Here is a 57,671-nt window from a genome sequence, read left to right on the forward strand (position 1 = left end):
TCCAGAACCTCCCTTCTCAAACCAACACCCTCAAGCGCCAATCCGTCCAGTCCGTCCCGCCGTTGTGCGCCTCAGCGCCGCCGGTGAAGGGGTATTTAGTGATGGTGCGGATGAGTCGCAAGCGCTTTTTGACAGGAAAATGAAAAAAACTGCCCTGCTGCATGTTTTTTTCGCAAAAGCTCTGTTTTTAAGGGTTTGGAGAGGTCGGAAAATTGAAGCAGCAGCCCGACCTGCTGAAAACAGGACTTTCCCGAAGCTGAAATCGCCTGCGTTTCTCGCCCCTGCCTTATCAAACCAACACACCCGCCGGCTCGACTTACCCAAAGCATGAAAAGGGCGCATGACGCGCCCCTTTTCTATGTTCCGTCCGACTTGCCGTTCTGTGACATCAGGACTTGGTCCATCGCCTCCAATGTACGCGCACTGGCACCGCGATGTTCGGCCATGAATATTGCGGCCTCTTTGAGCGGGGCCTCTCTTGGGGGCCAGAGGACGGCCGCCATCGCTTCCGGTGTGTCAAAGCTTTTGGCCACACCGGCCGCTTCCGCCTCCACAAAGGGAAACTCGATTGGCCAGGTTTGCGGACCGGTGATCGGAGGTTTGCCAACGGCCAGAGGCTCAATAATGTTATGTGCGCCCGCCGGGGTGAAGCCGCCCCCTACAATAACCTGATCGGCCAAGCCGAGATAGAAATACATTTCCCCAAAGCTGTCGCCCAGCAGGACATCCGGCATATCCGCCAAAGCCTCTCCAAGCGCAACCAGCCCCGCTGTACCCGCTTCAGCCACCTGACTGCGCGCGCAAACAGAGAGCCCAGCGCTTTGCAACATCTGGCCAACCGCCCCAAAGCGCTCTGGTGCGCGCGGCACATAGACAAAGAGCGGCGCAGGCATGCTGTCTTTGGCCGCCGCCGCATGCAGCGACAGGATCATATCGCGGAAGATCTCTTCTTCCCCCGCAACGCCTGACGCAATGGTGATCACCTGACGGCCATCCGCGATGAGCTGCGGGCGGACCTGCGCCGCCGCATCCAGCAAAGCCTCCGGAATCGGCTGATCAAACCGCAACTCCCCGGTGACCGTGATGTTTTTCACCCCAACAGAGGCAAAACGCTGCCGTTGAATGTCCGACTTCACAAAGGCCCCGGCCACGCTTGCAATCACACGCTGGCGCACGCGCAGGCCCCGACTGTCCTTGGCGTAGGCCCCTGACGTATATTGCGAGTTGCACAGATAAAGCGGCACCTTCGCGCGGCGTGCACTTGCGATCATCGCAGGCCAGATCTCTACCTCAAGCGTCAGTCCAAAACGCGGGCGGCAGGCACGAAAAAACCGATGCAGACACCAATGCATGTCCAGAGGCACCCAAATCACGGCGAGATCGCCCGCAACAATCTCGTCTGCAAACTGGCGCTCTGCTTCCTCTCGTCCTGCTGGTGTAAAACAGGAAATGACAATTTTCTCCCCCCGTGCCAACGCCAATCGGATCAATCCCAGAGCAGACCGCACCTCCCCAAGACTTACCGCATGCACCCACAGTGGGTGTTGCGGCAAAGCCTGTTCGTAGAACCCGAGCCGCTCCTTCATTCTGTAGAGGTAGCGCGGGTCTTTGCGACCGCGCTTCCAAAGGTAGAGCATCACAAGCGGGAGCGCCAAAAGCCAGAGCACACGATAGAATATATTGAAAACAAAAAGGATCATGTGCGCCCTCCCAACATAGAAAGAAGGTCCTGTGCCAAAGGAACGAGACCAGCGCGCGCCTGCTCCGTCAGCACAGCAGCTGCTTGCGCAACACTCGCAACGTCCTGCGTCAGTACGGCTTGGGCAAGATGGAACGCTGCAGCAGGACCAGCGGCAATCGGCAAGGCAATCCCAGCGGCGTTTAAATCTGCATAATCGCGCACAAAATTCTGCGTGTTCGGACCATGCAGAACCGGACACCCCAAACAGATTGGCTCCCAAGGGTTATGCCCGCCGATATTGGCAAAGGAGCCTCCTACAAATGCGTGCGAAGCAAGGCGATACCACAAGCCAAGTTCCCCAAAGCTATCCGCAATGTAGAGCGATGTCTCAGGTGCACAGGAGGACGACTGACTGCGCAAGGCCGTGCGCAGTCCATAGGATGTGGCAAGCTGGTTGATGTCTGCAGCACGATCAAGATCTCTGGGGACGAGGATCAGAAGAGCCGCGGGATCACTCGTTAAAATCTGCCGATGTGCCTTGAGCACGATCTCTTCGTCACCGTCGTGTGTCGAGGCCGCCACCCAAATCCGGCGCCCCGCCTTCACGACCTGCCATGCAGCTAGCGCCTCGTGGTCCACAGCCAATGGTTCCGCAGCAGGCTTCAGCGAGCCCATTTTGTCGACACGTGCAGCGCCCAGCGCCTTCAGCCGCGACACACTATGATCGTCCTGTGCATAAACGCGATCAAAATGCCCCATAAGGGCGGCAAAGCCCGTGCGAAACTTTGCACGCTTTTCATACCCGCTTTGTGAGATGCGTGCGTTTATATAGGCTAAAGGGATACCGCGCCTTTTCACATCAATGACGATACCCGGCCAAATGTCCTGTTCGGACCAAATAGAGAGATCAGGCCGCCAGTGATCCAGAAAGCCGCGCACAAACCGCGGCCCGTCCAGTGGTAAAAACTGATGTGTGGTATTCGCTGGAAGATTGCGCCCCATGACTTGGGCCGAACTGCGGGCCGTGGAAGTCACCAAAAAATGCACGTTGGGCGCCTGACGCCCGATCTCAACCAGCAAAGGCCTCAAAGCCAACACTTCGCCGAGGCCCACAGCATGCACCCAAACGACAGCCCCTGCAGGCCGAGGGATATTGTAAACACCAAGCTTCTCGCCGCTCCGGGCGGGGTCATCTTTGCCTGAACGCACACGCTTTGCGGTCACGCGGCGCATCACTGGCTGCAATACCGACCGTAGCATCAGGTATGTCCTGAGCTGCCACCCTAAAGTACCGCTCTCTCTTGTCAAACTCAGGCCCTTTACTTCGATTGCCGCGCTCTTTGTGTTCGCACCTATGTCGCACAGAGCGGCCAGACGTGCCACCATCAAGCGGTTGCCCCTAGTGCGTGTCCATTTACGGATTTACCCCCACCGAACATTGCCGAATCACGGACAGACACCCGTAAAGCGTTAACTCTTGACTGCAAAATGTCGCCCAGGAACACCATCTCAAAACGGTGGAAGTACTTGCGGACACACTTACTAAACTTATGAATTAAATCGAGATTTCCAGAAAAACTCCTGTCCTTTCGCTGCATTACGCCATCACGCGTCTTCAGCGGAGCATCAAAACCGCTCTCTGAACACTCCAAAAAGAAATCCTCTAAAAAAGGACTTTGTTCGTTAACCTCTGAGGAAGATAAATGTGTAACAGTTAGCCAATTGAATTGGGCAGAGGCCCGCTGAGGACCATTTCATGCGCATTAGACACACGCTGCTTTCTGCAACGCGCGCGCTGGGAAAGCGCACTTATGTGCCGTCGATCATCGCCTTCGTGGTGGTCTTCGCTTTTGCGATTTATGCCGAAAAACAGAACGACACGATCGCCATCCAAAAACAGCGTGCCATAGCCGGCAGCGAAACAAGCCGCTTGCGTGCCGAGGTCGAAGGATATGTCAATGCTGAACTTCAGCTGATACAGGGCATGGTGGCCTCCATCTCTGGCAATCTCGATATCACACAAGAAGAATATAGTGCCCTTGGAGAGCTGGTCACAGGCGGCCATGAGGAGTTCATCAACATTGCAGCCTCTCCCGGGCTCGTCGTATCCCTTGTCTACCCATACGAAAAGAACCGCAGCGTTCTCGGCTTTGACCTCAATACAAGTGAAACACAACGCGCCGCAGCTTTCCGCGTCCGCGATGAAGGCAAGATGCTCCTTGCTGGACCTGTTGAACTTGTTCAGGGCGGCACAGGTTTCTTGGGACGGTTCCCCGTTTTTGATCAACGGTCAGGCGTTAAGCGCTTCTGGGGAATTGTGTCCGCAGTAATCGATGCGGACAAACTCTATGCTGAAGCAGGCCTGCTAAACGACGATCTTTCGCTGGACATTGCCCTGCGTGGAACTGACAGCACAGGGGCCGATGGTCCCCTATTCTTCGGCAATCCCGAAGTGCTGGAGGACAATCCAATCCTTCTGGACATCAAACTGCCAAATGGCAGTTGGCAGCTCGCCGCGCGGCCCAAAGAAGGCTGGGTCACTGGAGCAGCTAATCCTTGGGGAAATCGACTCTTCTTTCTGGCTGCGCTGGTGTTCATCCTACTGCCCATCGTCTCCGTCGCGCGGCTATCGGACAGTCGGAGCAAAATCATCGAAGCCTTGCTCAGTCGCGAAGAAGAGCTCGAGCGCCTGTCTCTCGTTGCCAAGCACGCCTCTGACAGCATTGTTCTGTCCGATCCAAACGGTGAAATCATTTGGGCCAACGATGGGTTCACCCGCATGACGGGCTATACGCTGGAGGAAGCCCAAGGCAACTCAGTAGGAAAACTGCTGAATTCACCAGACACAGATCCCTACACCATCCAATCAATTCGTCATCATCAGGAAGCCGGACAGCGCTTTCACACAGAAATTCTCAATCGCACGAAGTTCGGCAAGGATATCTGGGTGGATACCAACCTATTCCCTGTCAAAGATGAGACCGGCAATGTAGTCATGAGTATCGGTATTGAGCGGGAGATTACTGAAACCAAAAAATACGAAGCAGAATTGGCAGATGCCAAACGGGCTGCGGAACAAGCCGACAAAGCCAAAACAGAATTTCTGGCAAATATGAGCCACGAAATTCGCACACCGATGAATGCCATCATCGGAATGTCAGAGCTACTCTCCGAATCCGATCTGAACGATGAAGATACTCAGGGCTTAGAAACCATTCGCGATTCTGGGCATGCCCTCCTTAAAATCATCAACGATATCTTGGACCTCTCTCGCCTGGAGGCTGGAAAATTCGACCTTTCAGAGGTGGATTTTGATCTTAAGCGGTGCATCGACGGCGTGGTCAATCTGTTACGGCACAAGGCGGAGAAGAAGGGTATCGAATTTACCGTCGAATATGCCACAGATCTACCATCTGAGGTGCGCGCAGATGACGGGCGTTTGCGGCAAATTCTGATGAACTTGATTGGCAACGCCATCAAATTTACCTCCGAAGGGAGCGTACACGTCAATGTGCAGTGCGACCACAACATCCCCAATGGCATTCAGGTCAAGGTCTCAGACACCGGCATCGGCATCTCTAAAGAGCAGGCCAAACACATCTTTGACCGCTTTTCACAGGCCGATGCAGCAACCACGCGGGCGTTTGGCGGTACAGGGCTGGGCCTGACAATTTCGACAATGTTGGCGCGACATATGGGCGGCGACATCACCCTTTGCTCCGAGTATCACGATGGGGCCTGTTTCTCTGTGTCCATTGCCACATCGCCAGTGCAAAGCAAGGCACCGATCGTAGATGACGCACTTGATTTTGTACCTGCCAATCTTGAAGGCGCGCGCATCCTCCTCGCAGAAGACAACAAAACCAACCGCCTGCTGATCCGCAAGTTTTTGGCGGAGTTTGACTTGGAACTGATTGAAGTGGAAAATGGTCTCGGCGCCGTTGAGCACTGTCGACGGCACGCCCCGGACGTTGTTCTAATGGATATGTCCATGCCAGAGCTAGATGGCGTCACCGCCACACGCATCATCCGCAGCCTCTCCATCAATCAACCACCGATCATTGCGCTCACCGCAAATGCCTTTGAAAGCGATAAGCAGACCTGCCTTGATGCTGGAATGGATTTCTTTCTGTCAAAGCCGATCAACAAGACTCACCTTCTGCAAGCCTTGTCGACCCATCTGGAACATCGCTTGGCCTCCTGACCCTACGTTTCCAGAGTATCGGCCGCGCCTTTTGCGCGGCCTACACATTTTTATTTAAAGTGCTGGCATCCGTTTTTCAACCACTTCTGCCCACCAGCTACATCCCGCAGGAATAGCTTCGTCGTTAAAGTTATATTCCGGGTGGTGGACCATGGCGCCATCTTCGCCGTTTCCAACCAGAATATAGGCCCCTGGACGCTCTTCAGCCAAGAAGGCAAAGTCCTCTCCCCCCATCACCAAAGGCGCTTCCTCACATTGTCCGGAAATGGATTTGGCCACGTCGGCAGCAAACTCGGTCTGGGCCTCCGCATTCACCATCACCGGATATCCCCGATAATAGGTGACATCTGCGGTCCCCCCGAAGGTCGCACCGATGCCCGCACAGATTTCTTTGATACGGGTCTCAGCGAGATCCCGCATTTCCTTGGACATTGTACGCACGGTGCCTTTGATCTGTACCTTCTGAGGGATCACATTGAAGGCTTTCGAAGAAGTCTCAAAGCTGGTGACAGAGACCACAACCTGATCAATCGGATCCGCATTCCGGCTGGCAATGGTCTGCAGCGCCAGAACCGCCTGCGCCGCCATCACGGTTGTGTCCACCGTGTCATGCGGCTTGGCGGCATGGCCTCCCCGGCCCTCAAAAGTAATATCAAACTGATCGGTCGCAGCAAAAAACGCACCCGGACGGATGGCAAAGCTGCCCAGCGGCATGCCCGGCCAGTTGTGCATACCGTAGACTTCCTGAATGCCCCAGCGATCCATCAGCCCGTCTTCGCACATCTCGCGGCCACCACCGCCACCTTCTTCCGCAGGCTGAAAGATCACCACCACGGTGCCGTCGAAATTCCGCGTCTCTGCCAGATATTTTGCCGCGCCCAAAAGCATCGCTGTATGGCCATCATGGCCGCAGGCATGCATCGCGCCCGGTGTCTTTGACGCATAGTCCAGTCCGGTCTGCTCATGAATTGGCAAAGCATCCATATCCGCGCGCAGCCCAATCACCTTACCTGAGCCGGTCGCTTTCCCTTTGATCACGCCGACAACCCCAGTGCGACCAATGCCGGTCACCACCTCATCCAGTCCAAACTCCTGAAGTTTTTCAGCCACGATGCCGCTGGTCCTATGGGTTTCAAACAGAATTTCTGGATTCTCGTGGAGATCCCTCCGCCATGCGGCGATTTCATCGTGCAATTCTGCAAAACGGTTTTTGGTTGGCATATCGTGTCCTCGCTCTAAAGTCCGTGCTCACGCCGCCGGCATGCGGCGTTCGATTAGTTCTGACAGAAAACTGCTCCCATAAGGGATAGCATCGTCGTTGAAGTCATATTCCGGATGGTGCAACGCTGCGCTATCGCCGTTCCCCACCATGATGAAAGCCCCCGGACGGGCCTGAAGCATATAGGAGAAGTCTTCTCCGCCCATCACCAAAGGCGCTTCTTCGCAGCCTCCGGCAACCGCCTTTGCCACCTCCTCGGCAAAGCTGGCCTGCGCGTCTGAATTAATAGTTGCAGGGGTGATACGTTGATAGTCAAGTCTCACCTCTCCGCCATGCGTGGCCGCAATACCCTGGGCGACAGCTTGCATCCGCGCCTCTATCATATCCTGCACCTTGGGATCAAACGTACGCACAGTCCCCTTCAATGTCGCTGTATGCGGGATCACATTGTAAACATCCGCCCCTGTTTGAAACGATGTCACAGACACCACAGCCCGCTCTGTCGGATCCACATTCCGGCTCACAATCGATTGCAAAGCCAAATGCAGCTGCGTTCCCATGAGTGTCGGATCAACCGTCTGCTGAGGCTGCGCCGCATGACCACCGCGCCCGACAATCTCAATCGTAAAGAAATCAACCGCAGCCAACAGTGGCCCTTTGCGCAGCGCGAAGGTCCCGACAGGCAGGCCCGGGCTGTTGTGCATCCCGTAAACTTCCTGAATGTTCCAGCGCTCCATCATGCCATCTTGCACCATGGCCAAAGCGCCATTGCCGCCCTCCTCGGCAGGCTGAAAGATTACCGCCACACAGCCGTCGAAATTGCGCGTCTCCGCAAGGTACTTCGCCGCGCCCAAAAGCATGGCCGTGTGTCCATCGTGACCACAAGCATGCATCGCTCCGTCTACCTTTGATGCATAGGCGATCCCGGTCTGCTCCTGCATCGGGAGGGCATCCATATCCGCGCGCAGCCCGACCACTTTTCCCAAACGATCTGTTTTTCCTTTAATCACTCCAACCACGCCAGTGCGCCCAATACCCGTCACCACTTCATCGCAACCAAACTCGGTCAGCTTTTCCGCCACGAAAGCAGAGGTGCGATGTGTCTCATAGAGAATTTCTGGATGCGCATGGATGTCCTGCCGCCAGCCCGTGATTTCGGCGTGAAGCTCTGCAAATCTGTTTTTGACTGGCATCTGTGATCTCTCCCCTTGCTCGCCTGTTCAGCTGGATGCCGGCATGCGCCGCTCAATCAGTTCTGCAAACCAGCTACAGCCAAACGGGATAGCTTCGTCATTGAAGTTATAAGCGGGGTGATGACATTGCGCGCTTTCCCCATTGCCCAAAAATATATAAGCTCCGGGCCGCGCTTCCAGCATGAAGGAAAAGTCCTCGGCAGGCATGATGGGGTCTACATTCGGATCAACATTTCCCTCCCCAGCAACCGAATTGGCCGCTTCGACCGCATGGGCCGTTTCCGCCTCATGGTTCACGGTGACCGGATATCCATCTTCCCAGATCACTTCCGCAGTGGCCCCAAATGCCAGCGCGGTATGAGTTGCAATATCGCGTATGCGCTGTTCGACCAATGCGCGGTTCTGGCTGTCCAAAGTACGAACTGTGCCTTGCATGCGCACGGTATGCGCAATCACATTGGACGCATTGCTGTCTGTTTCAAGTGTCCCAACAGTCAACACAACGCGGTCAATTGGCTTCACATTGCGTGACACAACGCTTTGAAGTGCAATCAAAATCTGCGCCGCCACAAGGGTTGTGTCCACGGCTTCGGCTGGTTCTGCCGCATGACCGCCTTTGCCGGTCACCTTGATCTCAAACTCATCTGCCGATGCCATAAGCGCGCCCGATCGAATGGCAAACTGTCCAACTGGCATGCCCGGCGCATTGTGAAGCCCATATACTTCCTGAATGTTCCAACGATCCATCATGCCGTCATCACACATCTCTTTGCCGCCACCGCCGCCTTCTTCGGCTGGCTGAAAGATCAAAACAGCAGTCCCGTCGAAATTACGTGTTTCCGCTAGGTATTTCGCGGCGCCAAGCAACATCGCCGTATGCCCGTCATGCCCACAGGCATGCATCTTGCCTTCAACTTCAGAGGCGTAGTCCACCCCTGTGGCCTCATGGATTGGCAACGCATCCATATCTGCCCGCAGACCGACAACGCGCCCCTGCGTGTCACTTTGCCCTTTGATCACGGCCACAACACCGGTGCGACCAATACCCGGCGTGATCTCATCCACACCAAATTCTTTAAGCCGTGCTTGTACGAATTCAGCCGTCTCATGCACGTCAAACATCAATTCAGGATGGGCGTGCAGATGTCGCCGCCAGCCAGTGATTTCTCCCTGCAACTCCGCAAAACGATTTCTGATTGGCATATCAACACTCCTGTTCAGGCATCCCCGCAGACTGAACGATTGTTCAGATTGGAGCAAGAGGCCCCGCAAAAGAATTTCACATATCAATCAATCCTCCAAGAGATTGAGGGTCTTGACGCTTGGATTAGGCATTCGCATGACTCGCAGCCAGATCGGAAAGCGTCTAGGGTCACCACATGAGCACTTGGATCCGCCATCGCGCCTCGATTCTGATCGTATTTGCCTGTGTACTTTTTGCCGTAACCAGCGGCGTCTGGCGCTATGGGTATGGTCAGGCGCTTGATCAACTGGCCCGCCGAGGCGAAGCTGATCTTGCACTGGGTGCGGATAGCCTGACCGCACAACTCAAACGTTATCAAGAGCTTGCGGTGCTTATGGCAGAGCATCCAACGCTACTTTCCCTCACCCGAAATCCAGCGATCACCAGCGCGCAGCGCGGCCACCCGCTGCTGCTTGATGCCGCCGATAAAACCGCCGCGCTCGATATCATATATGCCCGCGCGGATGGCACCATCTTGGCGACAGCACAGGAAGATGTCGCCCCTCCTGACGCACTTGAGCAAACGCCATACTTCAAGCGGGCACTGCAAGGCGCACTTGGCGCGCACCACGAAGTGGATGCGCGATTTGGGCGGCGCGCATTTTACTACTCGGTCCCAAGCTTTTCCTCCGAAGGCACGGTAAGCGCGGTGCTGACTGTGGTTCTGGATGTGGAAGATGTGGAAGGAAACTGGCGTGGTGACGGCCCTACAGTGTTTTTTGTCGACGATCTCAACGAGGTCTTTATCTCAAACCGCTCGGAACTGGTGTTTTGGAAACGCAACCCCACTTCTTCCGGCCTGATCCCCCCCAGTGGCACCGCCCCCCCCGTTCAATCATATATGCGCGCGGGTCACGAAATCTGGGAATTGGACTGGGGGCCTTACATCCCCGAACAAGGCTTGCACATCGTCAAGGATCTGCCTGTGATTGATATGGTGGCCGAGGCCATCGTGGACATCAGCCTTGCGCGGCGCATTGCGGGGCTGCAAGCTGGTACCATTGCAGCAATATTCATGATCTTTGGCCTGATCCTCTTGCAAGTACTGGAGCGTCGCCGCGTTTTGACGCAAGCCAATGCCGAGTTGGAACAGCGTGTGACCCTGCGCACACAAGCCCTCAGCGCCACGAACGAAGCGCTGCGTCGGGAAATCACAGAGCGCGAAGAGGCCGAAGCCGCACTCAAGCAAGCACAGTCAGATCTCGTGCAGGCCGGCAAGCTGTCCGCCTTGGGCCAGATGAGTGCCGGCATCAGCCACGAACTCAACCAGCCTTTGCAGGCCATTCAGACATTTGCCGAAAACGGCACGCGTTTTCTTGAGCGGGACAATACCACCAAGGCAGCGGACAACCTCACCCGCATTTCGCAAATGGCAACCCGGATGGCCCGCATCATCAAGAATTTGCGGGCCTTCGCGCGCAATGAAAGCGAACCCATGGGCCGGGTCGATCTTGTCGCTGTCATTTCTCAGGCGGTCGAACTGACCGAACCCCGCCTGAAAGAACACGCCGTCACATTGGATTGGCAGCCCGATACCTTCGGCCCGGTCTTTGCCGAAGGCGGAGAGGTGCGTCTGACGCAGGTTTTTGTGAACCTGATCAACAACGCCATTGATGCCATGTTGGAACAGGACAACCGGCTGATCCACATTGTCATCAACAACGGCAGAAAACTGGGTGTCACCGTGCGCGATATCGGCCCCGGTTTGGAAGATCCTGAGAAGGTATTTGATCCGTTTTACTCCACAAAGTCCAAGGGCGTAGCGGAAGGCATGGGCTTGGGCCTGTCCATCAGCTACGGATTGGTGCAAAGCTTTGGCGGCAACATTCGCGGGGCCAATGCGGCGGGCAACGGTGCCCTCTTCACCGTGGAATTGAATTATTGGAAAGAGGAAAACGTCGCATGACCTCCCCAGTGCTTGTGGTTGATGACGACCCAATCGTGCGCGAAGCCTTGAGCCAGACCCTCGAGCTTGAAGACTTTCCCGTGATCGCCACCGGATCTTTCGTTGAGGCCAAGGACCACATCACGCAAACCTTCACCGGGGTGATCCTTTCGGATATGCGGATGCCAGGGCGCGACGGCTTTCATCTGCTGTCCTACACCCGCGACATCGACGCCGAACTGCCCGTGATCCTACTTACCGGTGAAGGCGATATCCCCATGGCGGTGCGTGCCATGACCCTTGGTGCTTTCGGCTTCCTTGAAAAACCCTGTGCGCCCACCGAACTGGTTGCCGTGATTGCCCGCGCTCAGAAAGCCCGCGCCATGGCGCTGGAAAATCGGCAACTCAAAGCTCAGCTTGAAACCGGCGACGCCGCCGCCCGCCTGCTTTACGGCATTTCTGCCCAGGCGGACGCCCTGCGTCGCAAGGTGCGCTCGGTGGCCCGCATCCATGCCGAAACCCTTGTCTCTGGCCCACCCGGTGCAGGTATTTCCAAGGTCGCCGAAGTCATTCACCTGTGCGGCACCCACCCAGAGGGCCCGTTTGGCAAACACACTGCCGCGGATCTCTCCCCAAGCGATCTGTCCGCTGCGGTCGAAAACGCCAAGGGCGGCAGCCTGTTTCTCGATGATGTCCATCTCATGCCCATGCAAACTCAATTTGCCTTGCTGACGCTGCTGGAAACCCGCGACCACCCCCGCCTGATCTTCGGCAGCGCCGCCGCATTGGAAGACGCCGTGCAATCCGGAGCGCTCCATGCCGATCTGTACTATCGCCTCGAAGCCCTGCAGGTGCGCATTCCTGCCCTCGCAGACCGCCCCGAAGACATCCCTGTCCTCTTTCGCCACTATGTGGCACAGGCCGCCGAACAGGCCGGTGTAGAGGCCCCTGACATCACCCCTGAAGTGATCTCACAACTGATGGCACAGGATTGGCCCGGCAATGCCCGCGCCTTGATGAGCGCCGCCATGCGCTTCACATTAGGTCTGCCGGGCGAAGAGTCTCCCGACAGTGGCCTTGGACTTACAGAACAGATGGCGCAAATAGAACGCTCTTTGTTGGCCGAAGCTTTGCGCAAACATCAGGGCCGGGCAGCTGCCGCTGCCGAAACGCTCAAGCTCCCGCGCAAAACCATGTACGACAAACTCGCCAAATACAGCCTGAAGCCAGAAAACTTCCGATGAGCCCCTCCCTACCCGCTCCTGCCGGCCTGTCCCGCCGCCGCGCGTGGGTGGCCATCTCTGCAATGTTTGCCCTCAATGGCGCGCTCTTTGGCCTCTGGGCCAGCCGCATTCCCGCTTTCAAAGCCAGCCATACGCTCAGCCATGCAGAGCTTGGCGGGTTGCTGCTTCTGCTCGCAGGCGGTGCCATCTGTGCCTTTCCTCTGGCGGGGCGTCTGGCGGATCACTATGGCGCTGCGCGCGTCACCAAGACGTTTGCCTTTATCAAAATCGCCGCCCTTTTGGCGCTTGCTCTGGCTCCGAATGTGGTGACTTTGGCCTTGGCTCTCTTCCTGTTTGGGGCCATTCACGGCGGCATGGATGTGACAATGAATGCTTGGGCAGCGGAAGTTGAACGCTGGGCCAAACGTCCACAAATGTCATCCTACCACGCCATGTGGAGCCTTGGGGCCGGACTTGGCGCTGCCACTGGCTTCGCCGCCATCAGCCTGAATGCCTCACCTGAGATACATTTTACGGTGATTGGCTTGCCGCTGTCGGCCCTGCTCTTTGCTCTGGGCAATATCGCCTGGGCATCTCCTCTCAATCGCGCTAGCGGAGGTCCCATATTCTCTATACCCAAAGGTCAATTGGTGCTGGTAGGCTTATTGGCTCTGGGAGCCTCCATGGGCGAAGGTGCAATTGCAGATTGGAGTGCGGTCTATCTCGTCGATATTGGCGGCGCACCTGAAAACTGGGCGGCAATGGGCTATGCGGTCTTCTCTGCCACAATGGTTGTCATGCGCCTGTTGGGCGATATGGTCACGCGCGTGGTATCCCCACAACATGCCGCACGCATAAGCGGCCTCACAGCGGCCTTCGGCGCAATACTCACCGTCATATTTCCTACGCCCCCCATGATGCTGACTGGTTTTGTGCTCATGGGGCTTGGCTACGCATTGATCTTTCCGCTCGCGTTCAGCCGCGCTGCGAACGACCCGAACGAAAGCCCCGGCAAGGCGCTGGCCGGCACCGCCACATTTGGCTATGGCGGAATGCTGCTGGGCCCTCCGTTGATTGGCTTCATTGCCAGCGCCACCTCTCTGCGCGTGTCCTTCGCTGTTCTGGCGGGCCTCGCACTGATGATCGCGCTTCTGAGCAACGCTTTGAAGAAAGACGTGTAGGAATGAGCGCCATCTAAGCGAAACGCCCATCCAGAGAACAGGCGCTTCTTCGATGGCTATTGCCAGCTCTAAGCGGCTCTTTTCTGTTCGAGCCCGGACATGCGCCTATTCACATTGAAGAAGGCGACAAGCTGCGCCAATCGGCGCGCATCATTGTCCAGAGTTTGGCTTGCGGCGGTGGCTTCCTCCACCATCGCGGCGTTGCTTTGGGTCACTTGATCCAACTGTGCCGTGCCGGAATTGATCTCTGCCAAGCCGCGCGCCTGCTCTGCTGTTCCCTCACTGATATCCCTGATCAACATGGACACCTGATTGACCTGCTCAACGATATCGGAAATCGCAACACCCGTTTTCCCAACCAGATCGACACCACGCTCCACCTGCTGAAAGCTTTCAGCTACGAGCGTTTTGATTTCAGCCGCCGATTCAGACGAACGTTGCGCCAACGCGCGCACCTCGGAGGCCACAACGGCAAAGCCGCGCCCCGCATCACCTGCACGTGCCGCTTCTACCCCGGCATTCAACGCAAGCAAATTGGTCTGAAACGCAATATCATCAATCACACCAATGATTTGCGAAATTTGCCCAGAGCTGTGTTCAATCTCCGTCATGGCCCGCACAGCATCATCAACGGTCTTACTTGTCGTTTCAGCTTGCCCACGCGCAGTCTCCATTGTTGAGGAAACCCCTTTGGCACCTGCGGCCGAGGATGACACGCTTGTTGTCAACTCATCCATGGCAGCTGCGGTTTCTTCAAGTGTTGCCGCCTGACTCTCAGTCCGCTTTGACAACTCAAAGGAAGCCTGCGTGATCTCGCCTGATCCCTGTTGTATCGAACTGGCTACCTCAACAACCGCCTCAATGGTGCCTGAAAGGCGCTCAACAAGCGCATTGAAATCACCGCGCAGCGCTTCATACTGATCTGCAAAAGGATCTGAAATCTCAGCCGCCAGCTCTCCATCAGCCAACAAGCCAATGCTCGCGCTCAGCTGTGTCACAACATGCGAGGCCTCACGCGCGGCGACTTCTCTCTCTGAAGCCGCATCCCGCGCCCGCTCTTCAATTGCCGCTTTCAGAGCGACAACAGATTGCGACAAATCTCCAATCTCATCCTTTCGCGAGACCAGCGTCTGATCAATGGCAGCATCTCCCTCCACCATCCGGCGCAACACATGATTCAAACTGTTCAGGGGGCGTGCAACAGACCGGGCCACGACACCGCCAACCAACAAACTGAAACCAAGGAAAACTGCGATCGCAATCACAAAACTGGTCATGATGAGATTGTATGTGTTCAAGGTGCGGTCATAGTACTCCTGTGCCCCATCCACATTTGTTTGCAACATGGTCTCACTCATTTGAACAATCTCGGCGTAGAGCGGCGCAAACTCCTGCGCACTGATATTGGCAGCACGAACATCATTATTGTTGCGACTAAGCGCGATGATTTGCTCGTTCAACTCAAGAAGCTTTGCCACCCGTGCCATCAGGCTGTTGAAGGTCTCCGTCTCAAGCCCCGCATCCAAAGTGTTTTGGAAAGCCGCCATTCTGGCATCAAACCGCGCCACCGCATCCGCAACTTCGGCTTCAGCTTGCAGCATTGCATTGTCGTCGGGAGCAATTATGTGTGATTTCTGTGAAATGAAGAGAGCAGCAAGGGCAGCCTCTGCACTTGTGAGATTCAAGGCACTTGCGAAATAGTTGTTGTAGATCTCATCTGTGCCATGCTCGATCGTTGCCAAAGAACGCATTGAAAAATAGGCAAACACACTAAAAGCAGCCAAAACCAGCATGAAAGCGGCCCCGATCTTGTAGGCGATCTTGGCGTTATTGAAAGTGGTCAACATGGGGTGTCCGTCTTTGTTTGGGATTCTGACGGCACCTCTAAGTCCAACGATATAAGCGAGCGTTAACGAAAGTCGCCTGTCGCTTGCACCTCCCCAGTACCCCTAGAATACCGACGTGATACAGATGCAATACCCCACGCGTCCCAGCCGTGGCTGGGCACGTTAACGCTCAGAGCGGTAACATGCTGGTTGACTTGATTTCTTCCATAGAAAGCAAGGCTGTAACGTTGTGCACTTTCACTTCCGAAATCAAAGCTTGATAGAAGCTGTCGTAGGCGCGCGCGTTTTGAACCTGAACTTTCAGGATATAGTCTATGTCGCCCGCCAAACGATGCGCTTCGAGCACTTCAGGGCGCTCTCGCAGCGCCTTCAGGAACTTGGCCTGCCAATCCGCCTCATGTTCGCTGGTGCGGATCAGAACAAAAAAACAGGCATCAAAACCAAGGGCTTCTGCGTCAAGAAGCACTGTTTGCTGGCGGATCACACCAGCTTCTTTGAGTTTACGGATGCGATTCCAAACCGGTGTCTTGGAAGAGCCCACACGTTTGGCAATTTCGTCCAAAGACTGCGCAGCATCCCGTTGCAGCTCGCCGAGAATTTTCTTATCCATATCGTCGATACGCAACGCCATCCCAATTCCCTCGCTTTTTGTGGAACTTTGGCGCACTCCCCGCGCAACGCCAAAACGCATGTTTCTATTTTCCCCCGCATCTGGCGGATTGGCGGGAATATTTCCTATATTCCATTCAAAGTCAAACACCGGAGTCGGCCAAATGCCCCGCGCATTCACACCCAAAGTCATCACCGCCAACGCCCTCCTAGAGGGCGACGTGATTTACTTCACTACAACAGACACTTGGACTCGCGATATGGCTTGCGCTGAACTGCTGACAGACGAAGCACATGCGCAGTTGCGCCTGATCGAGGCACAACAGCAAGTCGACTATGTTGTCGGCGCGTACCTCGCTGATGCCGTCGCTGGAGACAATGGCCCAGAACCAACGCACTTCCGCGAAGAGTTCCGCCGCACTGGGCCGTCAAACTATTTCCACGGAAAACAGGCAGAGACACAGCCGCAGGATGGTCAGACCGTTTAATCGGTCGTCCTTTCAGCAGAAAGAAAAGGTCCCACCCATGTATCAGTATAACGAATTTGACAAAGCCTTTTTGGCTGAGCGCAATCGTCAATTCCGAGCACAGGTAGAACGCCGCATCGCTGGCAATCTGACGGAAGATGAATTCAAGCCTCTACGCTTGATGAACGGGCTGTATCTGCAACTGCACGCATATATGCTGCGTGTCGCCATTCCATACGGCACATTAAGTTCCGACCAGATGGATACGCTCGCCCTACTCGCAGAAAAGTGGGACAAAGGTTATGGGCATTTCACCACACGTCAGAATATTCAATACAACTGGCCAAAGCTCAAAGATGTCCCTGACATGCTGGACGCGCTTGAAAAAGTCGGCATGCATGCCATTCAAACCTCCGGAAACACCATCCGCAACGTGACCGCCGATCACTTCTCCGGCGCTGCAGCAGATGAAGTTGAAGATCCGCGCCCAGTGGCTGAATTGATCCGGCAGTGGTCCACCGATCACCCAGAATTCCAGTTCATGGGGCGTAAATTCAAAATCGCAGTCAGCGCCGGTGCGCAGGATCGTGCCGTGTTGAAAGCGCACGATCTGGCCATTCGCATTGTGAAGAATGAGGCAGGAGAAACCGGTTATCAAGTTCTCGTTGGCGGCGGCTTGGGGCGCACGCCGATGATTGGCAAAGTGCTCAACGACTTTCTGCCACGCGAAGACCTGCTGCCTTACATCGAGGCCACGGTCTCGGTTTGGAACCAAACGGGGCGTCGTGACAACAAATACAAGGCACGCATTAAGATCACCGTGCATGAAACTGGCATCGATGAATTCCGCGCTAAAGTTGAAGAGCGTTACAAATCTGTGCGCCCGACCTTCAAAGGTGTGGATCAAGCCCTGTTTGCGGAGATCAAGCAACACTTTGCCCCTCCCGCATTCCGCGACGCACCGACAGCGGCCTTTGATGCCGCCTATGATGCCGACCCACTGTTTCGCAGCTGGGTTGACACCAACCTGACGGAACATCATGCACCGGGCTATGCCATTGTGACGGTCTCCATCAAAAAGCACGGAGACACCCCCGGCGACGCCTCTGCAGAGCAAATGCGCACTTTGGCGCAAATCGCGCGTGACTACGGCCATGATGAGCTGCGTATTAGCCATGAACAGAACGTTATTCTGCCTCATGTTCACAAGTCCGACCTGCCAGCGATCTACGCTGCGCTGCGCGAAGTTCAGCTACACACCGCGAACATCGGCTTGATCAGTGATATCATCGCCTGCCCCGGCATGGACTATTGTGCGCTTGCCACGGCGCGCTCTATACCTGTTGCACAACAGATTGCCACGCGCTTTGCGGAATTGAAGCTTGAGCATGACATCGGCCATCTGCAAATCAAGATTTCAGGGTGCATCAACGCCTGCGGCCACCACCACGTGGGCCATATCGGCATTCTCGGACTGGATCGTGCTGGCGTTGAGAACTACCAGATCACCTTGGGTGGCGATGCAACATGGGATGCCACAATTGGCCAACGTGCTGGGCCCGGCTTTGCATATGATGAGATTGTCCCCGCAATTGAACGCTTGGTGAACGGGTATCTGGAACTGCGTGACAGCGAGGAGGAAACCTTCCTCCAAACCTATCGCCGTCTGGGCTTGGCGCCATTCAAAACCTACCTCTACCCCGAGGTTCAGGCAAATGCGGCATGATGGTGTAACGCCTCTGACATCCCCTCTGATCACCGGGCAAGCCCCGGGGTCAGAGCGTGTGGATCCGTTAGCGGCGAAAGTAGAGGCACTCAACGCGCGCTACAGGCATCACTCGGCCACCTCCGTAATGGAGGCCGCCCTTAAGGATCCACAAGCCGGGAAACTGGCTTTGGTGTCGTCCTTTGGTGCGGAGTCGGTTGTGCTCTTACATATGGCAGCCATCGTTGATCGCAATATACCAGTGCTGTTTGTTGATACCGAAATGCTATTTGCCGAGACGCTGGTGTATCAGCAAGAGATTGCAGAACGGCTGCACTTGCAAAATGTAACAGTCATTCGCGCCAGCGAAGCAACCATAGCCGCAGAAGATCCGCATGGCACATTGCATCAGCACGACACAGATGCCTGCTGTTCGCTGCGCAAAACGCGGCCTTTACAAAAAGCCCTGCGCGGCTACGATGGCTGGATTACTGGAAGAAAAAGGTTTCAGTCGGGCACCCGGTCTGCTTTGGACTTTTTTGAAGTCGAAGACTTCACAGGGCGCATCAAGGTGAACCCTTTGGCGCACTGGGCACCGGAAGATATCCGTGCATATTTGGAAGAAAACCGCCTGCCTCGGCATCCATTGGTGGCAAAGGGATATCCATCTATTGGATGTGCGCCCTGTACGTCCAAAGTGGCTGAAGGTGAAGATCCACGCTCAGGGCGCTGGCGTGGACAAGACAAAGACGAATGTGGCATCCATTTTGTGAACGGCAAAATGGTGCGAAGCGGAGAAACAGCATGACCGTACTAATCACTGATGAAGGTTTTGGCACCGATGACTGGACCCTCGGCTTTTCGCCGCTAGATGATGCTGCCAATGACGTTGCCGCCTTAGACGTGCCTTCTGACACCGATCCAACAGACGTGATCGACCGCCTATCCGGCGTTCAGATGGTACGGGTGGATTTCCCAAGCTTCGCTGACGGGCGTGGCTTTACCATAGCACGACAGCTACGACTTGCAGGCTTCACCGGACGCTTGCGTGCCAAAGGGCATGTGATTTCGGATCAATATGCCATGGCGCGTCGCTGTGGTTTTGATGAGATCGAAATCTCCGATGAACTTGCTCAACGCCAGCCAGAAAGCGAGTGGAATTTCCGCGCTGACTGGCAAGCTCACGACTATCAGGCGCGCATGCGTGGCTGAAACACATAGCAAAATCACGATGCGAATTGCGATATGTCAAAGTCGCATCGTTGATATAGCTTCAAAACCCTTAAAAAGATGATACATGAGGAGGCGTGGCAATCCCGCCTGTTTTGATATGACTGAGCAAACGCCTGTGACCGAAGAAAAATCTGCAAAAGTGCCAGCCCTTCCCGATGCCCAAACCGTTACGGAAGTAAAGCACTACACTGACCGCCTTTTCTCTTTCCGCTGCACACGACCTTCCACTTTGCGCTTCCGCTCTGGTGAGTTTGTGATGATTGGCCTGATGGGAGACGTAAACCCAAAAACAGGCAAGCAAAAACCACTTCTGCGCGCTTACTCCATCGCATCCCCTGCGTGGGACGATGAAATGGAGTTCTACTCCATCAAGGTGCAAGATGGTCCACTGACATCCAGATTGCAGCACATCAAAGTTGGTGACGAAATCATACTGCGCCCCAAGCCAGTAGGAACACTGGTACATGACGCACTGATTCCGGGCAAACGGATCTGGTTCTTCGCGACTGGCACAGGGTTCGCACCTTTTGCATCTTTGCTCCGAGAGCCTCAAACCTATGAAGACTACGATGAGGTCATCATCACGCACACCTGCCGCGAAGTTGGTGAATTGACCTATGGTCGCGATCTGATTGAAAGCATTCGGAACGACGAAATGCTTGCAGAGTTGATGGGGGAGGACTTCCACAAAAAGATCCGCTACTACCCAACAACCACCCGCGAAGAAAGCGCGAAAATGGGCCGGATCACTGATCTGATCCGCTCCGGAGAGTTGTTTGAAGATCTGGAGATTGACCCCCTCAATCCAGAAAGCGATCGTGCGATGATCTGTGGCAACCTGGCCTTCAACCTTGAGCTCAAAGAACTTCTGGAAGATGCGGGCCTTGAGGAAGGCGCCAACAGCAAGCCAGCGCAATACGTGGTGGAGAAAGCCTTTTTGGACTGATCGTCTTTGCTCTCAGCCACCTAAGGTAAACGCAAAACGCCCTCAATTTCTTGAGGGCGTTTTTTGGTCTTCATGATTTGAGTGAGATTACAGACCCAAAGCTGATTTAGCTTGCTCTAGCGCCGCCGCGAGTGTTTCGGGATTGGCCATCGCAGACTCCAGAGAGCTTTTCAGAGCTGTCTTCTGCAGGTCATTGAGTGCAGAAGCATCGATAAATTCGTTGACTTTGTTCAAGTCAAATCCGTCAGCGGTGAACAAATCCGCAACCGCTTCTGAAGTTGCGGCATCAGATGTAGCCTCAGCCGCGCCGGTAGCCTCTGTAGCGACCTCTTCAGCGGCTTCGGTCGTAGCCTCAACAGCTGTGTTTCCCGCTTGCAGAGCACTTTCAGCAGCTTCGGCTGCTGCGGTGGTCGCATCTTCCACTTCAGCTGCAACCGTATCCGCCACCCCTTGAGCAACCTCTGTTGTCGCGGCAACAGCGCTCTCGGTTGCGGTAACCGCCTCTGCTGCCATTTCCTCGGCGGCTTCCTGAACCGCGTCAACCTGCGTTGCAACGGCCTCTGCAGCCTCGGTCACGTTTTCGGAAACTGCATCAGCAGCGGCTTCAGCTGTCTCGGTCGCGGCCTCTACAACAGCCTCAGTCTGTTCCGCCACCGCTTCTGCAGCTTCATTCACGGCATCTGCCAATGGTGTCTCTTGCTTGGACTGGTCCCAAAGCACGTAACCGACAACGGCTGCACCAGCAGCCACCGCTACCAAAATAAGATTCTTCATCAGATAAACTCCCGTTTTGCCTCTTCGTCCCTCGAGTCTGAGGGGTTCTAAGGGACAGGTCGGCCTTTCAAAGCCTCTTCTCAAGGGGGAAACGGCGATGATTTACATCACGGATCGGGATTCGACGGTTGTAACGGCGCGAAAGCGCGCATAAATTGCGGTCCCAAAGATATCCACCATCGAAGGAACAAAACGATAGCCCGCAGACCTCATAACGCACCGCCTCAGCGTGACACTGGCCCCCGCGTAAACGAACGTATTCGCGCCCCTGAAATCCGCTTGATTGGCGCAGATGGCGACAACGTTGGTGTTGTGCATCCGGCAAAAGCCATGGCAATGGCCGAAGAGGCTGGTCTGGATCTTGTTGAGATTTCTCCAAATGCAAACCCGCCAGTTTGCAAAATTATGGATTTTGGCAAGTTCAAATATGAACAGCAAAAGCGCGAATCCGAGGCGCGCAAAAAGCAGAAGACCATCGAAGTCAAAGAGGTCAAGTTCCGTCCGAACACTGACACACACGACTATGATGTCAAAATGCGCAATGTGATCAAGTTCCTTGAAAACGGCGATAAGGTCAAAGTGACCCTGCGGTTCCGTGGTCGTGAAATGGCGCACCAAAATCTGGGGCGTGAGCTTCTGGAACGCGTTGCAGAAGACATTAAGGAACTGGGCAAAGTTGAGAATATGCCCAAGATGGAAGGCCGCCAGATGATAATGATGATTGGCCCGCTTACGAAATAAAGTACACTTAGTTTTACGTACTTTCAGGAGCCCTTGCATGACGGCATGCAGGGGCTTTTTCATTTCGGCACGAATAATTTACCAATGCCTTGAAGGATGCTCCCCACTATTCCGACTTTTGTTCAGAACCACTGGTGATGTATCCATGAAATTTCAAACACACATTGCAGCATCTCTGCTGGCAGCCACTGCAGCGTCGGCAACCACATTCGAAAGCGGCAATTGGGCTGCAGCGCATGTTGGACATGCCTGTTATGTCTTCACTCAATTTCCTGCAAAACACACATCAGGTGCATTGGTCCTGACCTTCTACAATCAAGGACATAATGCCAGCGTTTCGTACAACTATGCCCAATGGCCCGGAGAAACAGAAGCCCCATGGGGTGCCAACGACTACCCCGCACTAGAGCTTGACGGCGAACCCAGTTGGTTGGGGGATGAAATGTTCACCCACGATGGTCCAGGTGGCTATAGCATCGAAATGACGGATGGCATGCTTTCGGAGTTCATAGGGGCAATAGATGCAACAAAGTCCACCATTGACGTCATGATTGAGCGCGAAAGTCAGAAAGAAACTGTTGTTTTTGGGCGTTTTTCTCCCGAGGGCTTTGGTCAGGCACTCCAACGCGCAGGGGAATGGTGCCAATTTGATCCCAGCAATCTGCCGGTATCATAACAGCAACCAGAACGAAGGCCTCGCGACAAGACTAGGCACGCCCCCCTCGTCTGGCTCTCAGCCATTTGGCTGCCTCTAGCGTGTCAAATGCCAGTGAGATGCCATTCACAACCAAAAGGACCAAGAGAAACTTTGCAAAAGACGACATGGGTTGCTGCCAGATCGTCGGCGTCACTAAAATCCCGACGATAAGAGGCGTCCAGAAAATCAAATGCGGGAGAGCGAGCGCTGAAGAGAATTCCCGCTGGCGCAACAAAATCGGGACATTCGCCAACATCCCCATAATGCATAAAACAGCAATCCAAGTGGCATGAGGATGCGTGCCAACAAATTTGAGAGAAACCAAATTGATCGGCACAAGGATAAACCCCATCCAAAGCCGCACCCACAGTGGAAGTGTTAGGAAACTTGCCCAGATGTCCAGTATCATCCTGCGCTTCTCCAGATAAATGGGGCGCCCGATCGCTCGGCGCCCCTAAGTCACACAAGAATGGCCAGTGCTACGATGCCGCCGCAACCGCACGGCGTGTCAAAACACCCACCAAATGCGCACGGTAAGCTCCCGTGCCATGAAGATCAGAGATCATACCATCTTCTGACAACGTCAACTCAGCAATCGCACCTGCTGTGAAGTTGGTGGACAGCGCAGTTTCCGCTTCCGACCAGCGGAAGACACCGTCTTCAGATGCCCCCGTCACAGCCACCCGAACACCATCCGCGACCTTGGCGACAAACACGCCTACCAAAGCGAAACGAGAGGCCGGTTGTTCAAACTTCTGATAATTAGACGCCTCAGGAATCGGGAAACGCACTTCGGTGATGATCTCTCCCTCTTCAAGGGCAGTGGTGAACATACCTTGGAAGTAGTCATCAGCAGCGATGTGACGCGCGTTTGTCACAATCGTTGCCCCAGCGCCCAATGCGGCCGCCGGATAACAGGCCGCAGGATCATTATTCGCAAGGGAGCCGCCAATTGTGCCACGCGCCCGCACGGCTGGATCGCCGATGCCCCCAGCTAAAGCCGCCAGTCCAGGAAAAACCTCCTCGCCAGAGGCCACCTCCGCATGTGTGGTGGTGCCTCCAATGCAGACGGAACCATCATCTGCAACACAGATACCCTGCATCTCGGCGATCGCCTTCAGGCTGACCACTTTACTTGGACTCGCCAAGCGCTGCTTCATGGTGGGCAAAAGTGTTTGCCCACCTCCCAACGCCAGGACATCTTCCTCTGCAAGCGAAGCAACCGCATCTGCTATGGTCGAGGGTTTTTCAAACTCAAAGTTATACATAGCTGTTTCTCCCTCAGCCGTTCATGGCTTGCCAGACGCGCGAAGGCGAGACCGGCATATCAATGTGAGTGACATCATGTCCCCCGGAGCGCAACGCGTCTACTACCGCGTTGACCACCGCAGGCGGAGACCCAATCGCACCAGCTTCACCGCAGCCCTTAACCCCAAGGGGGTTGTGCGTGCAGGGGGTCTGACTGGAGTGATCCACGCCAAAGAATGGCACATCGCTGGCGCGTGGCATGGCATAGTCCATGTAAGACGCACTCAAGAGCTGGCCATTCTCATCATATGACGCATTCTCCAAAAGCGCCTGACCGATACCTTGCCCAATTCCACCATGCACTTGCCCATCAACAATCATGGGGTTGATAATGTTGCCAAAATCATCCGCTGCATTGAAAGCCTCGATCGTGACCTTGCCGGTGTCTGGATCAACCTCAACTTCGCAGGCATAAGCCCCTGAAGGGTAGGTAAAGTTGGCCGGATCATAAAAGGCCGTTTCTTCCAGTCCCGGCTCAATATCCTCCAGGGGATAATTGTGTGGCACATAGGCTGCCAGAGTTACATCTCCCCAGGCAACGGATTTATCCGTCCCCGCAACGCTGAACGCTCCATCCTTCAGTTCTATATCGGCTTCTGAAGCTTCCATCAGGTGGGCAGCAATCTTTTTGGCCTTGGCAATGATTTTCTCAGTGGCGCGCACCATGGCGGAGCCGCCCACAGCAATGGATCGCGACCCATAGGTGCCCATGCCCATGGGGGTGTTAGCCGTATCCCCATGTTCGATCTCGACCATACTTTCGTCAATACCGATCATTTCGGCAATCACTTGAGGGAAGGATGTCTCATGACCCTGTCCATGGCTATGAGATCCCGTCATCACCACAATGCCGCCTGTGGCATTCACCCGCACCGTAGCGCTTTCATACAGCCCTGCACGCGCACCGAGTTGCCCCACCAGATTGGAGGGGGCAATGCCGCAAGCCTCAATGTAGCAGTTGACACCAAATCCACGCAGCTTGCCCCGCGCTTCACTTTCCTTACGACGCGCCTCGAACCCGGAGATATCGGCCATGCACTCAAGCGCGTCCATTGTGCCGTGATAATCTCCGGTATCATATTCCACCGCGACCGGCGTCGCATAAGGGAATTCGGTGATAAAATTCTGACGTCGTAACGCAATCGGGTCCACCCCAAGCTCAAGCGCAGCTTTGTCAATCAGCCGCTCCAGTTGGTATGTCGCCTCTGGCCGTCCGGCCCCTCGATAGGCGTCTACCGGCACGGTATTTGTGAACACCGCTTTGACATTCACATAAATCAACGGCGTCTTGTAGTTGCCCGCCATCAATGTCCCATGCAGCCAGGTTGGCACAGAGGGCGCAAACGTGGACAGATAGGCCCCCATGTTGGCATGCGTATCCGTCCGTAAAGCCGTAAAATTGTTGTCGGCGTCTAAGGCCAGTTCGATTTTGGTGACATGATCGCGCCCATGCGCATCTGAGATAAAGGCCTCAGAGCGCGTCGATGTCCATTTTACCGCCCGATTCAGCGACTTTGCCGCGAAGGTGCAAAAAGCTTCCTCGGCATAATGGAAGATCTTTGTGCCAAATCCACCGCCGACGTCAGGCGCAACAACGCGCAATTTATGCTCAGGGATGCCCAGCACAAACGCGCCCATGAGAAGGCGGATCACATGTGGGTTTTGACTGGTGGTGTAGAGCGTGCTGTCACCAGTTGCGCGATTAAAGTCACCAATCGCGACCCTCGGTTCCATTGGGTTGGCAATCAAGCGATTGTTCCGCAACTCAAGCGTCGTCACATGCGCTGCCGCTTCAAAAGCCGCATCAACGGCTGGTTTGTTCTCCTCAACAAAGCCCCAATCGTAGCACAGATTGCTCGTCAGATCGTCATGGACCTTGGGCGCGCTCTCCTCCAGAGCGGCCTTCATATCTACCACGGCTGGCAGCTCTTCAAGATCAACATCAATTGCTTCAGCAGCGTCACGCGCCTGCTCGATCGTGTCTGCAACAACGGCAGCTATTTGGTCGCCAACATAGCGGACTTTGCCCTGCGCCAGCACGGGGTGCGCGGGCTCTTGCATAGGTTCACCATGGCGATCTGTCACTTGCCAACCGCAGGGAATACCTCCAATCCCCTCAAAATCGGCACCGGTAAATATACGAACGACCCCCGGCATCGCCGCGGCCGCCGTCGTATCAATGGACCTGATTTTGGCATGTGCGATATCAGAACGCAGAAAATGCACATAGGCCTGTCCATTGATCTGGATGTCATCGGTATAATTGCCGGTTCCGCTTAAAAACCGGACGTCTTCGCGCCGCTTTGGGCTGGCGCCAATGCCATGATCTTTTGGCATGTTTTTCCTCCCTATGGACCAGAGGGGGCTTTGCCCACGCCTCTGATCTCTGATGTCCAACTGCAATGCCTCACGCCTCCTCCAGCGCGGGCGCTCAGTTATTCAGCCGCGATGCTACTCACATCCTGACCACTCGCCGCCATGATAGCCTTGACGATATTGTGGTAGCCCGTGCAGCGACAGATATTGCCCTCAAGATGATGACGTACTTCTGCTTCGGTCGGCTGCGGATTGGTCTTCAATAGGTCTGCGGCAGACATGATCATACCCGGCGTGCAGAACCCGCATTGCAAACCATGATGGTCCTGAAAGGCCTGCTGCAAGGCATTCAAAGTGCCATCTGCGGCCGCCTGCCCTTCGATGGTAGCCACGTCGGCACCATCAGCCTCCATAGCAAGCATTGTGCAAGATTTCACCGCAACGCCATCGACATGCACGACACAGGCACCACATTGGCTTGTATCGCAACCAACATGTGTTCCCGTAAGTCCAAGCGTTTCGCGTAGAAACTGACTCAACAAGGTACGCCCTTCTGCTTCGCCGGACATTTCCTTGCCATTCACGGTCATTTTGACCTGTGACATTGGCTCCTCCCAATTTTGAGTTGGCTATTGGCCAAGAGTAAAGCAGCCCCTCATGAACTTGAGAAGGTGGTATTTCAGCCAATGGGAGAGAACGGTCGTAGACATTGGTCGTAGCTGCGCGTGCAGCAGCCTCGATCAAATACCTTTTTCACGCGGCATCGGGCGTGTCGGAATTTCTTTCAGCAATCCGCCAACCCCCATGGCTGCTATATCGTCATGGCTGACGTCCAATCCACAGACGACACGTTCCAACACCCAATCAGCGCCATTCAATGCGGACGAGCGCGCGCAACCAGGCAAGCCAATGACGGGCTTGTCGCCAATACGTCCCAAGAAGAGGAGATTTCCTGGGTCCACCGGCATGCCAAACCGTTCGACCTCTCCTCCTGCCGAGCGCACCGCCTCAGGCGCGACATCACGCGGATCGGAGGTGGCAGACGCGGTTAGAATGAAAATGACGTCCCCGACCGTTGAAGAGACCGCAGACGCGATATCTGCGACCGTATGGGGCACCAACACTCGCGGCGTCAGCCCCATCTCCATGCGTTCAACACGCCCGGCCATTGCACGACGTCCCTTATCAGAAGGCACATCACCGATCGTTGTCTCAATCAAAGTTGCCGTTTTGAAGGCTGGTCGACACAAGGTAACAGCGCCCTCGGCAATAGAAGCCGCTGCCTTTAAAGCCTCATCCGACACCGCGTAGGCGATAATCTTAATCGTCGCGATCATCCCACCGGCATCCACGCGGTGGTGATCTGGCACGGTTGCAATGGTGATCATCGGCTCGACGGCATTGATTTGGTGCACCGTATCAATATTGACCCGGATCAAACCACAACGCTCCGCATAAAGATTGACCCGCCCAGCGCCAGCCGCAGTCATCCGAATGCCAACAGATGCTCCCAAAACGGCTTGGGCAAGGGTCTCAGCCGCCGTATCTTCATCCACATCTCCATCTTCAAGACGCGCAACCGTAACCTCTGCAATGCCTGCTGCGCGCAGATCTTCGATATGAGATTGCAAAAGCTGTGTGCCCTTTGGAATTCTCTTACCAGCGATAAGAGAATGCGCCAGCACAGCGCCAACCGCCTCCTCAATGGCAACCGCTCCGAACTTCATGCGCCTGTCCTCAGCACCAGCAACATTTCCGCCATAATGGAGACCGCAATCTCAGCGGGGCTCGCCGCGCCAATGTCCAAGCCAATCGGACCATGAATGCGCGCAAGAACACTTGGGGCAAACCCAGCACTTTCAAGCCTCTCCAAACGTTTGGCATGTGTGCGCGAACTGCCAAGCGCCCCGATATAAAACGCCTCAGAACGCAGTCCGATGTGCAATGCAGGGTCATCCAACTTGGGATCATGCGTCAACAAAACCAACGCGGTGCGCGCATCCACTCCAAGGTGCTGCAAGGCCTCATCCGGCCAGTCATCCAAAATGGTTTCTCCCGGAAAACGCGCTTCCGAGCCAAACGCGGAGCGCGGATCCACAACAATGGGATCAAAGCCGGCAAGCCGTGCCATAGGGATCAAAGCCTGCGCAATATGAACCGCTCCGACCACAACAAGACGCAGAGGCGGATTGTGAATCGCAACAAAGGTACCATTCTCCTCAAGCCCTGAGCGATCCATGCGAAAGCGTGCTTCAAAACCGTCATAGAGCAATGTCCCGCCGCCGGTGCGAGGATTGACCACATAAGCCACGGCTTTGCGCGCGGCGCGTGCTGCCACAAGTTCGGTCAAAACGGCCTCCGGCAAAACCTGCCCAACAGGCTCCACCAGCACTTTGATTGTGCCGCCACAGGCCAAGCCAACCGCAAAAGCATCGCCATCAGAGACACCGAACTCCAACAGCGCACTCTTACCGGTTTCAATGGCTTCCATCGCTTCGACCATCACGGCGCCCTCGACGCAACCACCAGAGACAGAGCCTTCTATCTGCCCATCACCAGACACAACCATCTGCGCGCCGACACGACGCGGAGCGGACCCCCATGTTTCCACAACCGTCGCAAGCGCCGCGCCCTTACCGGAGCGGTGCCAATCCAACGCCAGCTCTGGCGCGCCGATCTGCATCTCTGTCATGCTATCCCCTATATTTCGTGATGACTTGGGCTGCTTCGCAGCAAAGAACAAGCAAACTCTTGAACGCTCCCAAGATATACAGCCGGTTCACAGTCATTCCAGCGCTCGCAACAGACGCGCCTTTTCGCCAACATCGTCAGGCTTTGCCAGTGCCTCGGCAAGCGCCTCAATGGAGGCGATGGAGTGGCCTGCGCGAAAACTGTCCACATGCGGCAACATCGCGCGAATACCCTGTGCTTTGGCGGCAAAACCTTCCCAGCGCAACAAAGGATTAAGCCAGATCAAACGGCGCGCGGACAAACGTAAGCGTTTCATTTCTTTTGCAAGAGCATCAGGAGCCCCACGGTCCAATCCATCAGTGATGATCAAGACCACAGCCCCCTGCCCCATCACGCGCCGAGACCAATCCCGATTGAAAGCATGCAAGCATTCCCCAATACGGGTTCCCCCCGCCCAATCCTGCGCCTCCGCGCCAGCAGCAGTCAAAGCAGCATCAACATCTTTTGTCGCCAAGTGGCGCGTGATGTTTGTGAGCTGTGTGCCAAAAGTGAACCCGTGGACTTTTGCCCACCCCGCCCCTTTGTGATTGGCTACGGCATGCAAAAAATGCAGCACCATACGGCTATATTGGCTCATCGAACCCGATATATCGCAGATCACGACTAAATTGGGCCAACGCTCACTTCGGTCTTTGTGTTTGAGATTGGAGACATTTCCGCCATGTCGCATCGCGTGCTTTAACGTGGCGCGCCAATCCAATTGACGGCCACGGGCGGCGACCTGCGTACGGCGGGATGCAATGGGGTCTACCGGCAAAGTAAGCCTTGAAAGCATGCGCTTGGCTTGCGCAATTTCTTCCGTGCTCATTTGCTCAAAATCCAAAGTGCGCAGCTTTTCTTCCGAGGACATGGTCATGGAAGCATCAAGTTCTATCTCTGTGCCCTGCTCCTCATGCTGCCCCTCCGGAACGGTCTGATCAAACCCATCCAGCAAAGCTTCTGCCGCACGTTTTTCGCCAGCTTGTGTCGCACGATCCTCCTGCACTCCGCGCACGGCGGGTAGCATCATGGACATCATATGTTCCAAAAACCTTGGATCCCGCCAATAGAGCCGAAACACCTGTGCAAACACGACGCGATGCTCCGGTCGGGACACGAAGCAGGCATGAAGTGTCCAATAGAAGTCTTCTTTGCTGGTGAACCCCGCGGCCTCGACTGCACGGATCGCATCCAGCAAACGCCCTGTCCCGATCGGTAAACCCGCTTTGCGCAGAGCGCGCGCAAACCAAGTGATATTATGCGTGAGCTTGGGTTCATCGGGAAGTGACAGAGGAAGATATTCAGCCATCTCGCGCGATGGGGAAACGCCATCCCCACTCCCTTCGCACTCCCTTCAGAAAGCCGATCATCAGACCGGATCCAATGCAGCACGGGTTTCGTCCAGCAAGCGTTTGGCTTCTGAGCCCTGAAGTTTGGCGATATCATCCTGATATTTAAGAACCGCACCCAATGTGTCCGCAATCACCTCAGGACTAAGCGTGAGAACATCCAATGCGAGCAGACATTTGGCCCAATCAATGGTTTCTGCGACTCCAGGCTTTTTGAAGAGGTCTTCCGTGCGCAAACGCTGCACAAATCCCACAACTTCGCGGCTGAGACTCTCCGCGACCTCAGGCGCGCGCGTCTCTAGAATTTCGAGTTCTCTGTCAAATTCCGGGTAATCCACCCAATGATAGAGGCATCGGCGTTTCAGCGCATCATGCACTTCGCGCGTGCGATTGGAGGTCAAAATAACAATGGGGGGCTGCGGGGCCTTAATGGTGCCGATTTCGGGAATGGTGACCTGAAAATCACTGAGCGCCTCCAAGAGGAAGGCTTCAAAGGGCTCATCCGTGCGATCAAGCTCATCAATCAGCAGGACTGGCGCCCCTGAAGGGTCAGGGCGCATTGCCTTTAAAAGCGGACGTTCCAGCAAGTACCCTGGGCCAAAGAGCTCTTCTTGCAACGATGCGCGATCCGCCTGTCCGCTGGCTTCTGCTGTCCGAATAGCCACCATCTGCGCGGCGAAGTTCCATTCATAGACCGCACTTGAAGCATCTAAACCTTCGTAGCACTGCAAACGGATAAGGCTGCGACCAAGGGCTGAGGCAAGTGCCTTGGCAATTTCTGTCTTGCCAACACCCGCTTCCCCCTCAAGGAAGATCGGACGCCCCAACCGCAGCGCCAAGAACACAACAGTGGCGAGCGGGCGGGCGCAGACATATCCTTCTTCTGCCAGCATGGCCTGCACCGCATCAATGCTTTCAATTTCAGACATGGGGCCTCGTTTTCTCTTGTGCTGACAGGAATAGGGTCGCGACAGGCTGCACAGGCCCAAGCCATAGGTCAACGGTCAGCAGACGAGACAAAAGTTGTAGAAAAGGTCACAGCTCCCTATTTTTGCCGCAAATGGATGGTAACATTTAGGCCAAGAGCATTTGAAAGACCAATTTATAAGGTCCCGGGGCGCAAGGAACAGGATATGCAGGACTCTCCCAATGGGTTTGAGACCCCGATGCTGGGTTTGACGAAGGTGGCTTGGCTGCAACAGCTCGAACAGGTCGCCCAAAACCATGGTGGCTTTGAAGCACTTGGCACCCGTCACTGGGCAAGCTTTGTTGAGGATAAGCCGGTTCTTCTTGTGACATTCGAGACCATTGAGACCATTCAGAAACGCGGTGATACCGGCCAACCCTTGGGTTGGGAACTGGTGCGCGAATTGGGCTGGTCTCATCTCAGCTTGGTCAGTGACGGGGAGACTTGGTTTCGCGACCCTGCGGTCTACGCCTATTTCGATCGCCTTGCGGATGATGGGTTTTTCGATGAGTTTGAAGAGGTTGTCTTCTATGGCGCAGGCTCTTGCGGCTATGCTGCAGCTGCCTTTTCAATTGCCTCTCCTGATGCGCAGGTGATTGCGCTACAGCCACAAGCCACGCTCTCGCCGCGCTTAACGCCATGGGATAGGCGCTTTTCACACAGTCGCAAAGTCAGCTTTGAAGGCCGATATGGCTTTGCCCCAGAAATGGCCTCTGCGGCGGACCGGTGCTTTGTGATCTATGATCCAAAAGTGGATCATGACGCCATGCACGCCACGTTGTTTCTACGCGAGAATACAGTTCTGCTTCCCACGCCCTATCTTGGGGACGAGATCGAGAAAGACTTGCTTGAAATGCAAATCCTCTTCCGCATTCTGGTGAAAGCCGGGGCTGGCACATTGAGCCGCCGGGCCTTTTATAAGCTATACCGCGCAAGGCGTGGCCATTCGCCGTACCTCAACCGCCTGCTTGATGCGGTCAATCGGAAGAAGCGCCCCTTTGTGTCGGCACTTCTTTGCGCCAATGTGGCCCGACGTTTGCGGGAACCCCGCTTCCTGCGCCACCTGAATGGGTTGGTACAAGCAGCAGATCAAGGGCGGCTGGCCAGCTAAACCGTGCCATTTTTTGCCAATGCGACATAGATCAGACTAGCCAGTCCCGTCGGCTTTGTGTAAGCCGCGCTCATGACCCAAAACCTGACCATTGCCCGCCCCGATGACTGGCATCTGCATCTGCGCGATGGCGCAATGCTGGAAGCTGTTCTGCCCGAAACCGCGCGTCATTTTGGGCGTGCGATCATCATGCCAAATTTGGTGCCCCCTGTGGTGACAGGTGCGCAGGCTGCCGCCTATAAAGACCGCATCATGGCGGCATTGCCCGAGGATATGCAATTTGAGCCGCTGATGACGCTCTACCTGACGGAAGACAGCGATCCCGAAGATATAGCAGCCGCGCATGCCTCCGGGTTGATCAAATCCGTTAAGCTCTACCCGGCAGGGGCCACAACGAACTCCGCCAGCGGCGTATCCGATTTCAAAAACGTGCGTGCCGCACTGGATAAAATGGCCGAGATCGGGCTCCCGCTCTGTGTGCATGGTGAGGTCACCGACCATGACATTGATATTTTCGACCGCGAGGCGGTGTTTATTGATCGCGTGCTTGACCCGATCCGCAAGGCCACACCGGGTCTGCGCGTTGTAATGGAACATATCACAACCAAAGACGGTGTTGCCTATGTGCGTGACAATGCGCGCGATCTGGGCGCAACGATCACCACACACCACCTGATCATCAACCGCAACCACATCCTCGTGGGCGGCATCAAACCGCATTATTATTGCCTGCCTGTGGCCAAACGTGAGGAGCACCGTCTGGCGCTGCGCGAGGCGGCCACTTCTGGGGATGCGCGGTTTTTCCTTGGCACTGATAGTGCGCCGCATCTTGATGGCGACAAGGAAAGCGCCTGTGGGTGTGCGGGCTGCTTCACGGCAACCAACACAATGGCGCTCTTGGCGCATGTGTTTGAAGAAGACGGCAAGCTTGAAAACCTTGAAGCCTTTGCAAGCCGAAATGGCCCCGGCTTTTATGGTCTGCCAGTGAATGATGGCACAATCACCCTCACCAAAAACGAACAAGCCACGGTTTTTCCTGACAAAATCGAGAGCGCGAATGGCCCGGTCACAGTGTTTGATCCCGGCTATGACGTGTTCTGGACCGTTGCTGACTAAGACATCCTGCTGCCAAAGGACCCAAATATGATCCCGACTGCTTTCCCGCCAAAAGAAGAAATCGCCCGCCTGACCGCCCGCATGCTGCTGGAAATTGGTGCAGTGAACTTCAACACCGATGAGCCCTACACGCTGGCCTCTGGCCTGCCGTCCCCGAGCTACATCGATTGCCGCAAGCTGATTTCTTTCCCGCGCATCCGCGCCACATTGATGGATTTCATGACCGTCACCGTCATGCGCGAAGCCGGTTTTGAAGCCTTTGACAACATCGCAGGCGGCGAAACGGCCGGCATTCCTTTTGCGGCTTTGGTCGCAGAGCGCATGGCGCTGCCGATGACATATGTGCGCAAGAAACCAAAAGGTTATGGTAAAAACGCGCGTATTGAAGGCGCGATGAGTGAAGGCGAGCGCGTGCTCTTGGTTGAAGATCTGACCACGGATGGCGGCTCTAAGCTTTCCTTTGTGGATGCGATCCGGGACACCGGCGCCAGCTGTGCCAACACGGCGGTGATTTTCTACTATGACATCTTTCCAGAGACCGAGAAAACACTGGGCGATCACGGCGTGGCGCTGCACTACCTCTGCACCTGGTGGGATGTGCTTGCCGAAGCCAAAGCGCAGGGTGTGTTCTCGGACGAGACGCTCAATGAAGTTGAGAGCTTCCTGAAAGACCCGCGCGCGTGGCAAGAGGCGCGCAAAAACAGCTGATTTCCGCCTAAACTGGTGGCGCGTGCCGGAAGATTGACTGCGCGCGCATACCAAATATTGACGGGACGCTGTTTGCAGTGACAGTATGATGTGGCATTGAGTTATCCACAGGCTGTCCACAAAAACATACAATTTGCCCAGTGAAAACTCGGTCGCTAGAACCGGATACGCTGGTTGTTTGGGGGCGTGACATGAACGAAATCGCGAATATCAATCCTGACTCCACAGAGGCCGCAAGCCCGGATCCGGTGCCCCATTCTCTGGAGGCGGAACAGCAGCTTCTGGGTGCTATTCTGACGAACAACGATATCTTTGATAAAGTTGCCTCGATCATCACCTCCAAGCACTTCTACGAACCTGTGCATGCCCGCATTTATGAGATTGCGGCCGCGCGGATTGCCAAGAACAACCTCGCCTCCCCGGTGACGCTGAAAGCCTTTATGGAAGACGATCCCGGTTTGATCGAACTGGGCGGTCCGGCCTATCTGGTACGCCTGGCGGGTGCAGCGATTTCTTCTTTTGCTGCAGCGGATTACGCTCAGATGATCTATGACATGGCGATGCGCCGTGAGCTGATCGAGTTGGGCAACAACATCGCTTCCCGCGCCAAAGTGGCTGACATCAAACTTGAACCTAAAGAGCAGATCGTTCAGGCGGAACAGGCGCTTTATAAACTCTCTGAACAGGGGTCAGCGGAGCGCGGCTATGTAAGCTTCCTGAAGGCCGTCACAGAGGCGGTCAACACCGCCAACGCGGCCTATCAGCGCGAAGGTGGTCTGGCCGGGATTTCCACCGGTCTGATTGACCTCGACAAGAAGCTGGGCGGCCTGCACCCTTCCGACCTTCTGATCCTCGCGGGACGCCCTTCTATGGGCAAAACCTCCCTTGCGACTAACATCGCGTTCAACGTCGCCAAAGCCTATAAAAAGGGTTTAAAACCAGATGGTTCCGAGGGGGCCATTGAGGGCGGCGTTGTCGCTTTCTGTAGCCTTGAGATGTCTGCTGAGCAATTGGCGGCGCGGATTTTGTCGGAGGCGGCGGAGATCCCTTCTGAGCAGATCCGTAAAGGGGATATGACCGAAGAGGAATTCCGTCGATTTGTGCAAGCAGCCAAGGATCTTGAGGCCTGCCCGCTGTTTATTGACGACACTCCGGCCCTGCCCATTGCGCAGCTCGCGGCACGGGCGCGGCGCTTGAAACGGACCCATGGTCTTGATGTCCTGATCATCGACTATCTGCAGCTGTGCCGCGGCACCGCCGACAACCGGGTGCAGGAAATCGCCGAGATTTCCATGGGCATGAAGGCCATCGCCAAAGAGCTCAACATTCCGGTGATTGCCCTGTCTCAGCTGTCACGTACGGTGGAGAGTCGTGACGATAAACGCCCTCAGCTCAGTGACTTGCGGGAATCTGGATCGATTGAGCAGGACGCCGATGTGGTGATGTTCGTGTTCCGCGAAGAATACTATGTGGAGCGGGAAAAACCCTCTGATGACCGGTTGGATGAGATGGCCGCCTGGCAGGAACGCATGGAGCGGCTGCATGGGAAGGCTGAGGTGATCCTCGGCAAGCAGCGTCACGGTCCGATTGGCACGGTGGAGCTCAGCTTTGAGGGGCAGTTCACCCGCTTTGGCAACCTTGTGCAGCCCTGGCAGCAATCCGGCGGCGGCGACGAGTTCTGATTTTTCGCCAGAGCGAATCAAAGTGTTAACGCGCCTTTTTGGGAAAAACGGGCCATCGGTATCGCGTCGGTATTCCGGCGGTATCGCGTAGGTGGATTTTTCCAAAAGGCGCGGATTGGCGTTTGTTTCACCACAGTGCGCCCCTTCCCCTAAAAACGAAACGCCTTTGGCCTTGACCTCCCGCAGACAGAGGTCAACAAACACCCCCATGGCTACTGCAACTTTGACAATTGATCTGGACGCCCTGCTTTCCAATTGGCGGGCACTGGATGCACAGAGCGCAGCCCAGACCGCCGCGGTGGTGAAGGCTGATGGATATGGACTTGGCGCGGACCGGGTGGCCCGCGCATTGATGCGCGCGGGTGTGGACCGTTTCTTTGTCGCTGCCGCAGAAGAAGGCGCGGCTCTGCGTCAGGCCGTTGGCCCAGCGCCAGAGATCAATGTCTTCAGCGGACATATGCGCGGCGACGCGGATATGATCAGCGACATGATGCTGACGCCAATGTTAAATTCCACTGAACAGATCGTACGCCACCTGGAGGCCCTGCCCGCGCATCCTTTTGGGGTGCAGCTGGACACCGGCATGAACCGCCTTGGATTGGAAGCGCCGGAATGGGCGGCAGTGCAAGATCTGATCATGCAGCGCGGCCCAACGCTTTTGATGTCCCATCTGGCCTGTGCGGATGAGCCAGACCACCCGATGAACCCGCGCCAGCTTAGCGCGTTTAAAGAGATGACCGATGGGCTTGATGTGCCACGTTCGCTTTCGGCAACCGGTGGCATCCTCTTGGGATCAGACTATCACTTTGACCTCACCCGTCCCGGCGTGGGCCTGTATGGGGGCATGCCCTTTGTTGACGCCACCCCAGTGGTGAGCCTGAGCGTGCCGGTCATTCAGGTGCGCGATGTGGCAGCGGGAGAGAGTGTGGGCTATGGCAATATGTGGATCGCCCAGCGTGACAGCCGGGTGGCCACCATCGCAGCAGGCTATGCCGATGGCATCATCCGCGCCATGGGAGAGAAAGTGGACGTCTTTGCCGAAGAGAGCCGCTGTCCCATGATTGGGCGGATCTCCATGGATATGATCGGGGTGGATGTGACAGACGCAAGAGCTGAGCCGCAAACCGTTGAGCTTTTGGGTCAGCACCAATCTGTGGATACGCTCGCGGAGGCCGCAGGCACGATTGGATATGAAATCCTCACCTCCATGGGGCAGCGGTATCAGCGCCGCTATAAATCTTCATGACGGCGGTTTTGGCGCCATTCACGGCAATTGGGCGCAGCGTGATTGCTCTGATGACCATGATCGGCAGCGTGGCGCTGTTTGTCTGGGGGGCGGTAAGTCACATCTTCCGCCCGCCATTTTATGGGCGTGAGTTCCTCAGCGCGCTTTTCAACATTGGCTGGCTGAGCCTGCCCGTGGTGGGCATGACGGCGATTTTCACCGGCGGCGCGCTGGCGCTTCAGATCTATGACGGCTCTTCGCGGTTTTCCGTGGAAAGCGTGGTGCCGCAGATTGTGGCCATTGGCATGGTGCGCGAATTGGGGCCGGTGCTGGTTGGTCTGATGGTGGCCGCCCGTGTGACCAGTTCCATTGCAGCAGAGATTGCCACCATGAAGGTCACGGAACAGATTGATGCGCTGGTGACCCTGTCCACACATCCAATGAAATATTTGGCCGCCCCACGTGTTCTTGCGGCGGTGCTGGTGGTGCCTGCGCTGGTGGGGATTGGCGATATCATTGGCATATATGGCGGGTTTCTGGTGGCCACAGAGAACCTTGGCTTCAACCCCGCCACCTATGTGCGCAATACCGCCGATTTTCTGCAGCTGAATGACATTGTCTCCAGCCTCGTGAAAGGTGCGGTCTTTGGCGGGATCGCCGCCGTGATGGGCTGCTATTACGGGATGAACTCCGGGCGTGGCGCACAGGGCGTGGGCCAAGCCACAAAAAGCTCGGTTCAGGCCGCCGCCGTGCTCATTCTTGCCGCCAACTTCCTGCTGACCAGTCTGTTTTTCTCCTCATGATCCAGTTTGACAACGTGCATAAGAGCTTTGGGCCCAAGAAGGTGCTTCAGGGTGTGAACCTCTCCATCGCCAAGGGCAGCTCCATGGTGATCATTGGCGGATCGGGCACCGGGAAATCGGTGATGCTGAAATCCGTTCTGGGCCTGATCACACCGGACAGCGGCACGATCTCGGTAGACGGCCATGATGCGCGCACAGAGGATCGCGATGCCTTTCTGGCGCGGTTTGGCATGTTGTTTCAGGGGGCCGCGCTGTTTGACAGTATGACGGTCTGGCAGAATGTGGCCTTCCGCCTGCTGCGCGGGCGCCTGAAACGGCCCAAGGCCGAGGCGCGGGAGATTGCCATTGAAAAGCTGCGGCGTGTTGGGCTGACCCCGGATGTGGCGGATCTTTTTCCTTCCGAGCTGTCGGGCGGCATGCAAAAGCGCGTGGGGCTGGCCCGCGCCATTGCGGCGGAGCCTGAAATCATCTTCTTTGATGAGCCCACCACGGGGCTGGATCCGATCATGTCCGGCGTGATCAATGATCTGATCCGCGAGATCGTGGTGGAGATGGGCGCAACCGCAATGACGATCACCCATGACATGACCTCCGTGCGTGCGATTGCCGATGAGGTGGCCATGCTGCATGGCGGCGTGATCCAGTGGAGCGGCCCGGTGGCGCAGATGGACAACAGCGGCGATCCTTATCTGACGCAGTTTATTGCTGGCAGCGCAGAGGGCCCGATTGAGGCGGTGCGGTGAATGCGCTCATCGCCCTCATTTTCGTCGCTATGCCCTTCATCGCGGCCGGGATCAGCGTGTATATGGGTCTTCGTCATTTGAAGTCGCATCGATGGATCGGCGTTACCTTGATTGTATTGCCGCAAGTGACGTTTGTTTGGCCTTTTGCGATCATTTTCCTTTTCAACATGCTTCCACCGGAGATGCGCGGAAGCTTGGCAAATTGGCTTCTCACGACACTATTTTGGGGCGGGCTAGCAGCAAGCTTGATAACGGCAGGCGGGGTGTTGAGCTATCTGGCCATCGTGAGTGAGAAAAAGCTGTTATGTGCTTTTGGAGCTGTGCTTAGTCTTGGCTGGCTGATCTGGTTCTTTGTTGCCTTTGTGCTGAATCACTCCCACGGCCTTTAGCCGCGCGTTTTCAAGTGGCTACAGCATTACTTGGCGCAGCGCGACATTCGCGGGCATTTCTTTACCATTTGTAAACCCTTCGTTCGCACAATGTTCCCTGTGTATTGGTAAAAGGTGTTTTGGGTATGCCAGAGAACGAGCCGCAAGGGCCGGTGCGTCGTGTCGTGGGCACGACCGGGGATGACTCCATTTCAACAGACGCAGGTGTCGATGCCATCAACGGCCATGCCGGGGATGACACGATTTCCACGGGTGCAGGCAATGATCTTGCCGCGGGCGACATGGTCGGCAGCGAATGGAGCTTTGTCGGGGGACGGTGGGTGTATAATCCTGCAAACATCGTCTCCAATGGAGATGCCACGGATCGCTCCTACAATGATGTGATATCCACCGGCGCGGGCGACGATGTTTTGCTGGGCAATGGAGGAGAGGATCTCCTCTCCTCCGGCGCCGGCGATGATCTGATCAATGCGGGTGACGGCCATGATACGGCAGATGGCGGGCTTGGCGATGACCTCATCAATCTAGAGGCGGGCAATGACCGCGCGCAGGGCGGGCTTGGCGCGGACACAATCAATGCCGGCAGCGGCAATGATCTGGTGTTTGGGGATCTGGCAAACAGCAACCTGCTGACCGGCATAGGTGATGGGGCCGCCACGCTCACACAATTCGCCGAAAACAGCAGCTGGACGGTGGACGAAGACGCCGCGCACAACAACCTCTCCCAAGCGGTGACCACAGAGACTGGGGAGACCTATACCATTCGCCTTGAAGCCGCCGCCAACCTTGCAGGCGGGGCCGATTGCGGCTGTCTGGAAGTGCTCTGGAATGGCGAGGCGATTGGCACGATCACCGCCACCTCAGGCGTTTTTGAAACCCACAGCTTTGAGGTGACCGGCGATGGCAGCATGGGGGCGCTGACCCTTAGGGAGCTGCCTTTGCCCAACACAGGCCCCACCATCAACATGGACGGGCCCATTTATTCCTATGACACCACCATCACCCTTGGCGGTGAAGAGATCTCTGTGGCGGGTTTCGCGCCGGGGCAATCCAAACTGTTTCAAATGATTGATGGGCAGCTCAATGTCTTTGATCCCGTTGCGGAAAGTTATGAAATCGCCGGACCTGCAACAGGGCTGCGCATCAACGCCATCGGCTTCAACACCGAAGATGATCTGATTTACGGGATCGCCAAAGCCAATGGCATGGACGCGCTTGGGAACCCTGTATCCGTGCGCGACCTCGTAATGGTCGACGCAGAGGGCCAAGCCTATCGCGTTGGCGAGACCCCGATTGGTGACTACGTCGGGGATTTTGATGATCAGGGCAACCTCTGGACGTTTCAATCCAGCCTCAACCGCGTCACGCGCATCGATGTGAACGCCTTGGATGATAACGGCAATCCAGAGGTGGTGAACTACGACCTGCCCAACGGTCTGTTTCAGGGGCGCACCTATGATGTGGCCTACAACGCCTCAGAAGGCATTTTCTATGCGGTGGAGTCCCCTGGCCGCAATGGCGAAGCCGGGGCCGTGCATCGGATTGATCTGTCTGGCGTGCCAGACGGCGGTGCCCCCGAGATCAGCTCTGTGCCGATCACCGCAACTCTCAATGACGATGGCATGACCTCTGGCATGCCGCGTGGCGCCTATGGTGCTGTCTTCATGGATGGCGAGGGCAATCTCTTCTTTGGGCTCAATCGAGGTGACCACGATCTGGACGGCACCACGGATGCCACCGGCGCCATCTATCGGGTTGAGGTGGATTGGCAGGCGGGCACAGCCTACTCCGAACTCATGGCAGAGGCCCAAAGCACTGGCAGCAATGATGGGGCCGTCGATCCACGCGCCCCGGACCCTTTTGCCCCTGTCGATCGGGGCAGTAATATCCTGATCCGAGATCCGGAAATCATCAGCGACCAGGGCGGCAATGATGATCTGCGGGGCGGCAGTGGCGATGACACGATGTTTGGCGGCGCGGGCGATGACACGCTGCATGGGGGTGCAGACGACGATCAGCTACACGGCGACGCCGGCGCGGACCGCATCATGGGTGGCAGCGGCAATGACAGCGCCTTTGGCGGTGCAGGCAACGACAGCATCACCACCGAAGAGGGCCATGATCGCGCCGATGGCGGCGCAGGGCAGGATTATATCAACACCGGCGAGGGCAATGATCTCTTGTCAGGTGGCGATGCCGCAGATCGCCTGGTGGGCGGGACCGGCTCCGACACACTGCAGGGCGGCGCAGGAAATGACCATCTCTGGGGCGGGAACTGGTGGCGGGATGGGGATTCTGACACCTTTGTCGCCGAAGCTGGCGGCGGGCGTGACATGATCCATGATTTTGAAGTGGATCAAGACGTGATCGATCTGTCGAGCTATGGCATCAACTATACAGATCTGCAGGCACATATTCAGGATCAGGGATGGGCGACAGTCATCGATCTCTCCGCACTCACTGGCGGCGCAAGCAATGATCGACTGATTTTGAAATCGGTGGACCCGGATGATCTGGACGAAAGCAACTTTCTGTTGTGAGCCAATCGATGGAACCGGTTTCTGCCCTTTCACCCTTCGCAAAGATGTTGCCACTACTGCTGGGGCTGAGCGCCATTTCAAATCTTGCGGTGTTGATCAACCCGATCTTCATGATGCAGGTGTTGGATCGGGTGCTGCCCACTGGCAATTTGCATACGCTGGCGCTTTTGCTCCTGATCGCGGCTCTGGCCCTCTTACTGCAGGCGGTTGTAGATGGCCTGCGCGACAGCAGTTTTCGCGCCGCTGCAGGGTTTGCTGAACGCAACCTTGCGCCACTGATCCTGCAAACACCTTTGGTCGACCGTGTGGCCAATTTGCAGGAGTTGAAAAAGGTGGTCCGCTTTCTGCGTGGACCAGCGGCCATTGCCGCGCTGAGCCTGCCGTGGTTGCCGCTTTTTCTGGCAGTGCTGTGGCTGATACATCCTTGGTTTGTGGCCCTGACATCTGGTTTGATTTGTCTCTCAGCTGCGCTGCGCCTGACCACACGGGGCATGTCCAAAGCTCCCGAGGCCGCTTTGGCACAAGCCCGCACAGCAGAAGACCACGCCACAGAAAACGCACAGCAGTTTTCTCAGTCTGTTGGGGTGCCGGGGGTGGCCAGCAATCTGCGCAATCAGGTGGTGCGCACCATGCAGGCGCGCAGCCGATTGGAAGACCGGCTGACCCCCTTCACAACACAGAGCGCGGCGCTGAGTGGGTTCTTGCGCGCAATGGGTCAACTGCTTGGTCTTAGCCTTGGCGCCATGCTGGTGGTGCAGGATGCTCTCAGTGCCGGGGGGATGATTGCTGCCAGCCTGATCCTCATCAAGACGGTGACAAGCTTTGAAACCGTGGTGACAACATGGCCGGATATCAGCGCCGCCAAATCGGCCTATATGCATCTCAAATCCGTTGCGATGCCGCGCTCAAACGCCGAAACTCATATTCCCAAGTTATCGGGAGCATTGCGCTGTGATGGGCTGATCTTTCCGCGTACGGGCGGCGCGGCGCCAAGGCTGGAGAAGGTGAGTTTTGCACTGCCCGCTGGAAGCTGTACTGCCATTGTCGGCGCATCCGGAAGCGGCAAAAGCACGCTGCTTGAGGCTCTGAGCGGCTTGGCCCCCTGCCCGATTGGCACCGTGTGGCTGGAAGACACTGAAATCAAGACTTTGCCGGTGGCCTCCCATACGGCGCACATCGGATATCTGCCACAGCAGGCACAGCTTTTTGCCGGCACTTTGGCACAAAACATTGCTGGCTTTGCCCCGGAATCCGCCGATGAAGACATCATCACAGCCGCGAAAATGGCAGGGGTTCATGGGCTGATTTCCGCCCTGCCGCAGTCTTATGACACAGATATTGGCGCAACGCCGCATGTGCTTTCGGCGGGGCAGAAACAGCGTGTCGCGCTGGCGCGCGCGATTTTTCATGAGCCACAGTATCTGTTTCTGGATGAGCCCAACGCCTTGCTGGATGCGGCCGGAGAGCGGCAGCTCTGTGCGGTGCTGGCGCGGCTCAGGAAAGAGGGCATCACAATTGTCATGGTGATTCACCGCTCCGGATTGATGGGGCTGGCCGATCACGTGCTGGCTCTGGAAAATGGTCGGCTTGCGGATTTTGGCAGCCGCAGCGAAGTGCTTGGCCGTATGAGCGGCGGTCGCAGGCGGATCGACCTGCCCTTGCGCCATGACAGTTTGCAGGATCTGGTCGACTGGGTTGGTGCGCAATTTACCCGCGGCAATGATGCGGAGCTTTCCACCCGCACAGAGCTGATCGCCTCTGAACTGTTCAATCTCGCCCGGGCCAGCGGGCCGCAGGATGAGCCCCGCACGGTGAGCTTCGCGTTCTGCTTTCTGTCCGATCACAGCTGCGAAGTGACCGTGACGGAAAACCGCATCACGGAGGCGGCCCGCAAGATGGAAAAGGTCACGCGGCTCATGCTGCAGCCCGAAACCGACATGGGCCGATTGCCCGGGGATGAGGCCGCGCTCGCAGTGATCGCGCAGCTTAGTGACCGTTTTGACATCGACAATGTGGCCGGACAGGCCACCTATCGAGCGGCGGTCTCCATGCGCCCGGTGGCCTTGCAGGGAGGTTTGCGCCATTGATCAAACGAGCAGATGCCGCGGCACATGCCGAGGCCGCACCAATGAGCCCTGAAGCGGCCCTTCCAAGTCAGGTGATCCGGCCCTTGCGGCGCGGGGCCTGGGCGGTGTTTCTTGCTCTGGGAGGCTTTTGCCTCTGGGCAGGTTTTGCACCCTTGGCCACATCCATTCCCACAACAGGGCATCTCAATGCGGCGCGACCAAGCTATGATGTGCAACATCCCTACGGGGGCAAGATCGCGCAAATCCATGTGACCGCGCATGATGTGGTCGCCGCCGGGCAGCTTTTGCTGCAACTGGATGTGAGCCGCGAAACAGCAGAAGCGCAGGCGCTTAGAGAAACGCTGTCACCCCTGGAAGAAGAGCGGGCTGTTTTGCGCGCGGCTATGGTCGGGGCATTGCCAGCAAAAGACGCGACAGCGGCAGTCACAAATCCGGCGGCGCTGGCGCTGCGGCGACTGCAGACCATGAAGGCCACGATGGAATTGCGTGCCGAAATGAGCACAGCGCTGGCTCAGGAGCTAAAGGATCGCGCCGAGCGTTTGCAAAAGAGCCGACAGCACCGTCAGGCGCAGCACCACTCGATGCAGGCCAGATATGAGCGCTACGCCGCGCTGCAGGCGCAGGGGGCCTTTCGGGCCGCAGACACAGATGCTCTGGCAGAGGATATTCTGGAGCTGGAGGCCGATTTGCAACGCGAAGATGCAGAACTGGCCGGGTTGGTCAGTCAGGCGGCCCAAGCCAAGTTGCAGATCGCGCAGGATCAATTGGCATTTCGCCAGCAGGTGCTGGACCGGCTGGCCTATTTGGAAGAAGCCATCCCCAAGCTGCGGTTGCAACTTCTGCGACTGGAGGCACAGATTGCGCAGGCGGATATTCTGGCCCCTGATGATGGGGTGATTTCCGCACTCAATTATGACACGGACGCCATGGTCATTGCGCGCGGCGATACGGTTTTGAGCCTCGCGCGCCCCAGTGGACAGCATCAGGTGTCTTTCGTGGCCAATCCTCAGGTGATTGACCAACTGCGCGTCGGCATGACCGGGCAACTCACAGTCACCGCCTTGTCGCAGCGCAGCCATCCCAAAGTGGCGGTCACAATCAAAACCCTCTCCCCCGAAGCGCGGCGGGATCGCGATGGCGCCATTTTGGGCTATGATGGCATGGCGGAAATTGACGTGCAGGATCATGCCCGTCTGCTCAGCGCGCTGGGAGAAGAGACCTCTCTGACCTCCGATATGCCGGTGGGCCTTGTGTTTACAGGCCGCACAATCACTTTTGGTGCCTACCTGCTTGGCCCTTTCACGGATTTCCTGACCAAAGCCATGCAGGATTGAGGCGTCGCCCATGCCAGGCGCCCCGAGATGGGGGGAGATCGCGCATATGTGGCCGCGCGCCTTGGGCGTGATGGACGACAATCTGGACTGGGGAGTCGCAGGGAGGCGTGCGCATGCGTGAGCATATATGCTCCCAGCGGACACATGCCGTGAAATCCGCCAAGGCGCGAACTTTCAGGGGTTTGAGATGTGCTCAACATAGTGGATCTATTTTCAAACATCTCGCGCCACTGAGCTGCCGCGATTTTGGCGTCTGCGATTTGGCGGATATTCGACCGGAGCATCGTCGCATTCCGTTGAAATAGAAAACTATCCCTGCGGCCCTGTTCCTTTTGAGTTCGAACATCTGCCAAACCGGTGCGGAAAACGGATGGCTCCTAAGCCTAGGTCGTGCGTGGGAGTGTGGAATGCCATGGATTCCTGACTCTCTATGCGAAATTTCCTGAATCATATCAGCGCACGCCGTCAGGCATTGCTGGCCCAAACGTCAACCATTTCTGGCCCAATGGCCGCTGTGCGGACCAAGTGTGCATTCGCCGCGACTGCACCAAAGGCAGCTTTCTTGACCTCAACAAAAAGGTCGCAGACGACCGGTAACCGTCTTACACAGTCTAGTGGGACCCACGGTTCTGTCGTGCCAGTGAGGAGCTTGCAATTGAGCCAGAAGCTTTCAGCGGCTTTGTCCGCAGCAGAAAAAATTCGCGACCAGTTTTATCCGGAAGCAAGCGCCTGCATGCTCGCGGGTTCGGTGGTTCGAGGCGACGCAACAGCTTATTCGGACCTTGACTTGGTCGTTGTCTTTGAACGCGTTGAGAACGCCCAAAGGCAGTCGTTTTTTTCGGGAGCTGGCCAGTTGAGGTATTCATTCACGATCCTAAAACTTTGGAATACTTCTTTCGTGAAGTGGACCGTCCGTCGGGAGTGCCGTCTCTACCCAACATGGTCAGCGAAGGCATAGAGATGCCTCGCGAAACCAAATTCGGCAGTCTCATGAAAGACCTAGCATCTCGAATTTTAGAAGAAGGCCCGATCCCATGGGGTCAACAAGAACGCGAAAACTCGCGCTATGCAATCAGCGATTTGGTTGAGGATATCCGCGAGCCTCGCAACACACCTGAGCTTCGTATCGTCGTCGCAAATCTATACTCGGCCATTGCCGATCACTTTCTCCGGTCGCAAAACCAGTGGTCAGCCAAAGGAAAGAGCATTCCCAGAAGGCTCATGAGCGTTGATCCTGAGTTCCATAAGCGCTTCGCAGAGGCTTTTGAGGCCGCGTTCACTAGTGACGATACCACAGACGTCATTCGACTTTGCGAACACGTCTTGGAACCGGATGGAGACTTTCTATTTCAAGGCTATACCCGCGATGCACCAAAAGAGTGGCGTATGCCTGACGCGTGATGGAGCGTCAGCCGCCATTCGTAATCGATGCAGCATCAAGTGGTTTGGGCTCAAAGCCGACATTTTCTGCAGCGCGTCATTGCGCGAATTTGCAGCTTTTTCCAATTTCATAGCAAAAGGACAGTTCGACCAGGTGCGCCATCTAATGTGGAGCACTGCCCTGTTCTGGTCATACTGTGACGGTTGGGTCAGGTTCGTGTGACGCTCGACAGGGAGTGTGTTTTTGCGTGTTTAGGGCTTACCGCCCCCTCTTTGACGCCCGAATGATATAAGCTCGACATTTGCAACTGATGGCGGCGGCCATTAGCGACAAGATCTCATTGATCATTAAGTGCCAGTGCCGAGGGCCTGCGCGCGTTGGCGCAGGGAGGCGCTGTCATCGCGTCACATAGCGGGAGTTTGGGCCGGATTGGAAGCTTGGGCAATGGCCGTGATCACCTCACCCTCTTCAAGCGGACCGTAGGCCATGACGGTGCCGCCCGGTGCGATCACGAACCATGTGGGCAGGGCTTCTGCGGCGACAGCCGTGCTGATGTGATCGGGGGCGTCAAATCCGATGTTCATTGTCAGACCCTGGTCTTTCATCTGGGTCTCAAAGCCAATTCTATGTCTGGAGATGTCGCTGTCAGGGTTGCCGGACCATGCGGAGATCACATGCAGGAAAGCCGGGCGCAGCTCTTCTGATTTTTGCAACGCCAGAACCCTCTGCAAATCCTCCAGAAAAGGCCCGTTGGAGCGATAGACGCCTAAGACGCAAATCAGGCCGTAGTCCTTCGGACTCATCCCCGCCAAGGCCTGTTGCAAATTCAGATCCTCACCGGGGTCAGCCCAGACATCATAGGGGTCAAATTGCGGCAGCGCATAATCCGCCACGGGGAAGACATGGCCCCGCAGGCTTTTGGCGGGCGCAACAAAGGCATGGCCAGTGATGCCTTCGAAGAGCTGGCGGGCGGGTGCGGCATCCGGGTCATAGAAGAGCGCATCAGAGACCATATCCAGAGCGGCGTCTCTGTCTTGGCTGTGCCAGAAACAGGCGGCCATGACATAAGAGGCTGCGGAGAGCACAATCATCGGATCAGAATCCGTCTCACTGGATTGCAGGTTGCGGAAATAGGCCTGCCCAAAGGCAAGAGCCGTGTCAAAATCCTCCTGCGCCAAGGCCGCAAGCGCCAACCCGAGTTGAGACCAGCGGTCCACACTGCTCAGCTGTGCCATACGTTTCTTGCGGGCAGAGAGAAAAGCCCCAAAGAGGTTGTGGGACACGGGGCTCAGCGCGACTTCGAAATCGCGGCGCAGGTCAGTATAACCGCTGGTGGCCCCCACATTCCAAGGTTTAAGCCAATCCATTGCCGGGATTTTGCCGACGCGAATATCCAGACGGTACTCCTCAGAAAACACGGGCATCACATTGAAACCAAAGGGGATCCCTGTTCCGACCACATGGAAGCACTGCTCTGTGGCCTCGTCCATAAAAACGATCTCCACGTTATCGGCAGCATAGAGCGCGCTCACCCGGTCTTCGCTGGGTGCCTCACCATTGAGGGCCAGCACAAGCCAGCCTTCCTGAATGCCAAGTTTGGCTGCCGGAGACTGTGGCATCAGCCGCCCAACCCGGCTGGCGGTTTTGATCCGTTGTGTGATCAACGACTGCGGCCAGTCGAGTGCTGCAAAATTGTGCATGATGTCTCTTCTATGTCTTATGTCCCGCGTTTACCTTGAGGAAAGCGCGGGGCACCGGACAATGCAAAAACACGCATAGGCTGCATTTCACCCTGTTCTGTGGTTGTAGCGTCACAGGCCGGGCAGCCGCCGCATGTCGGTGACACCGGGCCCAACACGGGGAAAGGAAGATGTGTTTCCCCGTAAGGTTCCGCTTGTGCGGCGCGGTGCCTGTGCCTAGCTGTTTGGGCATGAAACATGTTCTGCGCTTTGCCAATCTGTCGCTTTTGGTCCTTTTTCCGCTGGCCTGGTTTGCGCCCCTTCTGCGGGCGGGCGTCTTGCCCATCTTTGGGTTGAGCGAGATTTCGATCATTTCCGGTCTGCAATCGCTGTGGACCACGGATGTGGCGCTGGCCTTGCTCGTGACCTTTCTGGCGATTTTCGCCCCCTATCTGAAGGTGATCGGAATAGCGCTGGTGCAGTTTGGGCTGATGCGACGCAAGGTGGTTCCTGCGCTGGAGCTGCTGGGCAAGCTGGCGATGGGCGATGTGTTTCTGATTGCGCTTTACATCATGCTGGTGAAAGGCGCGGGTTATGTGACGGTGGAGGCTGGCTGGGGGCTTTATCTGTTCACCGGCTGCATTTTGGGCTCGCTGGCGATTAGCTATTTGACCCGCAGGCGGTAGTGGTCCAAAACGGGAACATGGCAAAGAGCAAAACCCAATTCACCTGTTCCGCCTGCGGCGCAGTATCCTCCAAATGGTCCGGCCGCTGTGAGGCCTGTGGCGAGTGGAATACCATCGTGGAAGAGGCCCCGTTTGGGGCTGGCCCCTCGGGCAGCGCCCTTGGCAATGCCAAGGGGCGGCGGATCGAGCTGTCGGATCTGGCCACCAAGGAGACCCCGCCACCGCGCACGATCAGCGGCGTCAAAGAGCTTGACCGCGTGCTGGGCGGCGGCCTTGTGCCGGCCAGCGCGCTTCTGGTGGGGGGCGATCCGGGGATCGGGAAATCCACGCTTTTGTTGCAGGCGGCAGCGCGGTTTGCGCGGCAGGGTGTGAAAACCATCTATGTCAGCGGCGAAGAGGCCAGCGCACAGGTGCGCATGCGCGCCCAGCGGCTGGGATTGACGGAAAGCCCGGTGCTCTTGGCGGCGGAAACCAATCTGCGCGACATCCTGACCACGCTGGAAGCGGAACGGCCGCAGCTGGCCATTATCGACTCCATCCAGACCATGTGGAGCGATACGGTGGGCAGCGCGCCGGGATCGGTCAGTCAGGTGCGGGCCGCTGCCCATGAGTTGACGGCTTTTGCAAAGCGCAAGGGCATGGCGATCATTCTGGTGGGTCATGTCACCAAGGAAGGACAGATCGCCGGGCCGCGTGTGGTGGAGCATATGGTCGATACAGTGCTGTATTTTGAAGGCGAGCGCGGACATCAGTTCCGCATTCTGCGCGCTGTGAAGAACCGGTTTGGCCCCGCTGACGAGATTGGCGTATTTGAGATGACCGGACGGGGGCTGGCAGAGGTGGGCAACCCCTCAGCGCTTTTCCTCTCTGATCGGGGCGCGCCCACGGCGGGCAGTGTGGTTTTTGCTGGCATTGAAGGCACCCGCCCCGTGCTGACGGAATTGCAGGCTTTGGTGGCCCCCTCGCCTCACAGTCAGTCCCGCCGGACGGTGGTTGGCTGGGACAGCGGGCGGCTGGCGATGATTCTTGCGGTGCTGGAAGCGCGCTGTGGCGTGCCGTTTGCGGGGCTCGACGTCTATCTGAACGTGGCCGGAGGTATGAAGATCTCCGAACCCGCTGCTGATCTTGCAGTGGCCTGTGCGCTGATATCCGCCAGAGAGGACAGCGCCCTGCCCGCCGACACGGTGGTTTTTGGCGAAATCAGCCTCTCTGGCGCGCTTCGCGCGGTCAGCCAGACGGAAAATAGGTTGAAAGAAGCCCAAAAACTTGGTTTCACATCGGCAATCGCTCCGAAAGGTGGCAAAACCCAGACCGTGGAAGGCATGAACCTGAACCGTATTGGGGATTTGGCAAGCTTTGTGGGAGAAGTCTTCGGAGCGGGGTAAAATGCCAGGGCCAGCGGCCCACAGACTAAAGGGCCGAAAGGCGGACCGCGGGCGGTCTAAGGGGACAAGAGTACATGGAAGGTTTCACCATCATCGACGCCGTGGTCGCGGGTGTCATTATAATTTCGGCACTGCTGGCCTATAGCCGCGGTGTTGTCCGCGAGGGCATGGCGATTGCAGGCTGGATTGCCGCAGCGGTGCTGGCTTTCATGTTTGCAGGCTCGCTGCAGCCGCTGGTGAAGGAAGTGCCGGTGCTTGGCGAATACCTCGCAGACAGCTGTGAGCTTTCGATCATCGCCGCATTTGCCGGGGTTTTCGCCCTGTCTCTGGTGGTTGTCTCGCTGTTCACGCCGCTTTTCTCTTCGGTCATTCAGCGCTCTGCGCTTGGCGGCCTGGATCAGGCTCTGGGCTTCATCTTTGGCGTGCTGCGCGGCATCCTGTTGGTGGCGATCACCTTCTTTGTCTATGAAACCGTGATCACCAGCCAGTCTATTGCGATGGTGGATGACAGCCGCTCGGCAGAAGTGTTCAGCCGCATCACCCGCCGCATTGATGACCGTGATCCACAGGAAGCGCTGGGTTGGATCACCACACAGTATGAACAGCTTGTCGGTGTCTGCGAGCAGTAAGCTGCCCCACAGATTTTGCGAATGCATCAAGCCCGTGCCCTTTGGAGCGCGGGCTTTCTTTTTAAGCGCAGGCAGCACTTGTTTGCGCGCCGGTGGACCGCTACCGTGGCGCGCGACATAGAATAACAGAGCCTGTCCATGCGCCTTTGGATTGCCATTACCGCCCTGACGCTGGCCATGTGCCTGTCGTTGATCCTGTTTATGCTGCTGCCGCCGCAATCGCTGACATTGGCGGCGGGCGCACGTGGCGGCGCCTATGCGCTCATGGCGGAGCGCTATAAAGAGGTGCTGGCGCGCGACGATATTGACGTGACCATTGTCTATACCGATGGCTCTGTGGACAATGCCGCCCTGCTTACGAAAGGTGAGATTGACGCGGCCTTTGTGCAGGCGGGTGTGCATGTGCCGATGGGCAAGGCCGAGGCCATTGGTGGCGTGTTTTATGAACCGATGATCTTTCTTGCACGCAAGGGGCATGACATCCCGTCCAACCCTGCGCTCTGGCGTGATCTGCGCATTTCCAGCGGCCGCCCCGGCTCTGGAACCTCTGCCGCTTTTGAAGATTTTCAAAAAGCCGTCGGGATGGCGCAAGGTGCCAACAAACATCTGGCTCTTGGTTTTGCGCAGAGTGTTTTTGCGCTTGAGGCAGGGGGCATTGATCTGGCGTTTCTGGTCAGCAGCATTGAAGCGCCTTACCTGACGCAGGCCTTTGCCTCTGAGGAGATCACGCTGTTGCAGCTTGCCTATACAGAGGCCATCTCCCGGCATCTGGATTATGCGGATATTGTGCAAATCCCCACAGGGGCGGTGTCTCTGGCCCCCGTGCAGCCGGAAGAGGCTCGCGAAATGCTGGCGCTTAAGGCGCAGCTGGCCATTGCGCCGGATTTGCACCCGGCGCTTGTGAACCGCCTGACCATGGCCGCCAAGGAGCTGCATCGCGGGCGCGATCTGTTGACAGACCGGGGCACATTCCCGTCGCCCTATGGCATTGGCATGCCGATCAATTCCGTGGCGCGTCAGCTTATTCAGGACGGTCCTTCGACCTGGCACAACCTCTTGCCTTATTGGGCGGCGGCGCAGGTCAACCGATTGCTGTTGCTGACCCTGCCGATCCTGCTCTTACTGGTGCCGCTGCTGAGGGTTGTGCCATCGCTTTACGCCTATTTCCGAGGCTGGCAGGTGTGGAAACACTATGGTCGTATTCGCGAAATCGAAGCCGAACTGAGCCAGCATGGCACCATGGCCAACCTCACTCTGCTGGCAGAAGATCTTGAGGCGGTGGACCATCGCATCGCGCAGCTGCGCCTGCCGCCGGCCTATCGCCAGACCGCCTATCACGCGCGCATGCATATCGATCTGGTGCGCAAACGCATTCGTCAGATGGAAGATCAGACCCTCTGACCTCCTTTGCACAGCTTAAGGATCCAGACATGGAGAACCTCAATGACACGCAAGCCGCCCTGTTTTCGGGTTTCTTTTCCGCCATCCTGATTGGCGGATTGGCCGGATGGCTCGCGGCCAAAATGGTGCGCGGCGGCGGATTTGGCCTGATTGGCAATGTGCTTCTGGGCATTGGGGGCGCGGTGCTCGCGCATTTTTTGCTGCCGCTGTTGGGAGTGAGCCTTGGCACAGGCTTTATCGGCTCTGTGCTCTCCGCCATGATTGGGGCCGCCGTTGTGCTTTTGATCATCCGGCTGATCAAATCCGCCTGACCAAATTTGACTGATCAAATTTGTCTAAGCGACGCAGGGTTTCGCCGTACATCTGTGGCTTTCTTGCCCGGCAATTGTGATCCTTTCGTGACATGCTGCGCAGGAGCGCTTATGAGAAGCCAAGCACGTAACCGGGATTCGGAGCCGCCCTGTGGTCATTGACCTGTCAGACGCCCCTAACGTTGCCGCGAAAAGCGGGCTGCTGACCTGCATCCGAACCTTTGCAACTGCGGTTATTCGTGCTCTTTCAACAGTTTTGTCGCATCGGGTTGCCCCCCGTGCACAAAACTGCAAAGCCACCCACCCTAGCTTAGCCTAGACCGAACAAGGGAGCGCTGCACGTGTGCGGAATTCTGGGGATCGCCAATCGCAATGACGATGTTTTTGCGGAGATTTACGACGGGCTGCTGATGTTGCAGCACCGGGGTCAGGACGCTTCGGGCGTGGTGACTTACACAGGCGGTTTCTTCCGCGAACGCAAGGCCAATGGCCTTGTGAAAGACGTGTTTCAGCCCACTGACGCCGAAACCCTGACCGGGCGTGTGGGCATGGGGCATGTGCGCTATCCCACCGCTGGCAGCCTGAGTGCCGCCGAAGCGCAGCCGTTTTTTGTAAACGCGCCTTATGGCATCTATCTGGTGCACAACGGCAATATCACCAATACCGAAGCCCAGCGCGAGAAAGTCACCGGCAAATACAGCCGTCATCTGCGCACCACCAGCGACAGTGAAATCCTGCTCAACGTGCTGGCGGACAAAGTGGCGGATGCGATCAAGGTGAACGGCAGTGCCGATGCGATCCGCAATATCTTTGCCGGTGTGAAAATGACCATGGAACGTGTGCAGGGCGCCTATTCGGTGATCTGCCTGATTGCCGGTGTCGGCATGCTGGCCTTCCGTGACCCTCATGGCATCCGCCCTCTGTCGGTGGCCAAACGCGCCGCAGATGGCGAAGGCGATGATTATGCCTTTGCCAGCGAAGATGTGGCTTTTGGCATCAATGGTTTTGACAAGCTGCGTGATGTGAAGCCGGGCGAAGCGCTTCTGGTGGATCTGGATGGCAACCTGCATGAGTTCCAAGCGGTCGAAGGCGAGTTGACGCCCTGTATCTTTGAATATGTCTATCTGGCGCGCCCCGATAGTGTGCTGGATGGCGTGTCCGTCTATCAGGCGCAGATCCGCATGGGCAAAACCCTTGCCAGACAGGTGCAGGAGAGCGGGCTGGAGATTGATGCAATCATTCCTGTGCCCGACAGCGCGCGCCCTGTGGCGCTGGAAGTGAGCAATATCACCGGCATTCGCTATCGCGAGGCGCTGGTGAAAAACCGCTATGTGGGCCGGACCTTTATCATGCCCGGTCAGGAAGAGCGCCAGAAGAGCGTGCGCCGCAAGCTCAACGCCATCCCGCGTGAAATGGAAGGCCGCAATATCCTGTTGATTGATGACAGCATCGTGCGCGGCAACACCATCAAAAAAATCGTGCAGATGTGCCGCGAAGCCGGGGCCAAGAAAGTCTATATCGCTTCGGCCTCCCCGCCGGTGGCCTACCCCAATGTCTATGGCATCGACATGCCCACCAAACATGAGCTGGTTGCCAATGGCCGCAGCGTGGAAGAGATCCGTGAGGAACTGGGCGTGGATGCGCTGTTCTACCAAAATCTGGAGGATCTGATCTGGGCCGCGCAGGAAGGCAACCCTGAGATCGCCCGCTTTGACTGCTCCTGCTTCAACGGGGATTACATCACCGGTGGCGTGACCCCTGAATATCTGGATGCGCTGGAAAACAGCAGCCGGGTGAGCCAGAAAATCGCCGAGGCCCCGACGCCGGGCGCAAGCTGGAACGGGGCAACGCTGGCCCCAAGCCAAGGGTGACGCTCTGATGAGCTTGCTGGCGCTGGACAGCCGCTGGCGGCGTCTGAACGATGAAAGCTACGCCTGCCCCTGCTGTGGGCGCAGCTTTGGCGGGATTGTTGATATCGGTTTTGGCCATCCAGACTGCTGGCCACATGAGGCTCTGACGGAGAGCGACACAGAGACCGTGACCGTTGATGCAGATTTCCTCACGGCGGATCTGTGTCGTTTTGAGGGGCTTCACTTCGTACATACGGTGCTGCCTCTCCCCGTTCGGGGCAGCACGGACACCTTCTTCTTTGGGGTCTGGGCCAGCGTGGCAGAGGCAGACTTCAAAGCCTATGTGCAAGACGCCACCAATGAAGCCCTAGGGTTTGAGGGCTGCGCCGCCTGGTTGATGAATGATCTGCCCGGGTTTGAAACAACACAGGCCCTAGGCTGTCATCTCACAGCATCAGAAACCTCTGTTGAGCGCCCCCGCCTCATGGTCCAAGATGGCCCATTGGCACAAGCGCAGGCAGAGGGCATCTCGTTTGATCACCTGCTGGATATCTATGCGGCCAGCGGCACGGACATCCGTCCGCATCTGATGAGCTGACACCCGCGCAACCGAGTAAAATATAGCAAGCTTTTGCCTGTTGAGGCCCTGTTAACCATACCTATCGTATCTGTGAATAGCAGCGCCCGACACAGTCTCTCATAAGGGCGTCACCACTCACAGATATAGGTTTGGCCATGACGTCCAAGACCCCTCCTCACGTGGCCGCGCAGGCCACGCAAAGCGGCGTATTGCAAAATCGTGCGCGCCTGACCCTGATCGGGGTCATGGGATCGCAGAAAGCCCCCCGCGCGCTTTTGATGACCAGCAGCGGGCGCACGCTGCGGGTGGAACTGGGGGATCGCACCCCATCAGGCAAGGTGGTGGCCATTGATGCGCACAGCATCGTGCTCAATGGCGGTCAGGGTGCCACGCGACTCTCGATGCCCAATTGACCGGACCCAATTGATCAGCCCCAATGGATCGGGCAACACAGATCCGCTCTTCCTCTTGAGAAAAATATCCCGGGGTGAATTGGCCCCTATGGGCCAAGAGGGGCTGGCCCCTTTCTCCTTCCCCAAACAGCCACTCTTGACCTTTCGCAGCTTTCCCCGCATGTGGTACGCATGACCAACACGCCTTCTTCCGCCTCACCAGTTGACGAAAAAATCGCTCTGATCACCGGGGCCTCCCGTGGTTTGGGTGCCGCCTTTGCCGAAGCGTTGGCCGGGGCCTATCATGTGGTGGCCGTGGCGCGCACCACCGGCGGGCTGGAAGATCTGGATGATCGCATTCAGGCCAAAGGCGGGCAGGCCACATTGGCCCCCATGGACATCAGCAATGCCGATGCGATGGCACAGCTGTGCCGCTCCATCCACGATCGCTGGGGCAAGGTGGATCTTTGGATTCACACCGCCGCACATGGGGCTCCGCTCACCCCCACCGATCACATCGATCCCAAAGACTGGCAGAAATCCATGGCGATCAATCTGGACGCGGTGGCGCGGCTCATTCCTTTTGTGAGCCCTCTGTTGGGACAGGAGGGGCATGCGGTCTTCTTTGACGATGACCACGCCGGTGAGAAGTTCTTTGGCTCCTATGGGGCCACCAAGGCGGCGCAGATTGCTCTGGCGCGCAGCTGGCAGCTGGAAACCGCCAGCATTGGCCCCAAGGTCTCCATCCTGTCCCCCAAAGGCATGCCCACCGGCACACGCGCGCGGTTCTTCCCCGGTGAAGATCGCGACACGCTGACTTCTCCCAAAGAGGAAGCCGCGCGTCTCATGGCAGAGCTGGATCTCTGAACGGCCCACCAGCCGCGACTTCTGCGCAACAGATTTGGCAACTGCCCCAGAGGCGGCTGTGATGCTTGCCCCGGATCAGCCGCTCTACTAGACAGAACCTCGACTAGATAGACACACGGGCGATTTCAGGGGCAGACATCATGCGTATTCTCATCACGAATGACGACGGTATCAACGCGCCCGGTCTGGCGGTTCTGGAGCAGATTGCCACAGATCTGGCCGGGGCTGAGGGCGAGGTCTGGTGTGTGGCACCGGCCTTTGAGCAATCTGGCGTCGGCCATTGCATCAGCTACACCCACCCCACCATGATTGCCAAAATGGGGGAACGGCGCTTTGCAGCAGAGGGCAGCCCGGCCGATTGTGTGTTGGCGGGTGTGCATGACGTGATGAAAGAGGCCCGGCCTGACCTGATCCTCTCTGGTGTGAACCGGGGCAACAACTCGGCTGAGAACGCGCTTTATTCCGGCACCCTGGGCGCGGCCATTGAAGGCGCGCTGCAGGGCATTCCTTCCTTTGCGCTCTCACAATTCCTTGGGCCGCAGAATTATACCGCGGACAATCCCTTTGAGGCCGCCGCCGAACATGGCGCAGAGGTGCTGCGCAAAATTCTGGCGACAGATGTGCCCAATGATGCGGCCTATGGGCTGTTTTACAACATCAACTTTCCGCCCGTGCTGGCGGCAGATGTCAAAGGCACGCGTGTCACCGCACAGGGGCTGCGTCAGGGCACCTGTTTTTCTGTGGAGCCGCATACCTCGCCTTCCGGGCGGCGCTTTCTCTGGGCCAAAGGCGGGGATCAGCAGCGCAAAACCGCAGAGGGCACGGATGCGGCGGCCAATCTGGAGGGCTATATCTCTGTCACACCGATGCGCGCCGATCTGACGGCACATGATGCTCTGGCGGCGTTGAAAGGCATCGAATGACCGACCCCGACCTCGTTGCGGAACGCAAAATGCAGTTTCTCTTCGCCCTGCGCTCACGTGGGGTGACGGATCAGGCTGTGCTCTCTGCGATGGAACATGTGGACCGGGGGCTGTTTGTGCGCGGGCTGTTTGCGGAACGCGCCTATGAGGACACGCCGCTGCCCATCTCTTGTGGACAGACCATTTCTCAGCCTTCCGTGGTGGGCTTGATGACGCAGGCGCTTGAGATCACGCCGCGTGACAAGGTGCTCGAAGTGGGCACGGGCTCAGGCTATCAGGCGGCCATTCTCAGCCAGCTTGCGCGGCGGGTTTACACGGTGGATCGCCACAA

The 57,671-nt window shown here is 56.7% G+C and carries 53 protein-coding genes (1 of these 53 running past the window's edge); 36 read left to right on the top strand and 17 right to left on the bottom strand.

Annotated elements, in window-relative coordinates:
* The coding region (locus tag SHM7688_RS19815; protein WP_199556601.1) for a hypothetical protein at window positions 1-331 on the top strand (331 nt) is incomplete at its 5' end.
* A 25-nt stretch (window positions 332-356) separates the two neighbouring features.
* Here SHM7688_RS19815 and SHM7688_RS00005 read toward each other — a convergent pair.
* Entirely contained in the window at window positions 357-1,700 is a 1,344-nt protein-coding gene (locus tag SHM7688_RS00005) for a 3-deoxy-D-manno-octulosonic acid transferase (RefSeq protein ID WP_058237973.1), read from the bottom strand.
* On the bottom strand, window positions 1,697-2,941 hold the full coding sequence (locus SHM7688_RS00010) for a 3-deoxy-D-manno-octulosonic acid transferase (protein WP_058237974.1): 1,245 nt from the start codon (window positions 2,939-2,941) through the stop codon (window positions 1,697-1,699). The genes SHM7688_RS00005 and SHM7688_RS00010 overlap by 4 nt, the downstream gene beginning before the upstream one ends.
* Before the next feature lie 496 nt (window positions 2,942-3,437).
* Between SHM7688_RS00010 and SHM7688_RS00020 the strand changes: the two genes are divergently transcribed.
* The gene (locus SHM7688_RS00020; protein ID WP_083498788.1) at window positions 3,438-5,885 is read left to right on the top strand and encodes an ATP-binding protein; all 2,448 of its coding nucleotides are present in this window, start codon (window positions 3,438-3,440) and stop codon (window positions 5,883-5,885) included.
* A 54-nt stretch (window positions 5,886-5,939) separates the two neighbouring features.
* On the opposite strand, the gene SHM7688_RS00025 is transcribed toward SHM7688_RS00020, so the two are convergent.
* From SHM7688_RS00025 to SHM7688_RS00035, 3 genes are read right to left on the bottom strand one after another with little or no spacing between them, the layout of a single operon-like run.
* Window positions 5,940-7,106, bottom strand: a complete 1,167-nt coding sequence (locus tag SHM7688_RS00025; RefSeq protein ID WP_058237976.1) for a M20 aminoacylase family protein — start codon at window positions 7,104-7,106, stop codon at window positions 5,940-5,942.
* Window positions 7,107-7,133: 27 nt separating this feature from the next.
* A complete protein-coding gene (locus SHM7688_RS00030; protein WP_058237977.1) occupies window positions 7,134-8,297 on the bottom strand; it encodes a M20 aminoacylase family protein in 1,164 nt (387 codons plus the stop codon).
* Window positions 8,298-8,324: 27 nt separating this feature from the next.
* A complete protein-coding gene (locus SHM7688_RS00035) occupies window positions 8,325-9,500 on the bottom strand; it encodes a M20 aminoacylase family protein (RefSeq protein WP_058237978.1) in 1,176 nt (391 codons plus the stop codon).
* 176 nt (window positions 9,501-9,676) lie between these two features.
* Here SHM7688_RS00035 and SHM7688_RS00040 point away from each other — a divergent pair, with 176 nt between their 5' ends.
* Genes SHM7688_RS00040 through SHM7688_RS00050 form a run of 3 tightly spaced genes read left to right on the top strand, consistent with a single transcriptional unit; the run spans window position 9,677 to window position 13,829 of the window.
* Window positions 9,677-11,446, top strand: a complete 1,770-nt coding sequence (locus SHM7688_RS00040; RefSeq protein WP_058237979.1) for a sensor histidine kinase — start codon at window positions 9,677-9,679, stop codon at window positions 11,444-11,446.
* Window positions 11,443-12,669 (top strand): sigma-54-dependent transcriptional regulator, encoded by a 1,227-nt coding sequence (locus SHM7688_RS00045; RefSeq protein WP_058237980.1) that lies wholly within the window; start codon window positions 11,443-11,445, stop codon window positions 12,667-12,669. Before SHM7688_RS00040 ends, SHM7688_RS00045 begins: the two co-directional genes overlap by 4 nt.
* Window positions 12,666-13,829, top strand: coding sequence for an MFS transporter (locus SHM7688_RS00050; protein WP_058237981.1), 1,164 nt, complete (start codon window positions 12,666-12,668; stop codon window positions 13,827-13,829). Before SHM7688_RS00045 ends, SHM7688_RS00050 begins: the two co-directional genes overlap by 4 nt.
* Before the next feature lie 68 nt (window positions 13,830-13,897).
* Here the strand turns inward: SHM7688_RS00050 and SHM7688_RS00055 are convergent, their stop codons facing one another.
* Window positions 13,898-15,676, bottom strand: coding sequence for a methyl-accepting chemotaxis protein (locus SHM7688_RS00055; protein WP_058237982.1), 1,779 nt, complete (start codon window positions 15,674-15,676; stop codon window positions 13,898-13,900).
* Window positions 15,677-15,845: 169 nt separating this feature from the next.
* The gene (locus SHM7688_RS00060) at window positions 15,846-16,307 is read right to left on the bottom strand and encodes an Lrp/AsnC family transcriptional regulator (RefSeq protein ID WP_058238136.1); all 462 of its coding nucleotides are present in this window, start codon (window positions 16,305-16,307) and stop codon (window positions 15,846-15,848) included.
* A gap of 142 nt (window positions 16,308-16,449) precedes the next feature.
* Between SHM7688_RS00060 and SHM7688_RS00065 the strand changes: the two genes are divergently transcribed.
* The 5 genes from SHM7688_RS00065 to SHM7688_RS00085 all read left to right on the top strand — a co-directional run bounded on the left by SHM7688_RS00065 (window position 16,450) and on the right by SHM7688_RS00085 (window position 20,636).
* Entirely contained in the window at window positions 16,450-16,773 is a 324-nt protein-coding gene (locus SHM7688_RS00065) for a DUF2849 domain-containing protein (protein WP_058237983.1), read from the top strand.
* Window positions 16,774-16,810: 37 nt separating this feature from the next.
* Window positions 16,811-18,478, top strand: a complete 1,668-nt coding sequence (locus tag SHM7688_RS00070) for a nitrite/sulfite reductase (RefSeq protein ID WP_058237984.1) — start codon at window positions 16,811-16,813, stop codon at window positions 18,476-18,478.
* Window positions 18,468-19,265: a phosphoadenylyl-sulfate reductase gene (locus tag SHM7688_RS00075; RefSeq protein ID WP_083498790.1), complete on the top strand. Its 798-nt coding sequence runs from the start codon at window positions 18,468-18,470 to the stop codon at window positions 19,263-19,265. Before SHM7688_RS00070 ends, SHM7688_RS00075 begins: the two co-directional genes overlap by 11 nt.
* Complete coding sequence (locus tag SHM7688_RS00080) at window positions 19,262-19,669, top strand: DUF934 domain-containing protein (protein ID WP_058237985.1); 408 nt, start codon at window positions 19,262-19,264, stop codon at window positions 19,667-19,669. The genes SHM7688_RS00075 and SHM7688_RS00080 overlap by 4 nt, the downstream gene beginning before the upstream one ends.
* 118 nt (window positions 19,670-19,787) lie before the next feature.
* Complete coding sequence (locus SHM7688_RS00085; RefSeq protein ID WP_058237986.1) at window positions 19,788-20,636, top strand: ferredoxin--NADP reductase; 849 nt, start codon at window positions 19,788-19,790, stop codon at window positions 20,634-20,636.
* Window positions 20,637-20,723: 87 nt separating this feature from the next.
* Here SHM7688_RS00085 and SHM7688_RS00090 read toward each other — a convergent pair whose 3' ends face one another.
* The gene (locus tag SHM7688_RS00090) at window positions 20,724-21,410 is read right to left on the bottom strand and encodes a hypothetical protein (RefSeq protein ID WP_058237987.1); all 687 of its coding nucleotides are present in this window, start codon (window positions 21,408-21,410) and stop codon (window positions 20,724-20,726) included.
* Between the two features lie 279 nt (window positions 21,411-21,689).
* On the opposite strand from SHM7688_RS00090, the gene infC reads away from it, so the two are divergent.
* Both infC and SHM7688_RS00100 read left to right on the top strand, forming a co-directional pair.
* The gene (infC, locus tag SHM7688_RS00095) at window positions 21,690-22,151 is read left to right on the top strand and encodes a translation initiation factor IF-3 (RefSeq protein WP_317510496.1); all 462 of its coding nucleotides are present in this window, start codon (window positions 21,690-21,692) and stop codon (window positions 22,149-22,151) included.
* Between the two features lie 145 nt (window positions 22,152-22,296).
* Entirely contained in the window at window positions 22,297-22,827 is a 531-nt protein-coding gene (locus SHM7688_RS00100; RefSeq protein ID WP_058237989.1) for a hypothetical protein, read from the top strand.
* Window positions 22,828-22,858: 31 nt separating this feature from the next.
* On the opposite strand, the gene SHM7688_RS00105 is transcribed toward SHM7688_RS00100, so the two are convergent.
* The 8 genes from SHM7688_RS00105 to SHM7688_RS00140 all read right to left on the bottom strand — a co-directional run bounded on the left by SHM7688_RS00105 (window position 22,859) and on the right by SHM7688_RS00140 (window position 31,480).
* Window positions 22,859-23,257 carry a hypothetical protein gene (locus SHM7688_RS00105; protein WP_058237990.1) on the bottom strand — a complete coding sequence of 133 codons (399 nt, stop codon included), beginning with the start codon at window positions 23,255-23,257 and terminating at the stop codon, window positions 22,859-22,861.
* 70 nt (window positions 23,258-23,327) lie between these two features.
* Window positions 23,328-24,116, bottom strand: coding sequence for an FAD binding domain-containing protein (locus SHM7688_RS00110; protein WP_058237991.1), 789 nt, complete (start codon window positions 24,114-24,116; stop codon window positions 23,328-23,330).
* Between the two features lie 13 nt (window positions 24,117-24,129).
* Window positions 24,130-26,493: a xanthine dehydrogenase family protein molybdopterin-binding subunit gene (locus SHM7688_RS00115; RefSeq protein WP_058237992.1), complete on the bottom strand. Its 2,364-nt coding sequence runs from the start codon at window positions 26,491-26,493 to the stop codon at window positions 24,130-24,132.
* A gap of 98 nt (window positions 26,494-26,591) precedes the next feature.
* Entirely contained in the window at window positions 26,592-27,077 is a 486-nt protein-coding gene (locus tag SHM7688_RS00120) for a (2Fe-2S)-binding protein (RefSeq protein ID WP_058237993.1), read from the bottom strand.
* 135 nt (window positions 27,078-27,212) lie between these two features.
* Window positions 27,213-28,199: a molybdopterin-binding protein gene (locus tag SHM7688_RS00125; protein ID WP_058237994.1), complete on the bottom strand. Its 987-nt coding sequence runs from the start codon at window positions 28,197-28,199 to the stop codon at window positions 27,213-27,215.
* Window positions 28,196-29,164 (bottom strand): XdhC family protein, encoded by a 969-nt coding sequence (locus SHM7688_RS00130; protein WP_058237995.1) that lies wholly within the window; start codon window positions 29,162-29,164, stop codon window positions 28,196-28,198. Before SHM7688_RS00130 ends, SHM7688_RS00125 begins: the two co-directional genes overlap by 4 nt.
* A 93-nt stretch (window positions 29,165-29,257) precedes the next feature.
* Window positions 29,258-30,511 (bottom strand): vWA domain-containing protein, encoded by a 1,254-nt coding sequence (locus SHM7688_RS00135; RefSeq protein ID WP_058237996.1) that lies wholly within the window; start codon window positions 30,509-30,511, stop codon window positions 29,258-29,260.
* Between the two features lie 60 nt (window positions 30,512-30,571).
* Complete coding sequence (locus tag SHM7688_RS00140; RefSeq protein ID WP_058237997.1) at window positions 30,572-31,480, bottom strand: AAA family ATPase; 909 nt, start codon at window positions 31,478-31,480, stop codon at window positions 30,572-30,574.
* A 204-nt stretch (window positions 31,481-31,684) separates the two neighbouring features.
* On the opposite strand from SHM7688_RS00140, the gene SHM7688_RS00145 reads away from it, so the two are divergent.
* The 13 genes from SHM7688_RS00145 to SHM7688_RS00210 all read left to right on the top strand — a co-directional run bounded on the left by SHM7688_RS00145 (window position 31,685) and on the right by SHM7688_RS00210 (window position 46,657).
* On the top strand, window positions 31,685-32,629 hold the full coding sequence (locus SHM7688_RS00145) for a hypothetical protein (RefSeq protein ID WP_058237998.1): 945 nt from the start codon (window positions 31,685-31,687) through the stop codon (window positions 32,627-32,629).
* A gap of 72 nt (window positions 32,630-32,701) precedes the next feature.
* Entirely contained in the window at window positions 32,702-33,745 is a 1,044-nt protein-coding gene (pyrC, locus tag SHM7688_RS00150) for a dihydroorotase (RefSeq protein ID WP_058237999.1), read from the top strand.
* Window positions 33,746-33,772: 27 nt separating this feature from the next.
* The gene (locus SHM7688_RS00155) at window positions 33,773-34,453 is read left to right on the top strand and encodes an orotate phosphoribosyltransferase (RefSeq protein ID WP_058238000.1); all 681 of its coding nucleotides are present in this window, start codon (window positions 33,773-33,775) and stop codon (window positions 34,451-34,453) included.
* 191 nt (window positions 34,454-34,644) lie between these two features.
* Window positions 34,645-36,135, top strand: coding sequence for a replicative DNA helicase (locus tag SHM7688_RS00160; protein ID WP_058238001.1), 1,491 nt, complete (start codon window positions 34,645-34,647; stop codon window positions 36,133-36,135).
* A 208-nt stretch (window positions 36,136-36,343) separates the two neighbouring features.
* A complete protein-coding gene (alr, locus tag SHM7688_RS00165) occupies window positions 36,344-37,381 on the top strand; it encodes an alanine racemase (RefSeq protein ID WP_058238002.1) in 1,038 nt (345 codons plus the stop codon).
* A gap of 56 nt (window positions 37,382-37,437) precedes the next feature.
* Entirely contained in the window at window positions 37,438-38,163 is a 726-nt protein-coding gene (locus SHM7688_RS00170; protein WP_370732939.1) for an MlaE family ABC transporter permease, read from the top strand.
* A complete protein-coding gene (locus SHM7688_RS00175) occupies window positions 38,160-38,906 on the top strand; it encodes an ABC transporter ATP-binding protein (RefSeq protein WP_058238004.1) in 747 nt (248 codons plus the stop codon). Before SHM7688_RS00170 ends, SHM7688_RS00175 begins: the two co-directional genes overlap by 4 nt.
* Window positions 38,903-39,295: a hypothetical protein gene (locus tag SHM7688_RS00180; RefSeq protein ID WP_058238005.1), complete on the top strand. Its 393-nt coding sequence runs from the start codon at window positions 38,903-38,905 to the stop codon at window positions 39,293-39,295. Before SHM7688_RS00175 ends, SHM7688_RS00180 begins: the two co-directional genes overlap by 4 nt.
* A gap of 125 nt (window positions 39,296-39,420) precedes the next feature.
* Window positions 39,421-41,835, top strand: a complete 2,415-nt coding sequence (locus tag SHM7688_RS00185; protein WP_058238006.1) for a calcium-binding protein — start codon at window positions 39,421-39,423, stop codon at window positions 41,833-41,835.
* An 8-nt stretch (window positions 41,836-41,843) separates the two neighbouring features.
* Entirely contained in the window at window positions 41,844-43,922 is a 2,079-nt protein-coding gene (locus tag SHM7688_RS00190) for an ATP-binding cassette domain-containing protein (RefSeq protein ID WP_058238007.1), read from the top strand.
* Entirely contained in the window at window positions 43,919-45,256 is a 1,338-nt protein-coding gene (locus SHM7688_RS00195; protein WP_058238008.1) for an HlyD family secretion protein, read from the top strand. The genes SHM7688_RS00190 and SHM7688_RS00195 overlap by 4 nt, the downstream gene beginning before the upstream one ends.
* A gap of 655 nt (window positions 45,257-45,911) precedes the next feature.
* Window positions 45,912-46,214 carry a nucleotidyltransferase domain-containing protein gene (locus SHM7688_RS19690; RefSeq protein ID WP_058238010.1) on the top strand — a complete coding sequence of 101 codons (303 nt, stop codon included), beginning with the start codon at window positions 45,912-45,914 and terminating at the stop codon, window positions 46,212-46,214.
* Window positions 46,215-46,216: 2 nt separating this feature from the next.
* Window positions 46,217-46,657 carry a hypothetical protein gene (locus SHM7688_RS00210; RefSeq protein WP_144432442.1) on the top strand — a complete coding sequence of 147 codons (441 nt, stop codon included), beginning with the start codon at window positions 46,217-46,219 and terminating at the stop codon, window positions 46,655-46,657.
* A gap of 384 nt (window positions 46,658-47,041) precedes the next feature.
* On the opposite strand, the gene SHM7688_RS00215 is transcribed toward SHM7688_RS00210, so the two are convergent.
* The gene (locus tag SHM7688_RS00215) at window positions 47,042-48,337 is read right to left on the bottom strand and encodes a zinc metalloprotease (protein ID WP_058238012.1); all 1,296 of its coding nucleotides are present in this window, start codon (window positions 48,335-48,337) and stop codon (window positions 47,042-47,044) included.
* 230 nt (window positions 48,338-48,567) lie between these two features.
* Between SHM7688_RS00215 and SHM7688_RS00220 the strand changes: the two genes are divergently transcribed.
* The 11 genes from SHM7688_RS00220 to SHM7688_RS00270 all read left to right on the top strand — a co-directional run.
* Window positions 48,568-49,002, top strand: coding sequence for a paraquat-inducible protein A (locus SHM7688_RS00220; protein WP_058238138.1), 435 nt, complete (start codon window positions 48,568-48,570; stop codon window positions 49,000-49,002).
* 17 nt (window positions 49,003-49,019) lie between these two features.
* Window positions 49,020-50,387: a DNA repair protein RadA gene (gene radA / locus SHM7688_RS00225; RefSeq protein WP_058238013.1), complete on the top strand. Its 1,368-nt coding sequence runs from the start codon at window positions 49,020-49,022 to the stop codon at window positions 50,385-50,387.
* A gap of 74 nt (window positions 50,388-50,461) precedes the next feature.
* Entirely contained in the window at window positions 50,462-51,016 is a 555-nt protein-coding gene (locus SHM7688_RS00230) for a CvpA family protein (RefSeq protein WP_058238014.1), read from the top strand.
* Between the two features lie 138 nt (window positions 51,017-51,154).
* Window positions 51,155-52,417, top strand: coding sequence for a TAXI family TRAP transporter solute-binding subunit (locus SHM7688_RS00235; protein WP_058238015.1), 1,263 nt, complete (start codon window positions 51,155-51,157; stop codon window positions 52,415-52,417).
* A gap of 29 nt (window positions 52,418-52,446) precedes the next feature.
* Complete coding sequence (locus tag SHM7688_RS00240; RefSeq protein ID WP_058238016.1) at window positions 52,447-52,728, top strand: GlsB/YeaQ/YmgE family stress response membrane protein; 282 nt, start codon at window positions 52,447-52,449, stop codon at window positions 52,726-52,728.
* 341 nt (window positions 52,729-53,069) lie between these two features.
* Window positions 53,070-54,599, top strand: coding sequence for an amidophosphoribosyltransferase (gene purF / locus SHM7688_RS00245; RefSeq protein ID WP_058238017.1), 1,530 nt, complete (start codon window positions 53,070-53,072; stop codon window positions 54,597-54,599).
* A 7-nt stretch (window positions 54,600-54,606) separates the two neighbouring features.
* The gene (locus SHM7688_RS00250; protein WP_058238018.1) at window positions 54,607-55,176 is read left to right on the top strand and encodes a DUF2199 domain-containing protein; all 570 of its coding nucleotides are present in this window, start codon (window positions 54,607-54,609) and stop codon (window positions 55,174-55,176) included.
* Window positions 55,177-55,313: 137 nt separating this feature from the next.
* Window positions 55,314-55,571 (top strand): hypothetical protein, encoded by a 258-nt coding sequence (locus tag SHM7688_RS00255; protein WP_058238019.1) that lies wholly within the window; start codon window positions 55,314-55,316, stop codon window positions 55,569-55,571.
* 171 nt (window positions 55,572-55,742) lie between these two features.
* A complete protein-coding gene (locus tag SHM7688_RS00260; protein WP_058238020.1) occupies window positions 55,743-56,417 on the top strand; it encodes an SDR family NAD(P)-dependent oxidoreductase in 675 nt (224 codons plus the stop codon).
* Between the two features lie 140 nt (window positions 56,418-56,557).
* The gene (gene surE / locus SHM7688_RS00265; protein ID WP_058238021.1) at window positions 56,558-57,340 is read left to right on the top strand and encodes a 5'/3'-nucleotidase SurE; all 783 of its coding nucleotides are present in this window, start codon (window positions 56,558-56,560) and stop codon (window positions 57,338-57,340) included.
* Window positions 57,337-57,671, top strand: partial view of a protein-L-isoaspartate(D-aspartate) O-methyltransferase gene (locus SHM7688_RS00270; RefSeq protein ID WP_058238022.1) — the 5' portion only. Its footprint extends 322 nt past the window's final position; the window shows 335 of its 657 coding nt (coding positions 1-335); the start codon lies at window positions 57,337-57,339; its stop codon lies off the right edge, out of view. Before surE ends, SHM7688_RS00270 begins: the two co-directional genes overlap by 4 nt.

Source organism: Shimia marina, assembly GCF_001458175.1.
In the GTDB taxonomy this organism is placed as follows: Bacteria; Pseudomonadota; Alphaproteobacteria; order Rhodobacterales; family Rhodobacteraceae; genus Shimia; species Shimia marina.

Bases quoted from the DNA above. Each gene is read 5' to 3' on its own strand.
- SHM7688_RS00005 (WP_058237973.1), bottom strand. From the start codon at position 1,700: ATGATCCTTTTTGTTTTCAATATATTCTATCGTGTGCTCTGGCTTTTG.
- SHM7688_RS00010 (WP_058237974.1), bottom strand. From the start codon at position 2,941: ATGCTACGGTCGGTATTGCAGCCAGTGATGCGCCGCGTGACCGCAAAG.
- SHM7688_RS00020 (WP_083498788.1), top strand. From the start codon at position 3,438: ATGCGCATTAGACACACGCTGCTTTCTGCAACGCGCGCGCTGGGAAAG.
- SHM7688_RS00025 (WP_058237976.1), bottom strand. From the start codon at position 7,106: ATGCCAACCAAAAACCGTTTTGCAGAATTGCACGATGAAATCGCCGCA.
- SHM7688_RS00030 (WP_058237977.1), bottom strand. From the start codon at position 8,297: ATGCCAGTCAAAAACAGATTTGCAGAGCTTCACGCCGAAATCACGGGC.
- SHM7688_RS00035 (WP_058237978.1), bottom strand. From the start codon at position 9,500: ATGCCAATCAGAAATCGTTTTGCGGAGTTGCAGGGAGAAATCACTGGC.
- SHM7688_RS00040 (WP_058237979.1), top strand. From the start codon at position 9,677: ATGAGCACTTGGATCCGCCATCGCGCCTCGATTCTGATCGTATTTGCC.
- SHM7688_RS00045 (WP_058237980.1), top strand. From the start codon at position 11,443: ATGACCTCCCCAGTGCTTGTGGTTGATGACGACCCAATCGTGCGCGAA.
- SHM7688_RS00050 (WP_058237981.1), top strand. From the start codon at position 12,666: ATGAGCCCCTCCCTACCCGCTCCTGCCGGCCTGTCCCGCCGCCGCGCG.
- SHM7688_RS00055 (WP_058237982.1), bottom strand. From the start codon at position 15,676: ATGTTGACCACTTTCAATAACGCCAAGATCGCCTACAAGATCGGGGCC.
- SHM7688_RS00060 (WP_058238136.1), bottom strand. From the start codon at position 16,307: ATGGCGTTGCGTATCGACGATATGGATAAGAAAATTCTCGGCGAGCTG.
- SHM7688_RS00065 (WP_058237983.1), top strand. From the start codon at position 16,450: ATGCCCCGCGCATTCACACCCAAAGTCATCACCGCCAACGCCCTCCTA.
- SHM7688_RS00070 (WP_058237984.1), top strand. From the start codon at position 16,811: ATGTATCAGTATAACGAATTTGACAAAGCCTTTTTGGCTGAGCGCAAT.
- SHM7688_RS00075 (WP_083498790.1), top strand. From the start codon at position 18,468: ATGCGGCATGATGGTGTAACGCCTCTGACATCCCCTCTGATCACCGGG.
- SHM7688_RS00080 (WP_058237985.1), top strand. From the start codon at position 19,262: ATGACCGTACTAATCACTGATGAAGGTTTTGGCACCGATGACTGGACC.
- SHM7688_RS00085 (WP_058237986.1), top strand. From the start codon at position 19,788: ATGACTGAGCAAACGCCTGTGACCGAAGAAAAATCTGCAAAAGTGCCA.
- SHM7688_RS00090 (WP_058237987.1), bottom strand. From the start codon at position 21,410: ATGAAGAATCTTATTTTGGTAGCGGTGGCTGCTGGTGCAGCCGTTGTC.
- SHM7688_RS00100 (WP_058237989.1), top strand. From the start codon at position 22,297: ATGAAATTTCAAACACACATTGCAGCATCTCTGCTGGCAGCCACTGCA.
- SHM7688_RS00105 (WP_058237990.1), bottom strand. From the start codon at position 23,257: ATGATACTGGACATCTGGGCAAGTTTCCTAACACTTCCACTGTGGGTG.
- SHM7688_RS00110 (WP_058237991.1), bottom strand. From the start codon at position 24,116: ATGTATAACTTTGAGTTTGAAAAACCCTCGACCATAGCAGATGCGGTT.
- SHM7688_RS00115 (WP_058237992.1), bottom strand. From the start codon at position 26,493: ATGCCAAAAGATCATGGCATTGGCGCCAGCCCAAAGCGGCGCGAAGAC.
- SHM7688_RS00120 (WP_058237993.1), bottom strand. From the start codon at position 27,077: ATGTCACAGGTCAAAATGACCGTGAATGGCAAGGAAATGTCCGGCGAA.
- SHM7688_RS00125 (WP_058237994.1), bottom strand. From the start codon at position 28,199: ATGAAGTTCGGAGCGGTTGCCATTGAGGAGGCGGTTGGCGCTGTGCTG.
- SHM7688_RS00130 (WP_058237995.1), bottom strand. From the start codon at position 29,164: ATGACAGAGATGCAGATCGGCGCGCCAGAGCTGGCGTTGGATTGGCAC.
- SHM7688_RS00135 (WP_058237996.1), bottom strand. From the start codon at position 30,511: ATGGCTGAATATCTTCCTCTGTCACTTCCCGATGAACCCAAGCTCACG.
- SHM7688_RS00140 (WP_058237997.1), bottom strand. From the start codon at position 31,480: ATGTCTGAAATTGAAAGCATTGATGCGGTGCAGGCCATGCTGGCAGAA.
- SHM7688_RS00145 (WP_058237998.1), top strand. From the start codon at position 31,685: ATGCAGGACTCTCCCAATGGGTTTGAGACCCCGATGCTGGGTTTGACG.
- pyrC (WP_058237999.1), top strand. From the start codon at position 32,702: ATGACCCAAAACCTGACCATTGCCCGCCCCGATGACTGGCATCTGCAT.
- SHM7688_RS00155 (WP_058238000.1), top strand. From the start codon at position 33,773: ATGATCCCGACTGCTTTCCCGCCAAAAGAAGAAATCGCCCGCCTGACC.
- SHM7688_RS00160 (WP_058238001.1), top strand. From the start codon at position 34,645: ATGAACGAAATCGCGAATATCAATCCTGACTCCACAGAGGCCGCAAGC.
- alr (WP_058238002.1), top strand. From the start codon at position 36,344: ATGGCTACTGCAACTTTGACAATTGATCTGGACGCCCTGCTTTCCAAT.
- SHM7688_RS00170 (WP_370732939.1), top strand. From the start codon at position 37,438: ATGATCGGCAGCGTGGCGCTGTTTGTCTGGGGGGCGGTAAGTCACATC.
- SHM7688_RS00175 (WP_058238004.1), top strand. From the start codon at position 38,160: ATGATCCAGTTTGACAACGTGCATAAGAGCTTTGGGCCCAAGAAGGTG.
- SHM7688_RS00185 (WP_058238006.1), top strand. From the start codon at position 39,421: ATGCCAGAGAACGAGCCGCAAGGGCCGGTGCGTCGTGTCGTGGGCACG.
- SHM7688_RS00190 (WP_058238007.1), top strand. From the start codon at position 41,844: ATGGAACCGGTTTCTGCCCTTTCACCCTTCGCAAAGATGTTGCCACTA.
- SHM7688_RS00210 (WP_144432442.1), top strand. From the start codon at position 46,217: ATGCCTCGCGAAACCAAATTCGGCAGTCTCATGAAAGACCTAGCATCT.
- SHM7688_RS00215 (WP_058238012.1), bottom strand. From the start codon at position 48,337: ATGCACAATTTTGCAGCACTCGACTGGCCGCAGTCGTTGATCACACAA.
- SHM7688_RS00220 (WP_058238138.1), top strand. From the start codon at position 48,568: ATGAAACATGTTCTGCGCTTTGCCAATCTGTCGCTTTTGGTCCTTTTT.
- radA (WP_058238013.1), top strand. From the start codon at position 49,020: ATGGCAAAGAGCAAAACCCAATTCACCTGTTCCGCCTGCGGCGCAGTA.
- SHM7688_RS00230 (WP_058238014.1), top strand. From the start codon at position 50,462: ATGGAAGGTTTCACCATCATCGACGCCGTGGTCGCGGGTGTCATTATA.
- SHM7688_RS00235 (WP_058238015.1), top strand. From the start codon at position 51,155: ATGCGCCTTTGGATTGCCATTACCGCCCTGACGCTGGCCATGTGCCTG.
- SHM7688_RS00240 (WP_058238016.1), top strand. From the start codon at position 52,447: ATGGAGAACCTCAATGACACGCAAGCCGCCCTGTTTTCGGGTTTCTTT.
- SHM7688_RS00250 (WP_058238018.1), top strand. From the start codon at position 54,607: ATGAGCTTGCTGGCGCTGGACAGCCGCTGGCGGCGTCTGAACGATGAA.
- SHM7688_RS00255 (WP_058238019.1), top strand. From the start codon at position 55,314: ATGACGTCCAAGACCCCTCCTCACGTGGCCGCGCAGGCCACGCAAAGC.
- SHM7688_RS00260 (WP_058238020.1), top strand. From the start codon at position 55,743: ATGACCAACACGCCTTCTTCCGCCTCACCAGTTGACGAAAAAATCGCT.
- surE (WP_058238021.1), top strand. From the start codon at position 56,558: ATGCGTATTCTCATCACGAATGACGACGGTATCAACGCGCCCGGTCTG.